The following is a 54475-nucleotide window of genomic DNA, read 5'->3' on the forward strand; positions in this document are numbered from 1 at the left end:
AAAAAGGCGAGCGCATAAGCGCTCGCCTTTTTTTATCTAAACGATGGGGCTGTTTTACCTATTCCCCGTCCTGATACGCCTCAATCGGCGGACACGAACACATCAGGTTACGGTCACCGTACACATCGTCAATCCGGTTCACGCTTGGCCAGAACTTGTTGCGGTGCACTTCCGGTGCCGGGTACGCCGCTAACATGCGGTCGTAACTGCGGTCCCAGTTGTCATCACAGATATCCGCCAGCGTGTGCGGTGCATTGTGCAGCGGGTTGTCAGTGGCATCCCACTCGCCGCTTTCCAGCTTGGCAATTTCCTTGCGAATGCTGATAAGGGCGTTCACAAAGCGGTCCAGCTCGTACTGCGACTCAGACTCAGTCGGCTCAATCATTAGTGTACCGGCCACCGGGAAGCTCATGGTGGGCGCGTGGAAGCCGTAGTCATTCAGACGCTTGGCAATGTCCACTTCGCTGATACCTGACGCTTCTTTTAGCGGGCGCAGATCAACAATACACTCGTGCGCCACGCGGCCATTTTTGCCCTTATACAGCACGTCATAGTGCCCTTCTAAGGCCTTGGCCACATAGTTGGCGTTCAAAATTGCCGCCTGTGTGGCCTTGCGCAGCCCTTCTGAGCCCATCATTTTGATGTACAGGTAGCTGATAGGCAGAATGGAGGCACTGCCCCAGGGTGCAGCGGATACTGCACCGCAGTCCTTGCCGGCATTCTCAATGTTTACCACTGAGTGGTTGGGCAAAAACGGCGCTAAGTGTGATTTCACACCAATCGGTCCCATACCCGGGCCACCACCACCGTGGGGAATACAGAAGGTTTTGTGCAGGTTTAAATGCGACACATCCGAGCCAATGTGGCCGGGTGAGGTAATGCCCACCTGCGCATTCATATTGGCACCGTCCATATACACCTGCCCGCCGTGATCATGCACGATGTCGCAGATTTCACGGATGGTTTCTTCATAAACGCCGTGCGTCGACGGATAGGTGATCATAGCGCAGGACAGGTTATCGCCCACTTCTTCAGCTTTAGCACGCAGGTCGTCCATATCGACGTTACCGTTTTTATCCGTCGCCACAACCACAACTTTCAGGCTGACCATTTGTGCCGATGCCGGGTTAGTACCGTGGGCCGAACCGGGGATAAGACACACATTACGGTGCCCTTCGCCGCGGCTTTCATGATAACGCTGAATGGCCAGCAGGCCTGCGTATTCGCCCTGTGCGCCAGAATTAGGCTGCATCGACAGTTCCTCATAACCGGTAATGCTGATCAGCCAGTCACTCAACTCCTGGATCATTTCCTGGTAGCCATCGGCCTGATTGACCGGTGCAAACGGGTGTAACTGGCCAAACTCCGGCCAGGTAACCGGGATCATCTCGGCGGTCGCATTCAGTTTCATGGTGCAGGAGCCCAGTGAAATCATAGAATGGTTAAGCGCCAAATCTTTGTTTTCCAGCGACTTGATGTAGCGCAGCATTTCCGTTTCAGAATGGTAACGGTTGAAGTTCTCATGAGTGAGAATGTCGCTGGTGCGGGTTAGTTCGTCAGGGATGGACTTCATGCCCTGGGTCGTCACTTCGGCATCCAGTGTTTCGGCATCCAGCCCGTGACCTTCCCCTAACAGCACATCCAGCAAGGTGGTGATGTCATCACGGGTGGTGGTTTCATCCATCGATACACCGACAGCGCCGTCAAGATCGGCGCGCAGGTTAACACCCTTTGCATAGCCGCGTTCAAGCACCGCGTTTTTGTCATCCACCATCACGGTCAGCGTATCAAACCAGGTATTGTGCTTCAGCGACACACCTTTTTGGGTCAGGGCACTGGCCAGAATGTCAGTAAACCGGTGAATGCGCTGAGCAATGGTTTTTAGCCCCTCAGGACCATGATACACCGCATAGAACGACGCCATATTGGCCAGCAACACCTGCGCAGTACAGATGTTGGAGTTGGCTTTCTCACGGCGGATATGCTGTTCACGGGTTTGCAGTGCCATACGCAGTGCCGGACGACCGCGGGTATCTTTACTCACCCCAATAATACGCCCTGGCAGAGAACGCTTGTAGCTGTCGCGGGTCGCAAAGAAGGCCGCGTGCGGGCCGCCATAGCCCATCGGCACACCAAAGCGCTGGGCACTGCCAAGCGCCACGTCAGCGCCCAGCTCACCCGGCGATTTCAGCATCACCAGACTCATCAGATCGGCCGCCACTGAGACAATGCCTTTCTTGTCCTGCACCGCCTTAATCGTATCGCGGATATCTTTGACTTCACCGGTGGTAGTGGGGTATTGCAGCAGCGCGCCAAATACGTCGTGCTCCGCGGCTTCTTCTGCCGGGCCGGTGACAATGCCAAAGCCAAACATTTCGGCGCGGGTCTCAACCACGTCGCGGGTCTGCGGGTGCACGTCGTCAGCAATAAAGTACAGGCTGGCTTTTTTATTCTTCGACACACGCTTAGACAGCGACATGGCTTCAGCCGCTGCGGTACCTTCGTCCAGCAGCGACGCTGACGCCAGTTCCAGACCGGTCAGATCGATAGTCATTTGCTGGAAGTTAAGAATGGCTTCCAGACGGCCCTGGGCAATTTCGGGCTGGTAAGGCGTGTAGGCGGTATACCAGCCTGGATTTTCCAGCACGTTGCGCAAGATCACATTAGGCACATGCGTGTCGTAGTAGCCCATGCCGATAAACGAACGGTTAATCTGATTTTTCGCTGCTACCGCTTTTAACTCAGCCAGCGCCTGTACCTCGGTAGCACCCTCACCTACCTCGATGGGCTTGTCCAGCGCGATACCCGCGGGCACGGTCTGGGACATCAGATCGTCCAGTGTGTCGGCACCAATGGTGTCCAGCATGGCGTTAATTTCGTCTTCGCCGGGTCCGATATGACGACGAACAAATGCATTTTTTTGCTCAAGCTGAGCAAGAGTCGGAGAAGTATTTGACATAAACCTGTTCAATATCCGCAATGGTTAAATAGACAAAAAGGGGCGCATGTTCGCCCCTTCTCACAGCAATGACTGGCGCGTTTTGAAACGCTTAGTCTTCGTCCAGGCTGTTTTCGTAGGCTTCTGCATCCAGCAGTTTTTCAAATTCTGACGCATCATCGGCTTTAATTTTGAACATCCAGCCATCACCGTACGAGTCAGAGTTCACCAGTTCCGGCGAGTCTTCCAGATCTTCGTTTACAGCCACAACTTCACCGCTGATTGGCGCGTAAATATCCGAAGCGGCCTTTACCGATTCGGCTACGGCGATATCGTCGCCAGTGCTAACCTTGTCGCCTTCATCAGGCAGTTCCACAAACACCATGTCGCCCAGCAGATCCTGGGCATGTTCAGAAATGCCAACCGTGAAGACACCGTCACCTTCCGGACGTACCCACTCGTGAGTAGCGGCGTAGCGTAAGTCGTTAGGGATATTGCTCATAATTGTTCCTGTTCTTTTATTCGTTTATAAAACACTTTTACCATTGCGAACGAAGCTGGGTTTAACCACTTTTACTGTAACCCACTTTTTACGCATTTCCACTTCCACCGTTTCACCGACACCTGCAGGGACACGTGCCATCGCAATGGCGTGGCCGAGCGTGGGTGAGAATGTGCCGGAAGTGATCACGCCGTCACCATTTTCGGTGCGCACGTTCTGACCATGGCGTAGCACGCCTTTGTCGGTCATGACCAGGCCCACCAGTTTGTCGGTGCCGGCTTCACGCTGTGCTTCCAGTGCGCTTCGGCCAACGAAGTTACGATCCTGAGGCTCCCAGGTAATCGTCCAGCCCATGTTCGCCGCCAGCGGTGAAACCGTTTCATCCATGTCCTGTCCGTACAGGTTCATGCCCGCTTCCAGACGCAGCGTATCGCGTGCGCCCAGGCCGCAAGGGGTAACACCCGCATCAAGCAGGCCCTGCCAGAACTCGCCGGCACGTTCTGTCGGTACCATAATTTCGTAGCCAGCTTCACCGGTGTAGCCCGTCGTTGCAATAAACAAGTCTTCTGCCTGCACACCAAAAAACGGTTTCATGCCGGCAACGGCTTCCTTTTGTGCATCACTGAACAGCGTCGCCGCTTTATCTTTTGCATTAGGGCCCTGCACGGCAATCATGGCAAACTCAGAGCGCTGTGTAATGGTCACATCAAAGCCGTCAGCGCACGCCTTCAGCCAGTTCATGTCCTTTTCACGCGTGGCCGAGTTCACCACCAGACGGTAATTGGTGTTATCGAAGTGGTAAACAATCAAATCATCAACCACGCCGCCCTCATCATTAAGCATTCCGCTATACAGCGCTTTGCCCTTGTCTTTGAGCTTTTCAACATCGTTGGCCAGCAAGTAGCGCAGGTACGCTTTGGCATCGTTTCCTGTCACATCAACAATGGTCATGTGCGAGACATCAAACATACCTGCATCGCGGCGCACGGCGTGATGCTCTTCTATTTGAGAGCCATAACTGATGGGCATATCCCAGCCAAAAAAATCAACCATTTTGGCACCGGCTTCGAGGTGCTTCGCATGTAGGGCGGTGGTGCTTGTCATTCGACTCACTCACTGTGTTTCTAAAAGTAGTTACGAGTATAGAAAGAAGCGATGAGGGCAACAAATTGGAAATTCTTATCATTACATTTAAAAATGTAATATATTGACGACTCAATATTAAAAAACTTAATGCAATATGAAACAGCTTTCTCTCGACAATCTGCGCACCTTTGTCAGTGTCATCGAACAGGGCGGCTATGCCCGCGCCGGTGAGTTACTGGGTCGCTCGCAACCGGCTATCAGCCTGCAGATAAAGAAGCTGGAATCCCAGCTTGAACGGAAACTGTTTACCAAGGTTGGCCAGCGACATGTGCCCAGCAGTGATGGCAACTGGCTTTACCCCAAAGCGAAAGAAATTCTGGCGATGAATGACAGTATCTTTCGCAGTCTGTCACCTGCACCACTGAGTGGCCGGCTGCGTCTGGGGATCCCTAATGAGTTTGCCTCGACTCTGCTGCCCGGGCTGATTGGCGAATTTTCCTCACGCTATCCGGATGTGTCTCTGGAGGTCACCTCCTCGCTGAGCCGTGATCTGCTCTCGCCCGGGAACCGCGATAACTTTGATATGATCCTGGCGTTGGTCAACCCGCTAAACGACACCGACGGTGAACTGGTTGTCGAGGATGATATGGTGTGGGTGGGTGATCCAAACCGACCGTATCTGGGCGACACTATTTCTTTGGTGCTGGCACCCGACGGCTGCATGTACCGCAGTCGCGTGATCGAAGCACTTAAACAGCAAACACGGGCCTGGAAAATTACCTACACCAACGCAGACTTGTCTGGCCTGGTTGCGGCGATTACCCAGGGCCTCGGCATCACCGCCCTGGCGAAGGCGAGCCTGCCGGATAATGTCAGTGTACTTCGTCACCCGCATCTGCCCGGGCTGGGAAAAGTGAATATCTGTCTGTTTAATCAGGCTGCCCGCCACCCGGTGGTGGGCAAAACTCTGGCCGACTTTATCAAAAGCCGATTGCGCTGACAGAGGCGCAAATAATCCACTTCCGCGACCGGCGCGTACCAGTGAATGACAAGTTGCCTGCGCGCTTGCCTATGCGTAACAATCAGAAAGATTAGACTTTTAGGCACATGATTCACTATTTTATTTTCAAGAACTGCTAAATTCAGGTGATTAGCAATCCACTCAAAAAATTAAATTAGAGGATCAGGCATGCTATTTAAATAAATAGGCATGCACAGGCAAGCAGGTCAGACTACTATTTACACCATTCCGACAGACCATCCGGTCGTACACAAATCGTTTTCCAAGGGGGAAAAATGAAAACAGTAGGTTATGCAGCGCATGATTCAGACGCGCACATGGTCCCTTACCATTTTGAACGCCGTGACTTGCGTGATAATGATGTCGCTATTGAAATTCTCTACAGTGGTGTCTGCCATTCCGACCTGCACACGGTAAACGGTGACTGGGGTGACCAGCCTTATCCGCTGGTACCGGGTCATGAAATTGTTGGCCGGGTAACCGACACTGGTAAAGACGTTAAAAATTATGAAGTTGGTCAGCATGTTGCTGTCGGCTGTATGGTAGACAGCTGCCAGGAGTGTGACAAGTGTCACAGCCATGACGAGCAGTATTGCCGTAATGGTATGACGCCCACCTACGGCGCGCCTGATCGCATCTCCGGTGAAATTACTCAGGGTGGCTACTCCAAGCATATTGTTGTTCGCGAAGAATTTGTACTGCGCGTCCCTGAGTCACTGGATCTGGCCAGAACTGCGCCAATTCTATGCGCCGGGATCACAACGTATTCTCCTCTGCGTAACTGGGGCGTGAAAGAAGGCAGCCGTGTCGGTGTCGTCGGGCTTGGCGGGCTTGGTCATATGGCCGTGAAACTGGCCTGTGCCATGGGTGCAGAAGTTACTGTCATAAGCCGTTCTGACAAAAAGGAAAAAGAAGCACAACAAAGCGGCGCCAAAGGGATTTTAGTATCAACCGACGAAGATGCCATGAAAAACGCCGCGTTTAGCTTTGATATCATCATCGATACGGTACCGGTGAAGCATAATGTTGATACCTATACGCCGCTGCTTGATGTCGACGGCACGCTGGTCATTGTCGGTCAGGTTGGTCCGCTGGAAGAACCAATGACAGTTCCACTGGTCATGGGTCGCCGCAGTGTCGCTGGCTCGCTGATCGGCGGCATCAAAGAAACGCAGGAAGTCCTGGATTTTTGTGCCGAACACGGTATTCATCCCGAATGCAAAATGATCAGCCCGGATCAGGTGAATGAGGCTTTCGAACATCTTGCCAATGGCGATGTAGCGCACCGCTTCGTGATGGATATGTCAAAACTGGAACTTGAGGCTGACTAAACATCTCAGGTTGTTGTGTTGATCACTTCCAGGCCGGTACGACGCACCTTTGTCGCCGCACCGGCCTTTCATACTCGCGTGTCATTGCCAAACCGTGATGGGAGGCCGGCTGTGTAATACCGGACCATCGCTGACACCTTATTTTTATCGTCAGTTCAGTACCGGAGCGCTTTTATGGCCACCGACTCTCCACGCTGGTATGAATTTATCGTCAGCACACTGGCGCTACTACTTAGCTTTGCCGCGTCTGCGGCACCTATTCCGCTGTATGACCTTTACCACCGAACTTACAATATAACCTACAACGAACTGGCTCTGACCTCGGTGTTTTACTTTGTCGGAGCGGTCTCAGCGTTGCTTTTTTTGGGGCGGTTATCCAATCATACCGGCCGTAAAAAACTCACCCTGCTGGTCTTTTTACTTTGCGCTTTCGCAACCTTCCTGTTTACGCAGGTGCACAGCGCGCTCCCGCTTATAGTTGGGCGACTGCTACTGGGGATTGCCTGTGGCCTGGCATCCAGTGGCATTACTGCGTATATCGTTGACACGGCTCCCGTCAAACCGGCATGGCTTTCAGCCACAACGGTCAGTATTACGCCACTGGTTGGGTTAACGCTGGGCGCGCTGAGTTCAGGGTTATTTGCAGAACAGGCTCCCTACCCCTTTATACTGTGCTATATCGTGATTATTTTTGCGCTGGCTGGATGTGCTGCACTGCTGTTTTTTGCAAAAGAAAGTGTGACGCCTGAGCCTGGCTTTCGCACCTCACTGCGTCCGCGCTTTGACCTGCCACCGAAAAATAAGCCGTTTATCCGGTTGCGGCAATGACGTTCTTTGCTACCTGGGCGCTTGGTGGGTTTATGCAGGCCTATGGTCCTTCCATTGCCGCTTCGCAACTCGGCACCCTCAGTGTGTTTGTTGCTGCCATTGTGTTTTCTTCATTTTTGCTACCGGGCGCGTTGGGAGGGCCGTTAACAGGCAGGCTCACGCCAGCCCAGGCGCAGCGCTGGGGCATGACAGTATTCACGTTTGCTGTTATCGGCATCATTGCCTCAATGAAACTCTCATCGGTGACCATGTTTATTGTCGCCAGCGCGATTGCCGGGGCGGCCCAGGGGGCCGTACTCACCGGTAGTGTGCGTGTCCTGATGACCGACGTCCGCCAGCAGGATCGCGCCGGTGTTTTATCGCTTATTTTTGCTACTTCGTATACTGGCGCCGCAATTCCCAGTCTTATTGCGGGGCAGCTATCTAAATTTATCAGCCTGTTTGAGCTCTCGCTGTTTTATGCAGGCCTGGCTATTGTCGTCTGGCTGGTAACCATCTGTTTTGCTAAAGATCCCGCCGTCACGGCTCACCGTTCCCGCGCGGTGTCTGAGTAGACAGGTTTACTTAATCCTTAGGAGGTATTTGTTATGAAAATGGGCCCATTGATATCTACCGCACTGCTGTCGGTTGCATTCGGCAGTACCTGTACCAGTGCAGCGACGCCACAGAGCCTTACGCTTAAGAAAGTCAGTGAGTACCAGGCTGGGCCGGCGAAATACTTTACCGGCGATGTGATGGTGGGGTCGTTCTTTGATTCCAAAAAGGGGGATTATAAAGGCGCGATTGTTAATTTCTCTCCGGGGGCCTATACCAACTGGCATACCCATCCCCGTGGTCAGACGCTGGTGATCACTGAGGGTACAGGCCGGGCACAGTCGGAAGGTAGCGCTATTCAGACACTGCAAAAGGGCGATACCGTGTGGATCCCAGCCAATGTGCGTCACTGGCATGGCGCGGCGCCGGAAGTGTCAATGTCACACATTGCAATCCAGGCGCCCGACGAGAACGGCAACGTGGTAAACTGGATGGAAAAGGTCGATCCAGCTACCTACGCACCAGACCAGTAGAACCGTGCTTTAATGAGTGATCGAAACAATGACATCGGTAGTTAATTTTCAGGCGGCTGCGCAACATGTCGCATCGCCTGACAAACAGGATTTGCAGGCGTTAACACAGCTGCTTGGCAAATATGCCCCCCACGATGGCGATTTTAGCCTGGCGGGCGACGCGGTACATGTGGTGCGATCATCAGTGCAGCACACTGAAACTCACTATATGCTTTCGCAGCCCAGCATCTGCATTGTGCCGCAGGGCGCTAAACGGGTGGCTCTGGCAAATCAGACCTTTGAATATGATCACTCAAAAATGGTGGTGTACGCCGCAGAGGTGCCTATTCATGTCACCATCACACAAGCGTCCGTCGCCGCCCCCTACTTCTGCCTGGTTATCCCCATCAATCCGCGCGCGCTAAACCGGCTGGTGCTGACCGTGTTTCCTCACGGTGTGCCGCGCGCCGAAAAAACCCGGGCGGTCTACGTGGGCGACGCCAGTGCACCAATTGTCAGCACGGCGCGGCGGCTGATGGACATCATTCATCAGCAACAGGATACCGATTTGCTGGTTCCCCATACGATCGACGAGATCCTGCTGCGGTTACTGCGAAGCCCCGTCGGCCCGGCGATTGCGCAACTGGGCGTGAGTGATTCCCATGCCGAGAAAATCGCCAATGCCATAAGCTGGATCAAAACCCACTTTACAAAGGCCCTGTCTGTTGACGACCTTGCCCGGCGCGTGGGCATGAGTACATCCTCATTTCACGCCCATTTTAAGGCGGTCACGCAGTTAAGTCCGCTGCAATTTCAGAAGGTGCTAAGGCTGCAGGAAGCCAGAGAACTGCTCCGCAGCGGCACTACCGACGTCACCAGTGTAGCCTTTCAGGTTGGCTATGCCAGTGCCTCACAGTTTAGCCGCGAATATACCCGGGAGTTTGATATTGCGCCGTCCAAAGATATTTGAGTTGTGTGAAAAGCAGCCCCTGCACCACCTGGCGGCCAGCATATATACCTAAAGATATTCAGAGAGAGCAGACACTCTCTCTGTCATAAGGGTTAGCTTAAACCTTAAGCGGTGCCAGCGCCCCAAGCGGTTCATTCAGTGACTCCGGCGGCTCGGTAAACCATGCGGGGCCGTTTTCGGTCATATAAATGCAGTCTTCCAGACGCACGCCGAATTCACCCGGCAGATAAATGCCCGGTTCATTGGAAAAACACATACCGGCAGCCAGCTTTGTGCTTTCACCACGCACAAAATTCACCTTTTCGTGGCCCTGCATGCCAATGCCATGGCCGGTGCGGTGTGACAAGCCGGGCAGCTTATAATCCGGCCCGTAGCCAAGCGTTTTATAATGTGCACGAACCGCATCATCCACGCTGCCAGCGGTCGCCCCTGGCTTAGCAGCTTCAAAGGCAATGCGCTGTCCTTCACGCACATGCTGCCATACTTTACGCTGTTTGTTACTGGGTTCGCCGTACACAAAGGTACGGCTAATGTCAGACTGATAACCATGCACACTACAGCCGCAGTCCATCAGAACTACCGACCCCGGCCCGATAGTCTGTTCCTCGCGGGTGCCATGCGGATAGGCGCTGGCTTCATTGAATAACGCCATCCCCCAGATACCACTGCCGCCCAGCGATTGCTGCGCGGTGTGCATCAGCCCTTTAACATCGGCCTGAGACATCCCTTCCTGAAGCTGTGCATACACCTCTTCGTAAGCGCGCAGCGTAATTTCATTAGCCTTGTGCATCAGAGTTAGTTCGTGCGCCGTTTTCACCATCCGGCACCCCAGCGTAACTGGCTCCGCGGGTACTACCTGCATACTGGGTACCGCGTTTTTAATGCCCTCTACCGCAAAATAGCGAACCGTATCCTCAAACCCCAACTTGCCGGATTTCACCCCGCGGTCTGCCAGAATATCAGCGACCACCTCAAACGGGCTTTCATGTTCCTGCCAGACCCGCACATCATCACCCACCTGCAGCGATTCCAGCACACTGGGCTTTTCAAAAAAAGGCGTCACAACGGCAACATCGCCTTTTTGCGGAATAATTAACGCAGTGAGTCGCTCACTGCGCCACCACTGGATCCCAGAGAAATAATCCATCGCCGCGCCGGGCTCCAGCACAATGGCCTTAATGTCATGCTGTTTCATGAGTGCCTGGGCTTTGTCGATGCGCTGCTCACGCTCGCTGGCCGAGATGGGCGACACCGGCCCGGTGATATCGCTTAAGCGGGCATCAACAGGAAAGTCCTTTTTTTTATCGTCGGCAACAGATAACGCAGGAACTGACGCCGCTGCCAGGCCAATCCCTGAAAATCTCAGAAAATCACGTTTATTCATAGACATAACCGATAGGGTGTAGGGGAATATACTTATATCTTGGGCCTATCGCGCAGGGATTGCAACTTTACTGAGGCTTCCCTAGAGCCCCATCGCCTCAGCAATAAAATGGCGTTTAACGCCTGGCAGCGAGTTCGCAGCAGAAAGTCCTGCACCACGAATGAACTTTTTAAGCGGCGCGTGACCTGCGAACAGGGTTTTAAATCCGTCCATAGCCGCAATCATGCGCATAGCTTTGGCTTTACGTTCCCGTTCAAACGGCCGCAAGGCACGCCGCTGACTAAAATCTTTGTCCTGCTGTTTAAGCGTTGTCAGGTGGGATGCCAGTGACAGCGCATCCTGCATACCCAGATTTGCGCCCTGCCCGGCCAGCGGATGGATGGTATGCGCTGCGTCACCAACAAGCACGACACCGTCACTCAGCCATTGTCTGGCGTAGCGCATCATGAGCGGAAAATGCTGACGCGCCGCATTAAGCGATACCGTCCCTAATGCCGCGCCGCTTGCCTCTGTCAGCGCTTTACAAAATTCGCTCTCGTCCATGGCCAGCAACGCATTGGCCCGTGTCGTGGTTTGTGAAAATACAATGGAGCAATGGTTTGGATGATTAAGCGGCAACATTGCCAGCGGGCCATCAGGCGTGAACACCTGTCGGGCGGTATTATTATGGGGCTGCTCGGTATGAATATTCGTCACAATGGCGGTCTGGCCGTAATCCTTAAACGTAACCGGCAGGCTGGCCTGCTTTCGGATGAACGAGTTGGCACCGTCGGCCCCCACCACCAGTCGCGCGGCAATGACGTCGTCATTGTCCAGCATCAGCATGGTTTGTTCCTGCCCCCACAAAATACGCGCAATCCGGCTCTCTGCAACAACGACATTCTGCTGAGATGCTACGCCGTCCGCCAGCGCATTTACCAGCGCCTGATTTTCAACAATGTGACCTAGCTGCTCGCTTTGCATGTCATGGCAGTCAAAGTGAATATGACCAAAGCTGTCTTTATCCCATACGTCCATTTCATTATAGGGGCATACCCGATCATTACGAATTTGCGACCAGATCCCCCGCGCGCTGAGTGCTTCTGCGTTGACTGCATTAATCGCACTGACACGCACATCCGGCGTCGCTTTTAGTGGTTGTGACAGCGGCGCATCACTGATAACTGCAACAGTCAGGCCGCTGTCAGCCAGCGCTGACACCAGCGTAAGGCCAACGATGCCGCCGCCTACCACTGCAATATCCACTTGTTTCATGTGTTGTCCTTATCAGAAAATGCGCTACCTGCACCAAAACCGGTAGTTTGCGTCACAAATTGCCGGCGCGCCAGCGGTGATGCAGCCAGAGCGAACAGTCCCGCGTTGCGCGCGGCTACCAGCGGCAGATGCGTGTTAGAAAAGGTATGTACCAGCGTGTCGGTCAGCGTCATGGAGACCTGCCGGTCAGTCCTTCGGCTTTTGGCATACCGCTGCGTGACCGCCATACTGCCCGCGTCTGGGTGCCCACTGATGATACTCACCAGATTCAGGCAGTCCCGCAGACCCAGGTTAAACCCCTGCCCGGCGATGGGATGCAGCGTTTGTGCAGCATTGCCTACAATCACACTACGCTGCCCGGCAACCTCTGTAGTGTATGATAATCCCAGAGGATAGCTGACCCGCGGCGTAGTGCGCAGGATCCGGCCCTGACGATAGCCCATTGCCTGTTGCAGGGAGCGGATAAACGCCGCATCGTCGGTTAATATCTGCTCGTGTGCATGCCGGCGAGTCCACACTACAGAAAAGCCATGCCCGGGCATGTCATGCTCACCAATCTGGCTGTCAAAAGGCAGAAAGGCCACCGGCCCCTGCGCAGTAAAGCGCTCATATGCACGGTTGTGATGCGGTTCACTGGTGTGAACATTGGCGATCAGTGCCGTTTGCTGATAGGGCTTATGCTGACGCTGATAGCCCAGCGCTTCAGCCAGCCCGGAACGACCTCCGTCAGCCAGCACCAGCAGCCGGGCGCGCAAGTGCTTACCATCAGCAAGCGTGATTTGAGTGTGTTCCTGCGACGGTGTTGCACTGACCACCGTCGCCGGAGCCAGATAAGTAAATGCCGCTTCCTGTTTAAGCGAGTCGTGAAGTGTTGCGCCCAGTTGTGCTAATGACACGACCTGGCCAAAGTGATCAAGGCGGTAGTCACCGGCATCCATGGCACAAAAGCCACTGTGGCCCTGGTCTGTCACCTGAATATGGTGAATGGGTGTGGCACCAGCACTGCTAAGCGGCACGCTGAGCTGCCCGAATGCATCCGCCGTGCGTTTAGACAACGCAATAATCCGGGTGTCGAAGCCCGGCCCATGCGCGCTGGCTGTGTTAGCATCATTGATGTCTGTCGCATCCACCAGCGTTACTGTCAACGACGTATGGGTGACGAGTCCACGGGCCAGCGTATGTCCAACGACACCGCCGCCCACTATCACAACATCCGAGTCTGCCACCGCGCTTTACTTCCTCATTAAGGCTTCAATATCATCAATGTGTTTGGGTACATCAGCACTAAGTACTTCCACACCCGACGCTGTGATCACTACATCGTCTTCGATTCGAATACCCATTCCCCGGTATTGCTGAGGTGCCGTGCTGTCTGCCGCGATATAAATCCCAGGTTCAACAGTGATCACCATTCCGGGCTTAAGTGGCCGGTCCATACCATCCACTTTATAATTGCCCACATCGTGTACATCCAAGCCCAGGTAATGACCAAGACCGTGCATGTAAAATTGCCGCCAGGTTTTGCGCTCGAGATTTTCAGCCACACTGCCTTTCACAATACCCAGTGCGACCAGCCCCTCGGTGATCACTTCGGCGCTTTTATTCATGGCTTCGCTTAAGGTTACGCCGGGTCCCAGCATTGCCAGTACGGTTTCCTGCGCTTTTAACACCCACGAATAGACGTCCCGCTGCGCCTGGCTGAACGTACCGTTGACCGGAAACGTGCGGGTGATATCTGCAGCATACCCCTGATACTCCGCGCCCGCGTCGATAAGAATTAACTCACCATCGCGTGCTACATCATTGTTTTCGGTGTAATGCAGAATGCAGGCATTCTCGCCGCTGCCCACAATGGTGCCGTATGCCGGCGACCGGGCACCGGCCATGGCAAATTCGTGATGAATTTCCGCCTCCAGCTGGTATTCCTCACAGCCGGGCGAGGCAAACTGCATAGCCCGCTTGTGGGCCCTGGCGGTAATCTGCACTGCCGCCTTTATTGTGGCGACCTCACAGGCAGATTTAAATACCCGCATTTCGTGCAGTATAGGGCGAAGATCGGTTATGGATGACGGGGCCAGCGTTTCTTTAGGTGCGCTACGCAGTACGTCCATAGCGTCCTGCAACAATGTGTCGGCCAACGGGATGTCGCCCTGAGCGAAATACACATTATCATGACCGCGCAGCAGTTCTGGCAGAACCTCGTCCAGCTCATCCAGTTCAAACGCTTCATCCAGTGAAAACTGCTCCAGTGCTGCCTGTGCGCCAAGACGCCTGCCATGCCAGATTTCTGAATCGGGATCTTTGGGCTGACATACCATCGCGCGATAGAGATTACCCAGGCGAGAATGATTAGACAAAATCAGCCAGGTGTCCGGTTCGTTAAACCCGGTGAGATACCAAAAATCGCTGTGCTGACGAAACACATAGTCCGTATCGCGACTGCGGGTAACCATTGAGGACGCCGGTATCAGGCAAATGCTGTTGGCACGGCATTGCGCCAGCAACCTGTCCTGGCGCGCAATAAACTCTTCGGGTTTAATCATAGTTAGTGTACTGACGGATTAGCAGGCTGGTCGTCAAGCAATGACTGACCCAGTTCGCTGAAACACAAAATTGCAGAGATTTTGACGTATTCAGCCACCTCATTGAAGGCACGTTCGGATTCCTCATCGTCTTCCATCGGCTCCTCCATCCGCGAAATATTAGCAAAGTCTTCCATTGCCTCTTTCACATCGGCCGAGCAGTTTGTCAGATCCTGCTGATGTAAACCAAAGCCGACCAGAAAGCCCTGAACCCAGTTAATCAGTGCTACTCCGCGATCGTTTAAAGGCGTGTTATCTTCCGGCAGCAGCAGCTGTAGCGAAAATTCAGCCTCCAGCAATTGCTGGCACGTCTGGTTAAACAGCGCAGTTAGCATCTGCTCGGCTGTATCAGAGAAGGGTTCGCCCTGATTGGCAATATCTTTAAGGGTGCTCAGCCAGCGCTGATCGGTCAGCGACATGCCGCCACAAAACATACCGCACAGGATCCCCTGCATTTCCGCGCCATCAACGGCAACATTCTGCTGAGTGAGACGCGTTGAGACGGTGTCGTAATCAAGTTGTTTTTCCACAACAAACCTTTTCGCTGAATTTGCCGGTTAGTCTACCAAATGCAACGCGCAAGCACACGTCCTGCTTGGGAAGATGCGTTAAGTCTGTTCCCACTTCCTTCTGGCTATACATTGCTCAACTGCGCGAAAACATGCCGTGTCAGGCTGGACCCACCTAATTGATTGCTCTATGATCACAAACGTTCGGATACGGACGTCCCTACCTGATATATAACGCAACAAGAAACAACGCATTGTGGTCGCTGAGATAACAGGTATACTGCCTGACTAACTGGTCAGCTTTTAACATGTAATTCACATCGACGAAGTGACAGTCGAATCATCAGTGCAACAGTGCCCGTGTCGTGAAGAGATCCTCTTCACCGCACCGTACGTTTGGTATAGTCTGTTGCGTTACGCACAATAACAATGCTTCCTGGGATGTTTGCCAGTTCATTCATGTCCCTGGCCGATGCTTTAAACTAAGGAAGTTGAACCGATAACTATTGAGCAAGCTCGACGCGTATCGAGAAGCCTGCGGTTATCGTGATTCTTCCGCCCTGAACTTTTCGGTTCAAGGGCGAATAATGAACAGCGGCATCTTGGGAGGCGCCCTCTTTCGACGGAAGAAGAAATGGCAATAATAAATTTTGGATCGATTAATATCGATCATGTCTATCAGGTCGAACACTTTGTTCGTCCCGGCGAAACCATCGCCTCAACACACTATCAACAATTACTGGGTGGCAAAGGTGCCAATCAGTCCATTGCACTGGCGCAGGCAGGGGCAGACGTTCGTCATGTCGGCAGCATTCACGAAAGTGATGCGTCATTTAAGCAGGCACTGATAAAAAAAGGCGTCGACTGTCGGGGCGTGAAATGCAATGACACGCCTTCTGGCCACGCCATTATCCAGGTCACCCCCAGTGGTGAAAATGCCATCGTGCTGTTTGGCGGTGCCAATCAGACAATCACTGCAGATACAGTTTCTGCCGCCTTAAAAGAGACCTCCTCTTCCGACTGGGTACTGACCCAAAATGAAACCAGCAGCATTGACGATGTGTTAAAGCAGGCCAGTGATAAACAGCTGAAAGTGGCGTTTAACCCAGCGCCGATGAGTGACTCAGTCAAACACCTGCCACTGGATTGCATTGACCTGCTTATTGTCAATGAAACTGAAGCCGCAGCCATTACCGGCAAAGAGGCACTGGATGAAATCATCAGTGCATTTCAGGCGAACTGGCCTGATGCAGAAGTTATCATCACCCTTGGCAAACAAGGTGTGAAAATGCTGCGCGGTGACGATGTCATCAGTGTTGAGGCGTTTTCTGTCGATGCGGTCGATACCACTGCTGCCGGTGATACCTTTATTGGCTACTTCTTATCGGCATACTGCAACCACACCGATGCCCGACAAGCCCTTATCAGAGGGTGTGCAGCCTCAGCCATTGCAGTTACCCGTGAAGGCGCTGCGCAATCTATTCCCAGTCAGCAGGAAGTTGACCGGTTTCTGGCTAAAACCGCTCACTAAGTGATTAAGAAAACGTTATGACGCATAAAATTATTTTAGATACGGATCCGGGCATTGATGATGCCATGGCCATATTTTTCGCCTTTCAGTCTCCGGATATCGATGTGTTGGGGCTGACCACGGTTTACGGCAATGTTCCGGTGAACATGTCTGCGCAAAACGCGCTCACTTTGTGTGAGATTGCCGGTAAAGACATTCCGGTCACCAAAGGGGTTGGCATGCCGTGGGTGGGTCCTGAATCGTCCTATGCACACTTCGTGCACGGTGAGCACGGCTTTGGGCATATCAAACCTGAGCCGCCAAAACGGGAACTGGACCCGCGCAGTTCTGCTCAGTTTATTGTGGATATGGCCCGCCAGTATCCCGGTGAAATCACACTGGTCGCAATTGGTCCGCTAGGCAACCTTGCCCTTGCGCTGCGTCTTGAGCCGGAACTCCCTAAGCTGGTTAAGGGGGTCAGTATCATGGGCGGTGCAGCCTTTGTTCGCGGCAATGTGACGCCGGTAGCCGAAGCCAATATCTGGAATGACGCCTATGCTGCAGAGATCGTGTTCGCTGCGGACTGGGACCTGACCATGTTTGGCCTGGATGTCACCAATAATGTGCCGTTCAAGCCTGAGTTTGTCGATTTACTGGCACAGAATAACCCCGAACTGGGCGGTTTTGTAAAAGAATCTGCGCAATTTTACATGGATTTTTATTCTCAGAATCGTGACGACCGGGTCTGCTTTTTCCATGATGCGTTTCCTATTGCGCACCTGCGTCATCCGGAGCTGTTCGAACTCACCGAAGGGCATGTGCGGGTTGGCACCGGCGAGCTGGACCGCGGTCAGACCGTTGTTGCCCCGAAAGGCACAACGCCAAGCCCATTGTGGAACAATGCTAACACCATCAAGGTTGCAACGGGCGTTAACCATAGTCAGCTGGAACAGCTGTTTATTGACACCTACGCTGGGTAATCAAACCACCCACACGGCATGATGCCGTGTGGGTGGACCGACCGTTTTTTCTGTCAGCCGTCAGACAAAGTCAGGTTCTGCTATGCATAATTCTGAACGCACACAATTACGACGCAAGTTACGAGCTGCCAGAAACGCGCTCATCCCGACAGAGCAGCAGCTGGCGGCACAGGATATCGCGTCGCAGTTAGCGGCCGTACCAGCGGTAAAAACGGCCGGCTCTCTGGCTTTTTATCTATCCAACGATGGTGAAGTCAGCCTCAGTGAATTTTCAGCTTCACTGCTGGCCGGCGCTTCTTCCCCCCGTCTGGCACTGCCTGTGTTACACCCGTTTTGTCGCGGTCACCTGTTGTTTTTGCATTACCACCAACACACCGCAATGACAGAAAACCGCTTTGGGATCCCCGAGCCTTCACTTGACTGTACCGCCGTGGTTCCCGCCCACCAGCTTGACGTAATCCTAATGCCGCTGGTCGGCTTTGATAAAGACGGGAACCGTTTAGGCATGGGGGGTGGCTTTTATGATCGTACCCTGGCTAACCGTCACAACTGGCCTGCCAGCCCCCGTCTTATTGGCATTGCCCACGACTGCCAGCAGGTCGACGCATTACCCGTTGCTGCCTGGGATGTGCCCTTAGACGCCATAGTGACACCCTCTCAGATTATCGTGCCAAAAGATTCCTGACGCGCACGCTATTGCCTGCAGGCCTTCCGTCCGGGCAGTGTTGATAGCCATACACACTCTCCTTCGTCGCACGCGTATCATGAGAACTGGCTATATAATGAAATATGATGCTGCGTGAGTCAGTCAGGCAATCTTTTTCTGATTGAGCCGCGGGTGTCCGTATTGTCCTAAAGCGGCCCGTCAGCGTCCGTGCATGCGTTTAGGCGGGGAATGCTGACAAATTGTGCTGTATGCAACACAGGCTTTTCGGGTACACTCTGGCTGTCAATTTCAGGAGTGTTTATGGATCAGAATCAGAAGAAACAGGCGGTGGCACGTGCCGCACTGGCATACGTTGAAACCGATACGGTCATTGGTGTCGGAACGGGCTCAACGGTTAACTTTTTTATTGATGCACTTGCTGACATCAAACATAAAATTACGGCAGCGGTATCAAGCTCTGAAGCCTCGACTGAGCGTTTAAAAAAGCTCGGAATTGACGTGTTATCGCTTAATGAGGTCGACAGTCTGTCGGTATACGTTGACGGAGCCGATGAGGTGACCGAGCACAAGCACATGATAAAAGGCGGTGGCGCAGCGCTGACACAGGAAAAAATTGTAGCGGCGGTGGCGAAACGTTTTATCTGTATCGTCGATGACAGCAAACGGGTCCCGGTACTTGGTAAGTTTCCGCTTCCTATCGAAGTTATTCCAATGGCACGCTCGTATGTCGCCAGGGAACTGGTCAAACTCGGTGGTGATCCGGTATATCGTCAGGGTGTGATCACCGATAACGGCAACGTTATTCTGGATGTACATAACCTGGATATTCTTGCACCGCGCGACCTGGAGCAAACACTAAACAATATTCCCGGTGTCGTCAGCAACGGTATCTTCGCATTACGTGGCGCCGATGTTGTACTCACCGCTTCAGAAAGTGGCGTCGCAACCTTTGACTAATTTGCGGGAAGGCGAAAATAGCACTTTTCAGCCTTCTTTATCTTTGTTACTTTGAACGTATAGACGTCCAGAAGGCCCAAATTAGAGCCAACATTCACAACCGAGATCCAAGTTCATGTCAAAAGTGTCTTTGCCAAAAGAAAAAATCCGCATTCTGTTGCTGGAAGGTGTTCACCAAAGTGCTGTAGAAACCTTACGGAGCAATGGCTATACCAATATTGAGTACCTCAAAACGTCGCTACCGGAAGACGAACTGATTGAGAAGGTCAGCGATGCGCATTTCATTGGCATTCGCTCCCGCACCCAACTGACTGAGCGTGTTTTCGCCAGCGCCAGCAAACTGGTGGCCGTAGGTTGTTTCTGTATTGGTACCAATCAGGTCGATCTGAATGCTGCTGGCCGCCGTGGTATTCCGGTATTCAATGCCCCCTTCTCCAACACCCGCTCGGTAGCCGAACTGGTACTGGGCCAGATTATCCTGTTGTTGCGGGGGATCCCCAGTAAAAATGCCAAGGCCCACCGCGGTGAATGGGAAAAGAGCGCAGTTGGCTCGTTTGAAGCGAGGGGTAAAACCCTGGGTATCATTGGGTATGGTCACATTGGTACGCAACTGAGTATTCTGGCCGAGCATCTGGGTATGCGTGTCCAGTTTTTCGATATTGAAGATAAACTGGTGCTGGGTAATGCCTCTCAGGTTAAAAGCTTATCCCACCTGTTAAGCACCTCTGATGTAGTAACCTTGCATGTGCCGGAGACCCCGCAAACGCAGAATATGATTGATGCAAAAGCACTCGAGCAAATGCAGCCCGGCAGTATACTGATTAATGCCTCGCGCGGCACGGTAATCGACATACCGGCGCTGGCTGCATCCATTGACAGTGGTCACCTGCGTGGGGCAGCCATTGATGTCTTCCCGGTTGAACCGAAGTCTAACAGTGAGGAGTTTCAGTCGGAATTACGCGGCCTGGATAACGTGATTTTGACCCCTCATGTAGGTGGGAGTACGCAGGAAGCGCAGGAAAACATAGGGATCGAGGTGGCAGGAAAGCTCGCCAAGTACAGCGATAATGGCTCGACGCTGTCTGCGGTTAACTTCCCAGAAGTATCGCTGCCTGAACATACCGACCGCTCACGTCTGCTGCACATTCATGAAAACCGGCCGGGTATGCTTACTCAGATTAACCATGCCTTTGCTGATCAGGGCATCAACATTGAAGCCCAGTATCTGCAAACCAAAGGCGATGTGGGTTATGTTGTGGTCGACGTAGAAGCCGACCGCGCCTATGATGCCCTTGACCAGCTACAGAAAATCGACGGCACCATCAAGACCCGTATCCTGCATTAGTGGTGTGGTGCATCACAGCACCCCATTCAGCACCAAAAAAGGCACGCCTACCGGCGTGCCTTATTATTATCTATGCTCGTCAGACACAACAGTCCGACAGCCTGTACCTGGTTTAGAAGAAGTTATATACCAGCGTTACAGCCGTCTCTGTGTCCAGCTTTTCGATACCGGGCGCTACGTTTGAGTTGTGATCCAGTTTTACGGATACCTTCATGGACAGGTTACCACTGATTGTCGCTGTCAGTGCACTCTCCGCCCGGGATTTGGTATTTTCAGAGCCCACTTCAGTACTCAGCGTCTGAGTGAACTTTGCAGTCTCAGAAATGCGCCAGCTATATGCCGCAGATGCACGCACAATTAACCCGTTAAGCTCTTCGCCGTCCTGTGTTTCCCGAAACGCATAACCCGGACCGAGTGAATATTCAAAGGTCTGTGTTTTTGTCTCAAGTACTTTTTGGTTCCAACCCGCAGCGATAGTTGCCTGATAATCATAGTTACTAAGGCGGTCGTCTTCATACGAGGCGAAACCGAACAAACGGTGATCGGGATTATCCAGCTTGTAATTACCCTGCGCAGAGGAGAAGAATTTCTGCGCGGAGGTACGCTCAACTTCTTCACCGTCTATTTCCACGGTCTCTTTTTTGTACAAGCCTTCGACAATATAATCATTGCTCCAGTTCTCAAGCTCCTGATGCGCTGTCAGTCCTGCCGAGGCGGAGGTCGTTTCCGTGTTCCCGGTAGTAAATATAAAGCCCAGCTCACCTTCCATCGTAAAAGGTTTCTGTTCTTCTTCCTGTGCCATCACCGGCGATGACAACAATGCTGTGGCCGACACAACCAGTGCGGGCGTCACAAAAAACGATGTTTTCATAAATTTTCCTAATTTACTGAGCCAAAAATAACCTGCGAGATCACACAGGGCGCATAGAATACGACGCTATACTACCTGCCAATAGCGCGCAATCAAGCGTCAGGGCTGAATTTCGGCAATTTTTTTGTACCCCGGTAAAGCAGATCAGAAAAACTGATATACCAGGGTAACTGAGGTTTCCGTATTCAATGAGGCATTCGCATCTGCAGCATCTGTCTCATGGTTCAGGATCAGTGACAGTTTTAAGGCCAGGGAACCAAAAATACTGGCAGACAATGACGTTTCTGATCTGGACTTCACATTTTCAGTACCAGCCTCAGTACTGACGAACTGACGAAACTTAGCCCCCGTGCTCCAGTTATATCTGTACTCGGCAGAGGCCCTTACAATGAAACCACTATTCACTGACGACATGGTGTTAGTTTCGGCCTCAATAAACGAGTAACCGGGTCCGACACTGTAGCGAAATTTGCTGTTTTCATCAGACCAGAGCCGCTGCGACCAGCCGCCGGCAAGCGATGCCCGGTAGGCATATCCGTTAAAGCGATCGTCTTCATAATCGCCGTAAAGAAATAATCGTCGGTCAGCCTGCTTCAGCTTATAGTCAAATTGTGCATTAGCAAAAAAGCGCTGTGCGGTGACTTCACGACTGCTGTCGGCGACATCACTCTCTTTGTACAGCATTTCTGCATTATAGTGGTTGCTCCAGTTCAGCGTTTCGTGCTCAGACGTTACTGCCGCTTTCAGCGACGCCGCTGAAGTGTTGCCGGTAGCAACCAGCACACCCAACTCACCATCGAGCGTAAAGTGAGGCACCGGGTTTTCCTCATCCTGATCAAGCTCAGCGTGATACAGCGTTTGAATCAAATCCTGTGCCGCAGATACCTGGCCACTTACCAGCAACAAAGCAAGTACCAGCCCGCGAAAAACATGGGTAGTTTGCATAGGTATATCAATTATTTTTAGCGCAACGTTACCGGGCCGATGGTCTCATCGGATACTGAGAGTCAGTTATAAACTGCGCGCCTAATGTATTAGCGCAGACAGCCGCGCGGCCTCCTTGCTGGCAAACTCTACAGCACTTCCCAGGGTTTCCCCTTCTATTTTTAGATTTCTCGCCACTTGTGCCGGAAAGATATCAACATCCAGCGTGGTGACTTTTTGTTCTTTTAGGGTAATGCGCCGGGCACACTCAAGCACAGAGATATCGGTATCAGACGCCGCCTTACCGGTTTCATACAGATGTTTTACCGGGTAATACAAAGGCAACGGCAACCGCCAGCGCTCCAATATAGTACCGGTACAGGCTGCAAACGTAAAATCAAAGTGTTTCAGTTGTTTTTCTTCTGGCATCAGCGCGTCGTCATCGGACACATACTCTGCATAGGCATGGGGATCATGGCAGGCCACCACCGGTTCGCTTAAATCCAGCAATATACCGATAACAAAAAAACGCTCATTACCACGAATTCCCGCCTGTTTTGCCAGATAACGGGCGACCAGACCACGATAGACCGAAATCTGCCAGTGTTTGTCACTGTCAATTAAGGCTGAGTTGAATTGCCGGAAGGCGCTGGTGGCGGTCTCAGCAACTACCAGGTTATACAAAGCCTCCCCTCCAATGACATTGACGGCCTTGGCAATAGAGTCAATTTGCGAGGGAAACCTGAACAGTGCACTGTTAGCCAGTTTGAGTACTTTCGCCGTTAGCGAGGGGTCGACACTGATAAACGTGGCAATATCATTCGCGTCGCTGCGGGGATCATCCAGCACATCACGGATCCGCAAGCAGACATCAGGCAGCGTAAAAGACTTAGCTGCAACATTAACGAATTTGTCCATCGACATAGTAGATCATCCACTCGCTTCTATTGGGCGCTCATTATAACAAGCAGTATTTTTTTCTCAGCCTGAAATACGCTCGTCAGGCATGCATTTTTATACCTGTGATGATCGTTTGTCCTCGCACTAAAGAAACACGTTCTTACCAAAGAACGACAGCCGTTGTCCGTGAAACCTGCGTTGCGACTGCGCACGTCAGGACGCGCCGAGAGCGATAAGCTTACTCGCATCATCCCTCGTTATCGGTACCGTGAAACAGATCCTGCTGCTGAGGCTTATATGCTACCGTGGGTTCATCGGCCTGACGTTGTCTGCGCTGTGCCTGCATTTTACGGCGGTGACAGGCACCAACAATCTGTCGCCGGGTCGCATCGTCTACTTTCAGCCAGTAAAGCCGCTCTTCACGGCTTCGGTAGCACCCTTTACAAAACCCTCGCGGCCCTGCTTCGCATACACCAATACACGGGCTGGGCACCTCAAAAAATTCGAGTTGCGTGCTTGTTTGGGGATCATCAGCACTCATATCTGGGTTAAATACAACGCAGTCGTTCGATAGTAGACAAACTATAGCATTCTTATCACGCGGGTTAATCCACCAGCGTGTAATCAATGGTAGAAACCACGCGCACACGTTTAATATGCGGATGATGCGCATCGCGGCTACTTATACTGAACTGCCCCTGATTTGCCCGTTTAATTTTTCCTAAGGTGCTGTTTGAATCGCTGGCGAATTTTTCAGCAACCTCTCTGGCATTGACTGTGGCCTCCTCAATCATTTCTGGCTTTACCTCATTGAGGCGAGTGAACACAAACTCTGGGCGCGACTGATAGCGCTGGTCAGTCAGCACCACGCCATCGCGCACCAGACTGGCAATATCGTTCATCACGCCGGTCACTTTCTCTACGTTCTCTGAATATACCGTGACTGTTTGAGTAGCACTGTAGCGAAACTCAGCCCGCGGTCCGCCGCCATATTGCTGTGCAGCCTTGTCGGTAATTTCCGGGCGGCCAATGGTAATGGTGTCAGCAGCAATACCGGCCTGGGTAAGAAAATCTTTCACTTTCCCGGCATTGTCGGCTACACGGTCGTACAGTTTTGGTAAATCATTGCCCGCCTCGATAAACGCAATAGGCCAGATCACCCGGTCAGCGGTGTATTCACGCTCAGACAACCCTTTCACGGTCACAACCCGATCCCAGGTCTTGAAGGTAATCAGAGCCTGTCCTAGTTGTGCCCCCAACCCCAGCAGGCCTGCACTGATCCCTAATGCCAGAATGACTGCCACTGCTTTATTCATAATGTAACTCCGTCCTGATTGATTAACGATTGACGCGTTAGGGATAGATTAGCGCAGTTTAGGTATGACAGGGTGGCAATTCACGAATGGATTATGACGAATTAAGACAAAAAAAGGCCGCTCGGAGAGAGCGGCCAAAAATGCCCCTTTTTCAGCACAGGGGCTACGCTTGGGTAGTTGGTTGTCGCGGCTTGTTGCGCGCCATTAATACATAAAAGACCGGTGTCAGAATAAGCCCGAACAAGGTTACACCAATCATTCCTGAAAATACGGCAACGCCCATGGCCTGGCGCATCTCAGCACCGGCCCCAGTAGAAATCACCATCGGTAATACGCCCATAATAAAGGCGATGGAGGTCATCAGGATTGGACGCAGACGTAATCGGCTGGCCTGTTTAATGGCGGTAATTTTATCCATACCTGACTCCTGCAGTTCTTTGGCAAATTCCACTATCAGGATGGCATTTTTGGTTGCAAGCCCGACCAGCACAATCAACCCTATCTGGGTAAAGATGTTGTTGTCGCCGCCATATACCCATACACCAATCAGCGCGCTTAACAGTGTCATAGGCACAATCAGGATAATTGCCAGCGGTAACCGCAGACTCTCGTATTGCGCCGCCAGTACCAAAAACACCAGTAACACAACTAACGGGAAGATAAAGGCAGACGCGTTACCGGCCAGAATTTGCTGGTAGGTCAGTTCTGTCCACTCATAGGTCATACCGGTCGGCAATGTTTCCTTGAGGATTTGCTCAATCGCCGCTTTAGCCTGATCAGAGCTATAGCCGGCAGCCGGGGCACCGTTAACTTCTGCGGTGATATAACCGTTATAATGCATAACCCGATCAGGCCCGGCGCTGTGCTGGACATCCACAAACGATCCTAACGGAATCATCTGGCCCTGCGCATTGCGAACCTTGAACTGGCTGATATCCTGTCGCTGTTGACGGAACGGCGCATCGGCCTGTACGTTGACCTGATAGGTGCGGCCAAACAGGTTAAAGTCATTCACATATACCGAGCCCAGATAGGCCTGCATAGTGCTAAACAGCGTATCAATGCCAACTCCCTGACTAATTGCTTTTTCGCGATCAACATCTACATCCAGTTGCGGTACGTTGACAGTAAAGCTGGTGAAACTGTCAGTCAGAGCCGGATGTGCCCAGGCTTTCTGTATCACCTCTTGTGTTGCCTTTTCCAGTTCGGCAAAGCCAAGGTTACCGCGGTCCTGAATTTGCAGCCGGAATCCGCCAATGGTTCCCAGACCTAGCACCGGCGGCGGGGGAAATATCGCCACATAAGCCCCTTTTATCGAGGCAAACTGCTGATTCAGCTGACCGGCAATCGCGCCGGCAGATAAGTCAGGTGACTGACGCTCAGCAAAGGGTTTGAGTGACGTAAACAACACACCGGAACTGGGACTGTTAGTAAAGCCGTTAATATTCAGGCCTGGAAATGCAACCGCATCAGACACCCCCGGATGCTCCATGGCAATACGGGACATTTCACGTACCACCTCTTCAGTCCTGTCCAGTGACGCCGCATTAGGCAGTTGCGCAAACGCTACCAGATACATTTTGTCCTGAGAGGGCACATAACCGGTAGGCGTTGAATTAAACTGAAACGCTGTTAACCCTAACAGCCCTGCATAAAGCACCATCACAATACCGCTCTTTCTGACGAGCCCCCCTACGGCGCCCGTATAACGGTCTGATGCCCGATCAAACAGTCTGTTGAACGGCGTGAACAGCCAGCGCCCAAAGAGCCGGTCCATGGCCCTTGTCAGCCAGTCATTCGCCTTGCCGTGTGGCTTAAGTAACAACGCAGACAGGGCCGGACTCAAGGTTAACGAGTTGATGGCAGAAATGACGGTGGAAATGGTAATGGTCAGTGCAAACTGCTTATAGAACTGCCCTGTCAGTCCGGACATGAAGGCCGTGGGGATAAACACCGCCGCCAGCACCAACGTAGTGGCAATGATCGGACCGGTCACCTCTTTCATCGCCTGCACGGTAGCCTCGACCGGTGACTTACCCTCAGCAATATTACGCTCCACATTTTCCACGACCACAATGGCATCATCGACCACGATCCCGATGGCCAGTACCAGGCCAAAGAGTGACAAGGCGTTAAGCGAAAAGCCCATCAGTTGCATAAAGGCAAAGGTACCCACCAATGATACAGGTACTGCTACCAGCGGGATAATCGACGCCCGCCAGGTTTGCAAAAACAGCACCACCACCAGCACAACCAGCAGTACCGCTTCTAACAGGGTGTTTACTACTGCTTTGATTGAACCACGCACAAAGACCGTGGGATCGTACACAATGTCGTAATCCAGACCTTCCGGAAATGCCGCTTTTAATGACTGCATGCGGGCCCGGACATCTTCTGAAATCTGTATGGCATTAGAGCCTGGCGCCTGAAAAATTGGCAAGGCGGCGGCAGGATTGTTATTAAGCAACGAGCGCAGCGCATACTGATCAGCGCCCAGCTCAACCCTTGCGACATCTTTAAGCCGGGTTATCTCACCGTTTGCACCGGTTTTAACCACAATATTTTCAAATTCCTGCTGATCAGCCAGTCTGCCGCGCACATTAATGAGTAGCTGAAAATCACTGCCACCAGTAGGCTGTGCGCCCAGACTTCCCGCAGCAGCCTGCTGATTCTGACTGCGTATGGCACTGACCACATCCTGTGGATTCATTTTAAGCTCGGCCAGCTTATTAGGGTCCAGCCACACCCGCATGCTGAACTCGCCTGCACCAAACTGACGAACCTGCCCGACCCCTTCAATACGCGCCAGCTCGTCTTTCACATACTGATCGGCATAGTTCGCCAGGTACAGCATGTCGTAACGCTCATCCGGGGAGGTCAGGTGCACCACCATAGTCAGGTTAGGTGAGGATTTTTCGGTCACTATGCCTAATCGCTGTACTTCCTGAGGCAAGCGCGGCGTCGCCCGGTTCACCCGGTTTTGTACCAGCGTGGTCGCCTCGTCCGGATCGGTGCCGATAGCAAAGGTAATGGTCAGCGTCATTCTGCCATCCGCAGTTGCCTGCGAGGACATATACAGCATGTTTTCTACGCCGTTAATTTCCTGCTCGAGCGGCGTGGCCACGGTTTCTGCAATGACTTTCGGGTTTGCGCCTGGGTAATTGGCCGTAACAACCACGGTGGGCGGCACAACCTCAGGGTACTCGGTGATAGGGAGTTGCCATACGGCAATGGCCCCGCCGATAAATATCAGCAGACTTAGCACGCCCGCAAAGATAGGACGATGGATAAAAAAGCGCGACAGATTCATTAGCGAAGCCCTGCCGTCACCGGCTCATCCTGCTTAAGCGCCAGTTGCATTGCAGCATCTACACGCGCTTGCCAGCTATCCAGTGCGGTCAGCGCATCTTCATCCGCCATTTTCACAGGGTTTGGTGCAACCGGTGCGCCCGGGCGTACACGCTGAAGACCGGCTACAACAATTTCATCGCCTTGTTCAAGGCCACCTTCAATAATGCGTAATTCACCGACCTTATCACCTAGCGTAACGGCCCGGTATTGCGCTTTGTTTTCTTTATCAATGACCAGCACATATTTATTGTTCAGATCGGTATTAATCGCTTTGTCAGCTATCAGGATCCCTTTTTCATCGGACTCACCCGCCAGCTTCAGGTGCGCAAACAACCCTGGCAGCAGTGTGCCTTTTTCATTCGAAAACACCGCGCGAACACGCAGGGTACCGGTCTGCGCGCTGACCTGATTATCAATAAAGTCAATATAGCCCCAGTGTTCATAGGACGCCTGGTTTGCCAGCTTCATCGCCACAGGCTGGGCGTCAACCGCCCGGTTGCCCGACTGCGATGCAACATAATTCAGGTAGGTCTGCTCATCAATATCAAAATAGGCATGCAGCTTGTCGGTTGACACAATGGTGGTGAGTTCTGTCTGTCCGGCGCTGACAAAATTGCCTGCGGTCACGCTGGCCCGTGAAATACGCCCGGAAATGGGTGCCTGCACACGTGCAAAGCCCCGGTTCAGTCTTGCCACATCAAGCTGCGCCTGCGTTTGGGCAAGGGCTGCATCTGCCTGCTGCATCTCAGTTTGTCTGGCATCAATGACTTCCTGAGAAACAGACTGTGAAGCACTAAGTTTTTCGGCACGCTGATAGTTAGTCTTCGCCAGTGAGTAGCGACTGCGTGCCTCGCTTAACTGCGCGGTCAAACGGTCAACTTCGGCCTTGTATCGGCGGTTATCGATGAGAAACAGGGTTTGTCCCTGTTCGACCCATTCACCCTCTTCAAACGCCACAAAATCGATGTAGCCGGACACACGCGGACGCAATGACACCGTCTGCGGTGCGACTAACCGGCCGGTAAAGTTATCCCACTGGGTAATACGCCTGGCGATCACCGGTGCCACATCAACCGGTACCCCCTGCTGCTGGGCTTTCTGACCCGCATCAGTCGGATTATCACTGCAGGCAAACAGACTCATGCTAAGAAGTAGTGCAACACTGAATGTTTTAATTGCGGTCATGGTTTGACTCTGAGTTAGTTATCAATGGGACAATTATCCGTGCTTAAATACAATAAAAATAATTATATTTTTGTATGCAAAGCATCATGTTTTGTTATATGTTTAATTATCACACTGAAATGGGGCTAACGTATGCGTTCACACGACCTTAATTTACTGATGATTTTTGATGCCATAATGACAGAAGGTGCAATAACCCGGGCAGCGGACCGACTGGCGATGACGCAGCCTGCGGTGTCGAATGCTCTGTCCAGAATGCGTACAGCCTGGAAAGACGAACTGTTCGTAAAGGACGGGCGAGGGATCCAGCCTACCTCCTATGCTAAAAATTTATGGAGTCAGATACAGTCGCCATTAAGTCAGCTGGAAAACGCCGTCAGCCCGACCGAGTTTGATCCTTCAACGGCCAAGCGGACTTTTCGGGTATCTGCGACGGACAGCATTATTTCTATGGCCTGGGGGCCACTTCGTCAGGTGATTGAAAAACAGGCTCCGGGTATCAATGTGTACGCCATCCCTAATCTGAATATGGATTCCGATCAGATTTTAAAAGATGCCGAAGCTGAACTGGCTTTCTCAAAACACCTTAAGCCAGATCCTGTGATCCGCTCTGAGCATGTTCTGGATCCGCGCTATGTGGTACTCATGCGTCCTGAGCACCCTCTGGCGAAAGAAGAACTCACTCTGGAAGACTTCGTTAATGCTGAGCATTTGCTAGTCTCCATTAGCGGAGATGTGACCGGCCCCACTGACCAGGTACTGACGAATATGGGCCTGTCACGACGTGTCGCGATGTCGGTCAACTCCTTCAGCAATGTTCCTGAACTGCTTAAAGAGAGTAATTTAATCTGCGTTGCCCCATCGGTGGTGCTTGAAAAGGAAATTTTCTCAGGTGAGCTGGCGGTGTTTGAAACACCCATTGATATCGTCTCCACCCCGCTATCACTGATTTGGCATAAACGTCAGGATCACGACCCGGGCCTGACCTGGCTGCGACAACTGATTGCCGGCTTTATCCTTGAGCGCGCTAACCATCATGAAGTCATGTTGTCCAAGTGTTGCCGCAAAGGCTATTGCGAGGAAACGGTACGCAAATATATGCAACAGCGGGGCGAGTGCCAAACCAACGTCGCAGCGCTGGATACGGCCGGGTAATGTCCGGCTAACGTGCGGGCATAAAAAAAGCGAGACACTGTCCCGCTTTTTTCATTTCCTGTCGCGATGAATTACTTCTTTTTCTTCGCTTTTGGATTAGGCATATCTGTGATGCTGCCTTCATACACCTCTGAGGCAAGACCAATAGACTCATTAAGCGTTGGATGCGCATGAATAGTCAGTGCCACATCTTCTGCATCGGCGCCCATTTCGATGGCCAGGCCAATTTCGCCCAGCATCTCACCGGCATTGGTACCCACCATGGCACCACCGATAACGCGGCCACTGTCTTTATCAAAGATCATCTTAGTCAGACCGTTGGTCGCGTCTGAAGCAATGGCACGGCCTGATGCCGACCATGGGAACGAGGCCGTCTCGTAGCTGACACCCTGCTCCTTGGCTTCTTTCTCAGTCAGACCTACCCACGCCACTTCTGGCTCTGTATACGCAACAGATGGGATGCAACGCGGATCGAAGTAATGTTTCTGGCCTGAGATGACCTCGGCCGCCACATGCCCTTCATGTACCGCTTTGTGCGCCAGCATTGGCTGTCCAATGATATCGCCAATCGCATAAATGTTGTTGACGTTGGTACGCAGTTGCTTATCAACGTTGATGAAGCCTTTGTCGTCGACTTCCACGCCGGCTTTATCGGCGTCAAACATTTTACCGTTTGGCTTACGGCCCACGGCCACCAGCACTTTGTCGTAACGTACAGGCTCATCCGGTGCATTCTTACCTTCAAAGGTCACATACAGGCCGTCATCCTTCGCTTCTACGTCAGTAACTTTGGTTTCCAGCATCACATTGAACTTGTCTTTATAGTCTTTCATAAAGACTTTCATGATGTCTTTGTCAGCAGCCGGAATGAGCTGGTCAAGGAACTCAACCACATCAATTTTAGAACCCAGCGCTTCGTATACCGTGCCCATTTCAAGACCGATGATGCCGCCGCCCAGTACCAGCATTTTCTCCGGAATATCTTTCATTTCCAGTGCGCCGGTTGAGTCAATGACGCGATCATCGTCGTGTGGAATAAAGGGCAGTGTTACCGGTTCAGAGCCTGCAGCGATAATGGCATTCTCGAATTTCACCGTCGTTTTACCGTCATCCCCTTCTACTTCCAGGGTGTCGCTACCGGTGAACTTACCGTAACCTTTGACGTGCTTCACTTTACGCATCTTCGACATGCCGGATAAGCCTTTAGTCAGCTGACCCACTACGTCATCTTTATACGAACGCAGTTTATCCAAATCAATTTCAGGCTCACCAAACGACACACCGTGATTGGACAGATGTTTGGCTTCCTTCATGACTTTCGCCACATGAAGCAATGCTTTTGATGGGATACAACCTACGTTCAGACACACACCGCCAAGGGTGTCTCTGGCATCCACAATTACCGTTTCAATGCCTAAATCGGCAGCGCGGAACGCTGCGGAGTAGCCACCTGGGCCGGCGCCCAATACCACTAGCTGAGTTTTAATTTCGCTCATCGTGACCTCAAATTCTGTCCAAATTTCAATGCGTATATGTACGCGTGTAAGTTTTCAATGCCTGTTACACGCCTGAATTTTAACTAGGGTGTCAAAGCCGTGTAAAGCTAACGGAGCTGAAAAGCCGTAAAAATACCAATTCGGGAGCATCTCGCTCCCGAACCGTACTTTCTTACAACAGCATTTGTCGTAAATCTTCCAGCACACCTTTCATGTGGACGGCGAAACGGGCTGCAACCGCACCGTCAATCACACGGTGATCGTATGACAGTGACAGCGGCACCATCAGACGTGGTTCAAATTCACTGCCATTCCATTTCGGCTTCAGGTCGCTCTTAGACACACCCAGGATGGCCACATCCGGCGCATTCACAATCGGCGTGAATGCCGTGCCGCCAATGCCGCCCAGACTGGATATGGTGAAACAGCTTCCCTGCATATCCGCCGATTTCAGTTTACCGTCGCGGGCCTTCGCACTGATTTCCATCAGTTCTTCAGAGAGTTCGTGAATGCCTTTCTTATCGACATCACGGACCACCGGCACGACCAGGCCATTCGGCGTATCGACTGCAATACCAATATGGTAGTACTTTTTGTAAATTAAAGACTCACCGGACTGAGACAGCGAAGTATTGAAAATGGGGTACGCTTTCAGTGCGTCTGCCGCCGCCTTCATCATAAACACCAGTGGGGTGATCTTAATACCCAGCTTACGCTTCTCGGCAATCTTGTTCTGATCCTTACGGAAGGCTTCCAGATCAGTAATATCGGCTTCTTCAAACTGCGTGACATGCGGAATGGTTACCCAGTTGCGGTGCAGATTCGGGCCAGATATTTTCTGAATACGGGTCAGCGGCTTTTCTTCCACCTCACCAAACTTCGAGAAGTCTACTTTCGGCGGTGGAATCACCTGCAGTCCGCCACTGCCTTCGGCATTGACCGCACCGGCTGCCGCTTTAGGCCGTGACAGCTCATATTTGACAAAGCTCTGCACGTCCTCTTTCAGAATACGGTTTTTACGGCCACTGCCACTCACCTGAGTCAGATCAACGCCAAACTCACGGGCCAGACGGCGAACCGACGGAGAAGCGTGAACTTTGCCGGATTTTTGCTTTTCACCGGCTGAAGGATGATGTGGCACCGGTGGCGGCTTAGGACGACTGTTGTCACCATTATCCGAACTTTGTTTTTTCGGCTCAGGCTTTTGCTCAGACTTCTGCTCACTGCCCTTCGATGCCGACGCATCTGATGACGATGAGCCGCCTTCGCTTTTCACTTTAAGCATCAGCACGGAGGAGCCCTTCGATACCTTATCGCCCTGCTTGACCAGCATTTTGCTTACGGTGCCGGCTTTAGGCGCAGGTACATCCATGGTGGCCTTATCGGTTTCAAGGGTAATCAGGCCGTCTTCGGCTTCAATGCTGTCCCCTTCTGACACCAGCACCTCAATGATTTCAACGTCTTCCGCATCGCCAATATCCGGCACGGTGACTTCCATTTCTTCTTCACCACCGGCACTGTCATCCGATGCGGCTTGTTGCTTTTCGTCACTTTGTGAATCAGACGAAGACGAAGCCTGCTCATCACTGCTGCTGTCACTGCCACTGTCACTACCAGCCACTTCCATGGTTAGGATAAGTGAGCCTTCGCTGACCTTATCGCCTTCCTTAATTTTCAGGCTAACCACCTTACCAGCCTGAGGCGCAGGCACATCCATAGTGGCTTTGTCAGTTTCCAGCGTGATCAGGCCATCTTCTGCCTCAACACTGTCGCCTTCGGCAACCAGTACTTCAATGACATCAACTTCTTCGGCATCGCCAATATCAGGCACCGTGACTTCGATGGTTTCGCTGCCGCCAGACGATTTCCCGCTGTCACTTTCAGCGGCTTTATCGGATTCATCGCTGCCAGCATCCTGCGAATTATCATCCTCAGGTGTGGCTGATTTTTCCTCACTGCTGCCGTCATCATCGCTGTCATCATCGTCACTGCCTTCATCACCGGCCGCTTCAAGTTTGGCCAGCAAGTCACCTTCGCTGATTTTGTCACCCACATTGACCGACAGCTCGGTCACTTTACCGGCAAAGGGCGCAGGAATATCCATGCTGGCCTTATCACTTTCTACTGTGACCAGTGAGTCTTCCGCTTCTACGCTGTCGCCCACGGAAACACACAGTTCGATGACCTCGACATTGTCCTCTCCAAGGTCGGGTACGTGTACGTCTTTTATCTCTGACATAAACTCAGTCTCCGTTCACTTACGCGTATAGTGGGTTTAGCTTGTCCGGATCGATATCCAGATCTTTCATTGCTTTATTCAGTGTCTTGGCATCGACATCACCGGCTTTGTGCAATTCATACAGCGCGGCAAAGGCGACACTCTTGGCATCCACTTCAAAGTGGCGGCGCAGGTTAGCGCGGCTGTCAGAACGACCGAAACCGTCTGTACCCAGCACCCGGTAGCTGCCTGGCACAAAGTTGCGCACCTGATCAGCATAGTTCTTGATGTAGTCGGTGGCGGCGATAGTCGGGCCATCGTTACCGTCTTCCAGTACCTGAGTAATGAAAGGCACACGCGCCTTATCACCGGCATGCAACATGTTGTAACGGTCGCAATCAATCCCTTCACGGGTCAGTTCATTAAATGATGTAACCGAGTAAACTTCAGCCTGTACATCATAGTTGTCACTGAGTAAGTTCGCCGCCTCGCGTACCTGCTCCAGGATGGTGCCTGAGCCCAGCAGCTTCACTTTTTTCTTGCCTTTGCCAACCGTATCCAGCTTATAAATACCTTTTACAATGCCTTCTTCAACATCTTTTGGCATTTCTGGCTGAATGTAGTTTTCGTTCATCACCGTGAGGTAATAGAACACGTCTTCCTGTTCCTCGAACATGCGACGCAGACCATCCTGCATGATTACGGCTACTTCATAGCCATAGGCCGGATCGTAACTGATGCAGTTCGGAATAAGCGCGGCCTGCGTATGACTATGCCCATCCTGGTGTTGCAAACCTTCGCCGTTAAGCGTGGTACGCCCGGCGGTACCGCCAATCAGGAATCCGCGGCAACGCGAGTCACCCGCAGCCCACGCCAGGTCGCCAACCCGCTGAAAGCCAAACATCGAGTAATAAATGTAGACTGGGATCATCGGCAGGTCGTTTAAGCTGTACGACGTCCCCGCCGCCAGCCAGGAGGCCATGGCGCCAAGTTCGTTAATGCCTTCCTGCAGTACCTGACCTTTTTTATCTTCACGGTAGTAAGCGACCTGATCAGAATCCTGTGGCTCGTACTTTTGCCCTTGCGAGGAATAAATACCAACCTGACGGAACAGACCTTCCATACCAAAGGTACGGGCTTCATCAGGAATGATGGGAACCACGCGCTTGCCAATTTGTTTGTCTTTCAGCAACGCGGTTAATACCCGCACAAACGCCATAGTGGTCGAAATTTCACGCTCACCAGAGCCTTTGGTCACCGCTTCAAACGATTTTAGTGCGGGAGCAGGCAGTTCTTCTGAGCTCTTGGCCCGGCGTACCGGCATATATCCGTGCAGCTTGTCACGACGGGCTTTGAGATATTTCATCTCTTCGCTGTCATCGTCAAATTTGTAGTATGGCAGGTCTGAGAGTTTTTCATCCGACACCGGGATGTTAAACCGGTCACGGTAGCCTTTGACCGCGTCCATATCCATTTTCTTAACCTGGTGAGCAATATTTTTACCTTCACCGGCTGCGCCCATACCGTAACCTTTTACGGTTTTGGCCAGAATGACCTGAGGACGGCCCTTCGTTTTCACTGCGCGGTCATACGCAGCGTAGACCTTGACCGGATCGTGGCCGCCGCGGTTAAGTCGCCAGATGTCCTCGTCAGACATGTTGGCAACCATTTCTTTAAGTTCCGGGTATTTACCAAAGAAGTTTTCACGGGTGTAAGCCCCCCCTTTGGCTTTATAGTTCTGGTACTCGCCGTCAACAGATTCATTCATCACCTGCAGCAACTTACCTTCATTGTCACGGGCCAGTAGCGGATCCCAGTAACGACCCCAAATAACTTTAATCACTTCCCAGCCTGCGCCGCGGAAATTGCCTTCCAGTTCCTGAATGATCTTGCCATTACCACGAACCGGGCCATCCAGACGCTGCAGGTTACAGTTAACTACGAAGGTCAGGTTATCCAGCCCTTCGCGGGAAGCAAGGCCAATCGCGCCTAAGCTTTCCGGCTCATCAACTTCACCGTCACCCAGGAAACACCATACGCGCTGTTCAGAACAGTCTTTAATGCCACGGTTGGTCAGATACTTAAGGAAACGGGCCAGATAAATGGCCTGAATAGGACCAAGCCCCATAGATACCGTCGGGAACTGCCAAAAGTCCGGCATCAGTTTAGGGTGCGGGTATGAGGACAGGCCTTCGCCATCAACTTCCTGACGGAACATGTCCAGCTGATCTTCACTTAAGCGCCCTTCAATGTAAGCCCGCGAATAAATACCCGGTGCTACGTGCCCCTGGATAAACAGATAGTCGCCGCCGTCATTGTCATTCGGTGCACGGAAAAAGTGGTTAAAACCAACATCGTAAAGCATGGCCGAAGAAGCAAAACTGGAAATATGACCGCCCAGTTCCAGATCTTTCTTGGAGGCCCGCAGTACCATCATCAGCGCATTCCAGCGCAGTGCGTTACGGATTTTTCCTTCCATGGTCTGATCGCCTGGCATAGTAGGCTCCTGACCAGGCGGAATAGTATTGATGTACGCCGTAGTGGCGTCATACGGTAAATGGGCACCATTTCTGCGTGCTTTTTCAATCAGTGATTCCAGTAAGAAGTGGGCGCGTTCAACGCCTTCTTCTTCTAATACTGACTCTAACGACTCCAGCCATTCTTGTGTTTCTTGCGGATCCACATCTTGGTGCATCATTTCAGTCATGGTGCCATCCTATCGTTGCTGATATAGATACCCCGACCTCTGAATAATTGTGTGCGAGGACGAGTGCCTAAACTAAGTTGTACTTTTAGTGAGCATGTTCGGCTCACCTGTTCCTGCCTTAAGCCGTTTTATTACAACGACTTAATGGTCAAAAAATGTCAGCGCTAAATTTCAAGACGACGAAGTGCCCGCTGCACTCGGCTATCTCTCTGATTTATCGACAATAATGTTTTCTCAATATACGCCAGGTGTGCATTACAGGCCTGCCGTGCTGCTTCCGGATCCCGCGAGGCAATCGCATCGACGATGCCATTACGCTGGCGGGCAATATCGTCGCCGGCCTCCGTATGCCTGGCCAGCATATCCAGATTTCGCTCAATATTTTCCACCAGCATGCCCTGCATCGTGCTCATCACGTGCAACAACACCATATTGTGTGACGCGCGTGCCATGGTGATATAAAACTGCCCCAGTGCCTCTGCCTGTGCGCGTTTACTCTCTTTTGCGCCCGGTCTGGGTAAGCTCTCCAGCGCGTCTTTAAGCGCCGTATAATCTTCAGGTTGCCCACGTAACGCCGCATAGTAAGCGGCCATGCCTTCCAGCGCATGACGAAACTCCAGTAAGTCGAACTGCGTTTCCGGTCGCCGGCTAACCAGTGCCATGAGCGGATCGGTCATTGCTGCATTAAGTTTGGGGCTGACAAACGTGCCACCACCCTGCTTGCGTTCAACCAGTCCGCGGGCCTGCAAATTACCAATCGCTTCGCGCAGGGAGGGGCGTGATACATCAAATTGCTCAGCCAGTTCCCGCTCAGGCGGAAGTTTTTGCCCCGCCAGCAGTGACCCGTCCAGAATCATAGACTCCAGTTGCTCAGTAATCACATCGGCAAGTTTTTTTCGCCCCTGGCGCATCGCGTTCCTGTTCCTACAAAAAAGGCGGCTACTATGTAAACAATTTACACTGCCACCCAACAATTGGTAATACCATTTTACCTATACAGTGTAGGTCAGTTTTTTTTGAAGGACAACACCGGGCGCCCAGCCAGACCTTAATTATCACGCTCATGGTATTTTTACTTACTGATTTAAAAAGAAATTAACAAAAAACCAAGACTGGTCTGACAACAGGACAAACTGGTTAGTTTGTCACCAAAACAGCGCCCTTCCGGGCAGTCGTTATGCACTCTGGTCACCTTAGAGAAGTGCCCCGGAAAGCGTCAACAATGCGGTGACTACTAATAAAAACAGCGTGTTACGCTTTGCCAGCTTCACCAGCACTTTTGGCTCAACCGAGGCATCCTGCTCGTGCGCCTGCTGCTCCTGTGGGGTCAGCATTTCTGCTTTCGACGCAATGTTGGTCAGCAGACGGTAAGGGGAAGTCGCAATCTGACCGGATAATTTTAGCCACTCAGGCAACGCCCGGGAAAAATGTCCCATCATCAGCAGACCGGCGGAGGTTATCCGTACCGGAATAAAATCAAGCGCGAACAGCAGCCGGTAGACAGTATTTGTTTGAGGGTGCCCTGCCGCAGCCGTAGCAGTATAGGTATCGCGTACCAGCACATAGAACACCGCACCGGGCGCCCCAAAGCCGATAAACCACAGCATCACCGCTGCATAATGCTGGTAATTCAGCCATGTCATATGCTGACCAAAGCTTTTACCTGCCGCATCCGCCGCTGCCATCGTCTGTTCTTCATTGTCCGGCGCAAAGCCCAGTTGCTGGGTGTAGAGTGAACAGGCCGCCAGATCGCCCCGATCAGCGGCTTTTAGAAAACATTTATACGTATCGCGCAGTGCCGGACAGCCAATACAAATAAAAAGAATCAGGGTTTGCTCAATAAACACCAGAAACGGGCCCAGCAGCCAGGCTTCAATTGCAGCCAGAAGCAGTGCAGGCAGCAGTAAAACAAGCCAGGTTTGCAATGCTGGTGCATCTGCCTTAAGTAAACCGCTATCGCTACACCACTGTCGATATTGCTGGGTATACCAGGCGGCGTGCCATTTTTGCGACTTGCTGAATAATCGTTCGAGACTAATCACGATCAGTAAGCTAATGAGGATCATGGTGAATTCCTTAGGTTATCGCTGCGCCAGTGCCTGGCGGTAACGGCTCCAGTCGAAAGCAGGCCCCGGATCGGTCTTACGGCCTGGCGCGATGTCACTGTGTCCAACGATGCGTCCCAGCGTAATTGCCGGATACTGCGCCTGTATATCCTGCGACAGTGCAATGAGTGACTGATATTGTTTGTCAGTGTAGCTGTCGCAGTCTGTCCCTTCCAGTTCAATGCCAATGGCATAATCATTACACCTGCTTCTGCCCTGAAAGCTTGATAGTCCTGCATGCCAGGCGCGCGCAGTGAACGGCACATACTGTTCAATGCTACCGTTCCGATAAATGACACAATGGGCCGATACACGCACGCCTTGCAGCTGCTCGTAGAACGGATGTGCGCTGCAATCCAGCTGTCCGGTGAACAGGTCACGGATCGCCGTCCCCCCAAACTCGCCGGGCGGCAATGAAATATTATGGATGACCAGCAGTGATATATCCGCCGGATCCGGACGTTCGTCAAAATGGGTAGAGTGGATCCGCCTGGCCTTCGAATAGGTATCCATACGCAGCCGTAGTGCCTCGCTGTTAAACTGTGAAAGTAGCGCCAGAGTCCGGTATCACTCAGGTAGTCAGTCTCACCGTGCTCGCGGGGGCGCACCTTTTCTGGCTTGAACGTGCAAGACACTATAAAGTGTAAATGGTCAAAAGCCTACCTGGAGTATGTGTAATGAGTGACAGCGGTACACTCGGAAAATGGATGGTAATACTGGCCTGGGTCTGTGGGTTCGGATTGCTGGTGCTGGTATTCGGTGACCTGCTGGAGCGTCAGATTAATCCCAACACCTCCCCTCAGAGCACAACGCAGGGCAGCAGAACCCAGGTGACCCTAAAGCAAAACCGGGCCGGGCATTATGTTACCAGCGGCTATATCAACGGACAGGCAGTGGTGTTTTTGGTTGATACCGGGGCAACGGACGTTGCGGTGCCCGCCCACCTCGCCGATAAACTGGGCCTCGTCGCTGGCCGAACCGGTCTTGCCAGCACCGCGAACGGCACAGTCCGGGTGGCAGAAACCCGCATCGACAACGTGCGTATTGGCGATATTGAAGTCAATGACGTACGCGCCAACCTGAATCCGGGGATGCGCGATGACCATATTCTGCTGGGAATGAGTGTATTGCGGCAGTTAGAGTTTACTCAGCGCGGAGATTCGTTAATATTGCGAACCCTTTAACGGCGATTTCTCAGTAACCATGACTTCATTTGACTTAAACTCAATTCGTGACCAGGTCACGCTGGCGCTTCGCGAAGATTTAGGCGGCGATATCGATGCCGGGTGCGATATTACCGCCAACCTGATTGATGCAACGACCCAGGCCACGGCTACCATTATTACCCGGGAGGCCTGTACCCTGTGTGGTGTTGCCTGGGTAAATCAGGCCTTTGCATTGATAGACCCCTCCATCTCACTCAACTGGCAGGCAGACGACGGTGACGAGGTAGAGGCCGGTGCCACTCTGGTGTCGCTCACCGGCCCTGCTCGCGGTATTCTCACCGCCGAGCGAACGGCGCTGAATTTTCTGCAAACGTTATCAGCGACCGCAACAGTCACCCGGCATTACACACAGTTACTTGGTGCGTCAACTACCCGCATTCTTGATACCCGTAAAACCCTGCCCGGCCTGCGCCTGGCGCAAAAATATGCGGTACGGTGTGGTGGCGGGCAGAATCACCGCATTGGCTTATTTGATGCGTTTTTAATAAAAGAGAACCATATCTTTGCCTGTGGTGGCATTAATAAAGCGGTATTGGCAGCAAAAGCCATGGCGCCGGGAAAACCAGTTGAAGTAGAAGTAGAGAGTCTGGATGAACTGCACATAGCACTGGATGCCGGTGCCGATGTCATCATGCTGGATAATTTTACCAACGAACAGATCCAAGAGGCAGTAGCCATTAACAATGCTCGCAGTAAACTGGAAGTCTCAGGTAATATTACCGATGAACGTCTTGCGTCGCTGGCTACGATAGGGGTTGACTATATCTCGTCAGGCGCACTGACCAAGCATGTAACTGCAATTGATTTGTCCCTGCGCGTTTCACTTGACGCAGACTAAGTAATTGTTCATAAAGGGTATATGAATGTGTTGTTTGCGCTTTGCCGGCCACCTGCAAAATGGTCACAGAGCAACCAGAAGCAAGACGTCGGTATGATTTCTGATACTTGTCACTGGCAAAGACCCTTCTATACTAAGAATCGAGTACCGGGGCCGTTGACAGGACGACTCAGGTATAAACGTCAATTTACATTATGAATTTTGAACTAAACGTGAATAACGTCCCGGAGAATGACCATGAAACACGTACAAGCTTCTAACCAAAAAGGTTTTACACTTATCGAACTGATGATCGTCGTCGCGATTATCGGTATTCTGGCAGCCATTGCACTACCTGCTTACCAAAGCTATACACAGAAAGCGCGCTTCACCGAAGTGACTAACGCCACTGCCGCAGTTAAATCAGCGGTTGAAGTGTGTGCACAAACTACAAATGACCTAGCCCTCTGTGATGCTGAAACAAACGGTATTCCTGCAAACGTAGATGCCGGTAACGGCGTTGTAGGTCTTTCAACTGAAAACGGCGTAATCACTGCTACCGCACCAACAGACATGGACCTGCCAGGTGGCGGGGCAGATGGAAGTGGTGCAGCAACGTATGAGCTGGACCCAGGTACAGAGCTGCAAGACGGCCGTGTGGTCTGGACTGCAACCTGCGATCCTGCGACTCTGTGCTAATCATTTGCGTCCAACACGCTTAAAAAGAAAGCCCAGTTCTGCTGGGCTTTTTTGTCTCTAACCTCAGCATCTATCCGGATAAGGCTATGGCTAAAGCAGCAACCACATTTACCTGGCAGGGCAAAGACCGCACCGGCAACAGCCGAAAAGGGGAAATCTCCGCTCCATCACTGGCTGAAGCGAAGAACCTCCTGCGGCGTCAGGGGATTTCTGCCAACAAGGTAAGAAAACTGAGCAAACCATTGTTTGGCGGGCGCAGCAAAAAAGTCACGGCCGCAGATATCTCAGTAGTGTCACGACAAATCGCCACTATGCTGAATGCGGGCGTTACCCTGATCCAGTCACTGGAAATGATTGCACAGGGCCATGGTAAAGAATCGGTGCGCAAGCTGCTGGGTGAAATAACAGAAGAAGTCAAATCGGGTAACCCATTATCGGGGGCACTGCGCAAGAACCCTGAGCATTTTGATGATTTGTACTGCGACCTGGTCTATACCGGTGAGCAATCCGGTGCTCTGGAGACCATTTACGATCGTATTGCAACCTATAAGGAAAAAGCGGAAGCCCTGAAGTCTAAGATCCGCAAGGCGATGTTTTATCCTGTCGCGGTGCTGGTCGTCGCCTTTATTGTTACCACCATTCTGCTGATTTTTGTGGTGCCGCAGTTTGAAGAGATTTTTAGCAGCTTTGGGGCACAACTTCCTGCCTTTACCCTGTTTGTACTGGCCATATCCGCCTTCGTGCAAAATTACGGCGTGTACATCGCCATCGCCGCGGGTATTGGCGGATTCCTGTTTATGCGTGCGTACAAAAAGTCACCGAAGCTGCGCGATAGTATTGATAAAAAGGTCTTAAAAGCCCCGGTTGTTGGCGAAATTCTGAAAAAAGCCAGTATCGCACGCTTTACCCGTACGCTTTCCACCACCTTTGCCGCCGGTGTTCCCTTAATTGGTGCGCTTGAATCCGCGGCCGGAGCCTCCGGCAATGCCGTGTACCGCGACGCCATTTTATTTGTGCGTAAAGAAGTGGCCGGCGGTATGCCCATGCATTCTGCCATGCGCGCCACCAATGTGTTTCCTGATATGGTCACTCAGATGATTTCGATTGGTGAGGAGTCAGGCGCGGTGGATGAAATGCTCAGCAAAATTGCAACCATCTACGAAGCCGAAGTGGACGATATGGTCGACGGTCTGACCAGCCTGCTGGAGCCCATGATCATGGCGGTTCTGGGGGTGGTCATTGGTGGTCTGATTATCGCCATGTATCTGCCCATTTTCGAAATGGGTAATGTGGTATAACTCGCCTGGTTCAGCCGGGCGTTTAACATTGCGACCGGCTGACTGACACCCCGGTGCCTGGGCAAATGGCATTGTTTATTCCCCGCCATTCTGGCAGTCTTCAGCAACGAAAATAACACGACGAAGAAACTATGGAATCGGTCATACAACTTAGTCAGCTCTATCCGGGCTTCTTTTATGCCCTGGTATTTCTGGTCAGCCTGATGGTAGGCAGTTTTCTTAATGTCGTGATTTACCGGCTGCCCATTATGATGGAGCGCAGCTGGCAACGGGAATATAGCGAATATTTCGATGTCGATGCAGCGCCAGCCACTGCGTCAGCCCAGACAACGCCGTTTAACCTGGTAAAGCCCGACAGTACCTGCCCACAGTGCGGCCACAAAATTCGCGCCTGGGAAAATATCCCCGTCATCAGCTACCTGTTTCTGCGCGGTCGTTGCGCAGGCTGTAAAACGCGCATCTCTGCGCGCTATCCTCTGGTTGAATTACTCACTGCGGTGGTTGCTACTATCGCCGCTGTCCGCTTTGGGCCGTCTGCTGCCGCCTTAATCAGTGTTGTTGTGTGTTATCTGTTAGTCGCACTTATTTTTATTGATCTTGATAAGATGTTGCTGCCGGACCCTATGACCCTCTCGCTGCTATGGCTGGGCCTGCTTGCCAGTACGGCAACAATTTTCGTTGACCCTACTGATGCCATTTTAGGTGCGGCATTTGGTTACCTTAGTCTGTGGTCAGTCTACTGGTTATTTAAACTGGCCACCGGCAAGGAAGGCATGGGGTATGGCGATTTCAAACTGCTTGCTGCGCTGGGTGCATTCACCGGGTGGCAGGGCTTACCTGTCATTATTCTGCTCTCCTCCTGTGTAGGCGCGGTGGCCGGGGTACTCATCATGGTGTTGCAAAACAAAGGCCGCTCACTGGCCATTCCCTTTGGTCCTTACCTGGCCGTTGCCGGTCTGATAACCCTGCTGTACAAAGACACCATTATCTCGGCGTACCTGAACTGGGTGCTGAACTAATGTCGGCCTTTGTGGTAGGCCTGACCGGCGGCATAGGTAGCGGTAAAACGGCAGTAACTAACGCCTTTGCCAAGTTTGGCATTGATATCATTGATGCCGACGTCATTGCCCGCGAGGTCGTGGCGCCGGGCAGCGATGGACTGGCTGCGATTGCCGCGCATTTCGGAAGCCAGGTGCTGCATGACGATGGCACGCTTAACCGCCAGGCAATGCGCGAGCATGTTTTTCAGCACCCGGATGACAAGCAATGGCTGAACAACCTGCTGCACCCCATGATACGTGAGGGCATGAACGATGCAGTGCAACGCGCTAATTCGGCCTATTGTATTCTGGCCATCCCGTTGCTTGTGGAAAATCAGCTTCAGCATATGGCGGACCGGGTGGTAGTGGTGGACTGCCCGGAATCTCTGCAGTTGTCGCGGGCCATGGCACGCGATGGCAGTGATAAGACCACCATCGAGAACATCATGGCCTCACAGGCAAGCCGGCAGGACAGACTGGCGATTGCCGATGATGTGATTGATAACAGCGGTACACTTGAGGCAACCACAACGCAAATCAAGCAACTTCATCTGAACTATTGCCGTTTATCGGGCGTCTCATAGTCAATATTCGCTTGTCACTCCCGCCTCGTTCTGGGAGTATGCAACGCTTCACACTTACGCGACTGCTTGAATTTTTTCTGTTTTTACGTTTTATTGCGCGTAGGTAACACAAAAAGGATCGGCATGACTGACGCTGTACTCGAATTCCCTCTGAAGGAAAAGGTTAGAAACTACCTGCGCGTGGAGCAGCTACTACGCTTAATGCGCAGCAGTGCCCGATCGCAGGATCCTCAGCTTCAGTTCGTTTTCTTTGAGCAGTTGTTTGTACTCCTCGACCTAGTGGAACGACTGGACCTGCGTACCGATATTTTAAAAGATCTGGATGTCCATGAAAAATCACTGGTGTACTGGTCACAACACCCAAAAATAGACAGCGATGCCCTCGATCAGGCGCTTAAACACCTGTTAGCCGTGCGCGCCGATCTTAAGTCATCTACCCGTTTTGGGATTGATCTTAAGGACGATAAGTTTCTGTCCGGGATCCGCCAGCGCTTTGCCATTCCGGGCGGCGCCTGTGCTTTTGATCTGCCAAACCTGCATTACTGGCTGAACCTGCCTGCAGATAAACGCCAGCACGATTTCGCTGGCTGGCTGAACAGCCTGAAACTGCTGGAAGATGCGGTATCGCTGAATATGTCCTTTATTCGTGAACGTGGCAGTTTTTCCAGAAAAACCGCAGAAAACGGGTTTTATCAGGGCGCAGCCGAAGACAAAAATGAATTAATTCGCATAAAATACCAGGGCGATAACAATATCTACCCAACCTTTAGCGGCAACAAGTACCGCTATGCCATTCGTTTTATGCGTTTTGTCAGTGACGGCGATCAGTCCTCAGCAACCGATGCTGATACACCTTTTTCTATGGCCGTCTGTTAGGGAGGATGTCATGAATGTTAAATGCCCGATTTGCGAAAAGCCGGTAACCTGGAGCGAAAAAAGTCCCTATCGCCCTTTTTGCTCAAAGCAGTGTCAGCTTATTGACCTTGGCGAATGGGCCAGTGAAGAACGCAGCATTGCCCAGAAAGCATCGCATCAGGCCGTACCGGATGAAGAAGACATCGAAGCCATGCTGGCAGAGCAGCAGGACAATTTTTTCAAACATTAAGGACTGGTATGACACCCCATATTGCGCTGATTGGCGGTACGCACGGTAACGAGAGCAGTGGTATTCAGATAATTCGCAATTATCGCAGACTTGGCCTGCCGGATGCGGCACAGGGCCTGAATGTATCACTTCACCTGGCTAACCCCGCAGCCATTAATGCCAATGTCCGCTATGTTGAGGATGATCTTAACCGTCAGTTCACGCCCGCGCGGCTGCGCAGTAACGATGCCAGTCAGGAAGCTGTACTGGCCAGGCACCTGAACGAGACCCTGGGTCCGAAGGGTCACAGCGACGTCGACCTGGTTATCGATATCCATAATACTACCAGCAACATGGGGGCAACCTTAATACTGCTGGATGACGACGCGTTTAATGTTCAGCTTGCCCGGTATGTTAAGCAACAGATGCCTCAGGCCAATATTCTGCTGGAGGATGAGAAGCCCTACAATGAACATGCTTACCTGTGCACCCTAGGTAAACGCGGCGTCATGGTGGAAGTGGGCGCACAGCCTCAGGGGGTATTGCGTGAGGATATTCTGCTGCAGGCACAAACCATGACCGAGATCATTCTGGCCTTCTGTGCCATGTCCGATAAGCCCGACCTTCCGCCCTGTTCTGCCTTCCGGTTAGGTGAAAATGTCATGTACCCGCTTGATGATTTCGGGCTGCGCAGCGCAATGATTCATCACGAATTACAGGACCGGGACTTTTTACCGCTGATGCCTGGCCAGCCTGTTTTCCGCAGCTTTGATGGTAAAGATATTACCTGGTGGGAAGATACTCCCACCTACCCGCACTTTATTAACGAAGCGGCGTATCACAAGCTTGATGTGGCCTTTGCCAGTGCCTCACAGATCACACTGTAACCGGCGGCGCCAGAGAGCACCCAGACTACTGCCTGCGACGCAGCATTTGCTGGAAAAGTCCTGATGCCTTCATGCTGGCAATTTCTTTGTTGAAGTCACCTCGCAGATGGAACTCGGTCTCGTACCCCGGCGTTTTGCACACGTGTCGGATGATATCCACATCTATCCCGCCCCCCCCCCTGCTCCTCTTGATAAAACGCCCAGGGCGGACCTATATTTACCGGAACCTGAAGGGTTTTGTTATTCGCCGCAACGTGACATGCGACCAATGTTAATAACAAAATCAGGACTCGCACTAATGCACTCCACACGATCTTTACGCGACCAGTATTTACCACTGCCCAGAGTGTAGTGCAAGTCATCATGCCAGTGATAGTGCCCGCCCCCGTGCCAGAGAGTTGCCTGAGAATTACCGGCTGTGCAGGGAAACAGCTTCGTAAGGTACTTACGGCATCACAGGAACAAACTTCCTGAGTACGTCGCCGACACTACCGGTCTTGCCGCACCTTAAATTCCGGGCTCAGGCGTTTACGCATAAGGTGCAGATAAAGGGCTGGAAACAGGCGGTACAGCAAGCTGGATAAAAAAGTAAAGCGGTCTGGAAACACCCTCGCTTTTCGCGCATTCAGGGCACTGATAACCCGACTTGCCATCCAGTGGCTGCTACGCATTCTTCCCACCATTGAACGCGTACCAGTGGCATTGCCGCCACGTCCGTCCAGCGCATTTTTGTCAATGGGCGTGTCTAAGAAGCTGGGGTAAACCATCAGAATGTGGATGTCACTACCTGCCAGCTCTGCCCGCAAGGTTTCGAAGTACTGATGCAGTGCCGACTTAGCCGCGCAGTAGCCCGCGCGGCCCAATACCGGCATCCACCCAGCCATAGAGCCAATATTGACAATGCTGGCCTGCTCGCTGAGTTGTGGCAGCAGGCCCTGAGTGAGCTGAACGGGCCCAAGAAAGTCCACGTCCATGACCTTGCGAATAACGTCAGTCTGCGTGTTTGTGGCCAGTGAACGATGCGTGATCCCGGCGTTATTGATGAGCACATCAATCGGTAGCATCATGTCCTTAACCTCGCTGATCAACCGGGTTATATCCACAGGATTACTCAGGTCGCACTGCAGATAAGTGACGTCCCCGACGTCGCCGGTTTGTTTTCGCAGCAACCTGATATCAAGGTCGAGCAGCAACAGATGATAGTTTTCTGCAAGCTGACGGGCTATTTCCAGGCCCAGCCCTGAGGCTGCCCCGGTAATCAGGGCAGTTGGCTTATCTTTGTTTCCTTGCCCGGTCATTCGTCAGCCCTGCCACGAGTATTTGCATAAAACGCAAACACTTCCCGGGATGTCTTGCGGGGGATGTAACCGAACTCCTGTTTAAGCGCCGCATTGCTTAACACCGGGCGGTAACGCAGAAAATCCAGTTGCCGGGCACTGTATTGTGTCAGGTTGAGTGCGTGCCCTACCGACAATGCCCCGCTAAGCAACCAGGCTGGCAGCGTCAGCAAGGGCTTGCCGAGCACCTCGGCAATTTCAGTGATAGGCATCGCCCCGTCTCCGGCCAGATTAAACCTTCCTGTTTTACTTTCCGTCACGCCTTTCACAATAATACTGACCACATCCTCATCCCAGATAAAGATAAACGGCGACGCTGAGCCTTTAATTGCCAGAAGTCGTTTTTTTTCAAACAAATCGGTTATCGGATTTTTGGTTGTCGTGCCAAGCACCGTGCCCGGTCGCAGGACCAGCTGCCTGAGCTGGGGATATTGCGTCGCGTAGTCTGCCAGCATTTCCTCCACCAGGCGTTTATGATGGCTGTAGGCAAAATCTTCGTTACCCCGTAGCGGTGCAGACTCTGACAGCCAGGCCGGGTTATCCGCGTGGTAACCATATGCTGCGCCACTGCTGGTCACCGTTATATGCGAAACGTTATTACGCAGACACGCATCCAGCACATTTTTTGTTCCGTTAACATCAATGTCATAGTCACGTGCACGGTCGCCGCTTGCCTGCAGCACACTGGCCAGATGGACGACATGGGTTATCTGGTGCTCAGCAATTACATCGCTTAGCGCAGGATCGCGGATATCTAACGGGTAATAATGACAGGACTGCCGCTCAGGCGCTTTCAGATCAATGCCAACCACCTTGTCCGCGGCATCCAGCTGCCTGATGAGCCGTCGACCGATATAGCCTTCACAGCCGGTGACCAGAATATTAAGACTCATAGATACGCTGCCTGATTGATGGGTTTCGGAGTCCGCGGCGGCGATCCAGACATTGCCACACACCACTTAACGCCAGTCCGGATATGAGATGCCAGATCCCCCACGCCGCGGCAATGATCGCCATACCAGAGAGATTGGAGAAAACCGTAAAAATAATCCCCAGACCCAGACCGGAGTTCTGCAGCCCCACTTCCAGAGTGATGGCTCGCCGGTCAGGCCGACTGACCCGACAAAGCCGTGCCATGCCCCAGCCTATAGCAAGGGCCAGTGCGTTATGTCCAACTACGGCGAGAAGGAATACACTGGCACCACCAATAAAGCGCTGCCAGTTCAATACAAGCGCTACCGCCACAAAGCCTAACAGGGTACACAGCGAGATCACTCTGAAAAAGGGCTCGCTGCGGCGCGCAAATCGCGGATAGTGGTGCGCACACATCAGCCCCAGAGTCAGCGGCAATGCCAGCACCAGTGCGACAATCAGCAGCATATCTGCCGGTGATACAGCAATGGAACTTAACAGGGCATTGGTACGCGGATTCAGCGCCCCGTACAGCATAAAATTAAACGGGGTAAGTATGCTGGCCATCAGGCTGGCTATACCGGTCATACTCACCGACAGCGCGGTATTGCCGCGCGACAGGTAGGTCATCAGGTTTGAAAAACTGCCCCCCGGACAGCAACTGACTAACAACAGTCCCAGCGCCACTTCGCCTGGCATGGGTATCAGATAAATCAACAGGCTGGTGATGCCAGGGAGTAAAATAAACTGGGCAGACAGACCGGCGACAGGCCCTCTTGGCGCTTGCGCCACGCGTTTAAAGTCAGCCGGTGTTAAGCTCAGCGCGATCCCAAACATCATCATCGCCAGGATCCCATTAAGCACGGCCAGTGTGCCCGCCGACATCAGCGCTCTGCCCCCAGTGCAGCCATTTCCTGTGACAGCGTGTGCAGGTAATCGGCTTTGTGCACATAGTACGCCATCCGCTCAACCTCCAGATAACGCATACCGCCATCAATCCGCTGGCCGGCTTTTGCTTTGACCCTGTCGAAGAAGCGTGCCGCTGCATCGGGATTGTCCTGCTGCAGCCGAATCACTTTTGCCACCAGCTTGGCCTGCTCATCCCGGCCCTGCCAGCCAAGACCCGCCGCTTCCACCATTCCCATTACGAACAGACTAGGGTGAAGCGGATTAAACATGTTGAGATACAGTTGCGGAGCATCGCCGTGCCAGTTCAGGTGCTGCTTACTGATAAACGGATAGTGCAGTTTGTAACCGGTGGCCTGCAAAATAAGATCGTACGCGCCATGTTCTCCATCGCTAAACTGCGCGCCATCTGCGGTCAGCTTCGAGACCGAAGGACGTACCCGGATATCTCCGTGACCAATGTGATGTAAAAATAATGAGTTAATCACCGGATGGGATTCGTACATTTTGTAGTCGGGATCAGGCAGTCCATACTGACTGGGTTTGCCAGATATCAGCCTGACCAGAAGCCCATCCAGTCTCTGTTTCAGCGCATTGGGAAGACGAATTTTGCCGCCCAGCGTATCCGTCGGGCGTCCCGCTACGAATTTAGGCAGGAAATAATACCCTCTTCGTACCACCATATCGACCTGACTGGCGCGATGCACCGCATCCACAGCAATATCACAGCCGCTGTTGCCACACCCCACAATCAGCACACGTTTACCGGCAAACACATCAGCACTGGTGTAATCGCAGCTATGCATATGTTCGCCAGTAAAAGCGCCGTCAAACTGCACTTTATTGGGCTCGTGCAGCGTGCCATTGGCCAGCAATACCCCCTGGGCAATCAGTTCGTGTTCTTTGTTATCACTCCGATAGCGGATCCGCCAGTTATTCCCCTGAGGTTCAATCTGCTCAACCCAGCAGTTAAACTGGTAATGCCGGTATAAGTCGAAGTGACGGGCATACGCCTGAAAATACCGCTTCAACTGATCATGCTTTGGGTACGTGGCGACGTCATCGTCCATTGGAAAATCATTAAACTCGGTCATACGCTTAGACGAAATCAGATGCGCAGAGTCATACATGGTACTCGTCGGGCTGTCTATGTCCCACAGGCCACCCACATCATGGTGTGCTTCCAGCCCAATGACATTGATGCCCTGCTCGGCCAGTCTGCGGACCGTGCATAATCCCATTGGTCCGGCCCCAATCACTACATACAAAGACATAGTCGTCTCTCATCACTCGACATGCAAAAAGATTAACAAAACATTTACAGCACATCTCTGCTTTGTCGGGACATTGACTGGTTAATACGGGACATAAACAGCGTTTCCGGTTACGCTGGGAGCAATTCTACTTACAGCGTATGGGCCACCCGCCCATCAATCAGAGGACAAACCGGTGACTGCGAGCGTAACGCACAGCTATACCAACGCGATATTACACTATCTCTCTGTGCACAATATCCCGCTTGATTCTGACTTACGTTATGACATCGACAGCTATAACGATGCAGATCGTTTACCCATGGCGCTTCAGGATGCGCTCTGGCAATTCCTCGACCATCTCGGCCAACCAGCCATCGGTCTGGATATAGGTATGGAAATGCTACCGCAAAATTTCGATACCATGGGCTTTTTACTGCTAACCAGCCCATCGTTAAGTGTGGCGGTGGAGAGCCTGCTGAATTATTCCCCTCTTATTGGCGAAGGCGGCACCTTCACCCGCACACACACAGCGCGCGGCTGGCAACTGTGTTATGAGCCTCAGTTTACTGTCGCTGTTCCACTAAGAATTGAGGCCATTTTTGCGTCGATCGCCAGTGGCACCCGCTGGGTAGCAGGCAAAAATATAACGCCTGTCAGCGTGCACTTTCGGCATAGGCAGCAAGCTGAGCGCACGCGATACCGGCAGGTATTCGGCAGCGCAGCGTTACAATTTGAGAGCCACAGTAATGCGATTGTTTACGCAGACAGTGACTGGCACTTCAAGCAACGCGATGTAAACCCTGCAGTTCAGGCGCAAATGCTGGCGCTGGCCAGACAACAACTGGCGCAACTTAAACCTACGACATTTTCAGAACAGGTAAGCGCACTGTTGACTACCCAGCCCTGGCTCAGCAGAGCACAGGTAGCGGCCAGCCTGGCAATGAGTGAGCGCACACTGACAAGACGCTTGTCCAGTCAGGGCATGAGCTTCCAGACACTGGTCAATACGATTCGTAAACAGTATGCCCTGGAACATATCTGTCAGGCGAATGTGACCCAGGCCAGCCTGGCGGAGCACCTTGGCTACAGTGATGAACAGGCATTCGCTAAAGCGTTTCGTCGCTGGACCGGACTGGGTTTCAAAGCCTACCAGCGTAAACACTGTGGGTCATACACTCAGCCATGATAACGGGCACTTTGCACCGCACACACGAGCACTATTTACGCAGGACAAGGCGCTGCTGGCAAAAAGTGAATAAAACAGGCGGACTGGCCGTATCAGAATCAGCGACTAACAGTTTTACATGCTTTTGAAGGCACACATCAGGGAATAACACGGATGCAGCAACGTATTTTACCTTTTTTAACGTTCAACTTTCGGAATATCTGGGAGAAGGTAAGCACCAGCTACTGGTTTATTCCGGTATGCATGATGATTGGCGCGTTTCTCATCTGGATAATCTGCTACACCCTTATACAACGCGCCACACTGCCCGACTGGATGCTGACTGTATTCCCTCTGGTTTCTATGGCTGGCGCACAACAGGTATTATCCACCATCGCCACCTCTATCATTACTGCAACCAGTATTGCATTCTCTATGACTGTGGTGGCGTTAACCCTTGCCTCGTCGCAGTTCGGTCCCAGGTTACTGCGCACATTCATGCTTGATAAAGCCACGCAGTGTGTACTGGGTCTGCTGGTATCGAGCTTCATTTTTAGCCTGATTACCCTGCATCATCTGGACAGCGTAGCTGACAATAAGAGTGCGCTTGCCATGCTCTGTGGCATGACGGTGTGTTTAGCCATTGCTGACACTTTTGCGATTATTTACTTCATCCACCATATTGGACGCTTTATTCAGGCTGACGAAGTCATATACCGGTGTTATCAGGAACTCATCAGTAACCTTGACGGGCTGCTGCCGACCTATGATGTCTCTGACAAGGCACGGCCGATAGCCGCAAAGTTGCTGCCACCGGCCGCGCATTCAGTAGCCATAACTACCCGCGAAGCTGGCTATGTACAGACCGTAAATTACACCCTGTTACTTCACTGTGAAAGGAACGGGATTGAAGGTATCGACGTCCACGCGCGCTCTGGAGACTATGTTTTCCCTGGTGCGGTAGTGCTAACGGTACACTGCCGTCAGACGATGTCTGCGGATGAGTTACACGGCTTGCTCGACGCAGTAACGCTGGGGTCAAAGCGTACACCTGTGCAGGACCCGGAGTTTGCCATAGGCCAACTGGTGGAACTCGCACTCAGAGCATTATCGCCGGGAATAAACGATCCCGTCACGGCCATCTCCTGTCTGGACAGGCTCACAACCTGCTGCATTTATATGTCGCAAAAGGAATTTCCAGCAGCCTCAGTGGTAAATAAAAGTACCGGGATGTGGCTCAGACGCAGAACGTTTTCACTAACGGGCATTCTTGACAAAGCATTCAACCAAATTCGTCACGATGGCAAAGATCACCTCGACATCGCGCTTCATATTCTGTTTTGTCTGAGCGTTCTGCAAAAGCACCTGCCGCATTCCATGCAGGCAACGCTGTCTGCACAGGCCCGGGCAACCTACGAGCTTGCACTTGCTTCACCGCTGAGCGATCCGGACCGGAATACGCTCAAAACGGCATTTATGGAATTACAATAGCCGCCACTCAGACAATTTAGAAATTACCTTGACCCGCCTGACCCAGGCCGGTCAGGATAGAGCTGGCGACGGATTTTTAACGGGAGATTTACTCAGGTGCGGTATTTTTGTTTTGTGACAATGGTTTTTTGTAGCTGTCTGTTTCCCGCGTTCGCCGGCGGTATTGCGATAAATGTAGAAAAAGACGCAAGCGATGCCTGGACCGTCACTTATGTCGCAGAATCACCGGTCACCAGACTGGTATTCGTGAGAACACCGAATAAATCCAGGTTAAAGCGATGGACGCCGGTTTCAGAGGCATTTCGCATTGTTAAACATCAGGGCAAAGAAACGGTTGTCAGAGCCGACAAGCAACCTTTTAGCCGGGTCTCGTTTAACCTGACGCCCACGTATATTCCGCTGCCCAAGGAATATGCGCCCTTCTCTCCGTTCTCAGATGGCGGCATGCTGTTTCACTCCGGGCGCTTTTTCGTGTGCGCGAATGCGTGTGACAACGGTAGCTATACCTGGGATATGTCGGTGGTCGCGCCGGTGGCAGACAATATAGTGGTGGGCGGCAAAGTCCTCAGAGGGAAAGCCGAATGGGTTGACTACAAAAACGGCCGTAAAATTTATGTGGGGCCGGCTAAGCCAGT

The 54475-nt window shown here is 52.2% G+C and carries 48 protein-coding genes, 1 other RNA gene and 1 pseudogene; 25 read left to right on the forward strand and 25 right to left on the reverse strand.

Features of this window, described 5'->3' with window-relative positions:
* Nucleotides 1-58: 58 nt before the first annotated feature.
* The 3 genes from gcvP to gcvT form a co-directional block, all read right to left on the reverse strand.
* Nucleotides 59-2959: an aminomethyl-transferring glycine dehydrogenase gene (gene gcvP, locus IE054_RS15160; RefSeq protein ID WP_189407903.1), complete on the reverse strand. Its 2901-nt coding sequence runs from the start codon at nt 2957-2959 to the stop codon at nt 59-61.
* Nucleotides 2960-3050: 91 nt separating this feature from the next.
* A complete protein-coding gene (gene gcvH, locus IE054_RS15165; RefSeq protein WP_189407905.1) occupies nt 3051-3440 on the reverse strand; it encodes a glycine cleavage system protein GcvH in 390 nt (129 codons plus the stop codon).
* A 24-nt stretch (nt 3441-3464) separates the two neighbouring features.
* Nucleotides 3465-4544 carry a glycine cleavage system aminomethyltransferase GcvT gene (gcvT, locus tag IE054_RS15170; protein ID WP_189407906.1) on the reverse strand — a complete coding sequence of 360 codons (1080 nt, stop codon included), beginning with the start codon at nt 4542-4544 and terminating at the stop codon, nt 3465-3467.
* A gap of 136 nt (nt 4545-4680) precedes the next feature.
* Here gcvT and IE054_RS15175 point away from each other — a divergent pair, with 136 nt between their 5' ends.
* The 6 genes from IE054_RS15175 to IE054_RS15200 all read left to right on the forward strand — a co-directional run bounded on the left by IE054_RS15175 (nt 4681) and on the right by IE054_RS15200 (nt 9722).
* Nucleotides 4681-5526 carry a LysR family transcriptional regulator gene (locus IE054_RS15175; protein ID WP_189407907.1) on the forward strand — a complete coding sequence of 282 codons (846 nt, stop codon included), beginning with the start codon at nt 4681-4683 and terminating at the stop codon, nt 5524-5526.
* Nucleotides 5527-5822: 296 nt separating this feature from the next.
* Nucleotides 5823-6878, forward strand: a complete 1056-nt coding sequence (locus IE054_RS15180; protein ID WP_189407908.1) for an NAD(P)-dependent alcohol dehydrogenase — start codon at nt 5823-5825, stop codon at nt 6876-6878.
* 174 nt (nt 6879-7052) lie between these two features.
* Nucleotides 7053-7706 carry an MFS transporter gene (locus IE054_RS15185; protein ID WP_189407910.1) on the forward strand — a complete coding sequence of 218 codons (654 nt, stop codon included), beginning with the start codon at nt 7053-7055 and terminating at the stop codon, nt 7704-7706.
* A complete protein-coding gene (locus tag IE054_RS15190) occupies nt 7703-8260 on the forward strand; it encodes an MFS transporter (protein WP_189407912.1) in 558 nt (185 codons plus the stop codon). Before IE054_RS15185 ends, IE054_RS15190 begins: the two co-directional genes overlap by 4 nt.
* A 33-nt stretch (nt 8261-8293) precedes the next feature.
* On the forward strand, nt 8294-8773 hold the full coding sequence (locus IE054_RS15195; protein ID WP_229805199.1) for a (R)-mandelonitrile lyase: 480 nt from the start codon (nt 8294-8296) through the stop codon (nt 8771-8773).
* Between the two features lie 28 nt (nt 8774-8801).
* Nucleotides 8802-9722 (forward strand): AraC family transcriptional regulator, encoded by a 921-nt coding sequence (locus IE054_RS15200; RefSeq protein WP_189407913.1) that lies wholly within the window; start codon nt 8802-8804, stop codon nt 9720-9722.
* Nucleotides 9723-9819: 97 nt separating this feature from the next.
* On the opposite strand, the gene IE054_RS15205 is transcribed toward IE054_RS15200, so the two are convergent.
* The 5 genes from IE054_RS15205 to IE054_RS15225 form a co-directional block, all read right to left on the reverse strand.
* Nucleotides 9820-11106 (reverse strand): M24 family metallopeptidase, encoded by a 1287-nt coding sequence (locus IE054_RS15205; RefSeq protein ID WP_189407914.1) that lies wholly within the window; start codon nt 11104-11106, stop codon nt 9820-9822.
* Between the two features lie 81 nt (nt 11107-11187).
* Complete coding sequence (locus IE054_RS15210) at nt 11188-12360, reverse strand: FAD-dependent monooxygenase (RefSeq protein ID WP_189407916.1); 1173 nt, start codon at nt 12358-12360, stop codon at nt 11188-11190.
* Entirely contained in the window at nt 12357-13586 is a 1230-nt protein-coding gene (ubiH, locus tag IE054_RS15215; protein ID WP_189407917.1) for a 2-octaprenyl-6-methoxyphenyl hydroxylase, read from the reverse strand. Before ubiH ends, IE054_RS15210 begins: the two co-directional genes overlap by 4 nt.
* Nucleotides 13587-13592: 6 nt before the next feature.
* Nucleotides 13593-14903, reverse strand: coding sequence for a Xaa-Pro aminopeptidase (gene pepP, locus IE054_RS15220; protein ID WP_189407919.1), 1311 nt, complete (start codon nt 14901-14903; stop codon nt 13593-13595).
* 2 nt (nt 14904-14905) lie between these two features.
* The gene (locus IE054_RS15225; RefSeq protein ID WP_189407920.1) at nt 14906-15472 is read right to left on the reverse strand and encodes a UPF0149 family protein; all 567 of its coding nucleotides are present in this window, start codon (nt 15470-15472) and stop codon (nt 14906-14908) included.
* A 409-nt stretch (nt 15473-15881) separates the two neighbouring features.
* Between IE054_RS15225 and ssrS the strand changes: the two genes are divergently transcribed.
* The 6 genes from ssrS (at nt 15882) to serA (ending at nt 20910) form a co-directional block, all read left to right on the forward strand.
* A non-coding RNA gene (gene ssrS, locus IE054_RS15230) (6S RNA) lies at nt 15882-16064 on the forward strand.
* Nucleotides 16065-16085: 21 nt separating this feature from the next.
* The gene (locus IE054_RS15235; RefSeq protein ID WP_189407921.1) at nt 16086-16982 is read left to right on the forward strand and encodes a ribokinase; all 897 of its coding nucleotides are present in this window, start codon (nt 16086-16088) and stop codon (nt 16980-16982) included.
* A gap of 17 nt (nt 16983-16999) precedes the next feature.
* Nucleotides 17000-17941, forward strand: coding sequence for a nucleoside hydrolase (locus IE054_RS15240; protein ID WP_189407922.1), 942 nt, complete (start codon nt 17000-17002; stop codon nt 17939-17941).
* A gap of 82 nt (nt 17942-18023) precedes the next feature.
* The gene (locus IE054_RS15245; protein WP_189407924.1) at nt 18024-18626 is read left to right on the forward strand and encodes a 5-formyltetrahydrofolate cyclo-ligase; all 603 of its coding nucleotides are present in this window, start codon (nt 18024-18026) and stop codon (nt 18624-18626) included.
* A gap of 282 nt (nt 18627-18908) precedes the next feature.
* Nucleotides 18909-19565 (forward strand): ribose-5-phosphate isomerase RpiA, encoded by a 657-nt coding sequence (rpiA, locus tag IE054_RS15250; protein WP_189407925.1) that lies wholly within the window; start codon nt 18909-18911, stop codon nt 19563-19565.
* Nucleotides 19566-19680: 115 nt separating this feature from the next.
* Nucleotides 19681-20910 (forward strand): phosphoglycerate dehydrogenase, encoded by a 1230-nt coding sequence (gene serA / locus IE054_RS15255; RefSeq protein ID WP_189407926.1) that lies wholly within the window; start codon nt 19681-19683, stop codon nt 20908-20910.
* A 112-nt stretch (nt 20911-21022) separates the two neighbouring features.
* Here serA and IE054_RS15260 read toward each other — a convergent pair whose 3' ends face one another.
* The 7 genes from IE054_RS15260 to IE054_RS15290 all read right to left on the reverse strand — a co-directional run bounded on the left by IE054_RS15260 (nt 21023) and on the right by IE054_RS15290 (nt 29448).
* Nucleotides 21023-21781, reverse strand: coding sequence for a DUF481 domain-containing protein (locus tag IE054_RS15260; RefSeq protein ID WP_189407928.1), 759 nt, complete (start codon nt 21779-21781; stop codon nt 21023-21025).
* A 144-nt stretch (nt 21782-21925) separates the two neighbouring features.
* Nucleotides 21926-22726: a DUF481 domain-containing protein gene (locus IE054_RS15265; RefSeq protein WP_189407930.1), complete on the reverse strand. Its 801-nt coding sequence runs from the start codon at nt 22724-22726 to the stop codon at nt 21926-21928.
* Between the two features lie 81 nt (nt 22727-22807).
* A complete protein-coding gene (locus tag IE054_RS15270; RefSeq protein WP_189407931.1) occupies nt 22808-23629 on the reverse strand; it encodes an HDOD domain-containing protein in 822 nt (273 codons plus the stop codon).
* Between the two features lie 223 nt (nt 23630-23852).
* Entirely contained in the window at nt 23853-24146 is a 294-nt protein-coding gene (locus IE054_RS15275) for a DUF1289 domain-containing protein (RefSeq protein WP_189407933.1), read from the reverse strand.
* A 64-nt stretch (nt 24147-24210) separates the two neighbouring features.
* Complete coding sequence (locus IE054_RS15280; protein WP_189407934.1) at nt 24211-24921, reverse strand: SIMPL domain-containing protein; 711 nt, start codon at nt 24919-24921, stop codon at nt 24211-24213.
* Nucleotides 24922-25084: 163 nt separating this feature from the next.
* Nucleotides 25085-28231, reverse strand: a complete 3147-nt coding sequence (locus IE054_RS15285) for an efflux RND transporter permease subunit (protein WP_189407936.1) — start codon at nt 28229-28231, stop codon at nt 25085-25087.
* Nucleotides 28231-29448: an efflux RND transporter periplasmic adaptor subunit gene (locus tag IE054_RS15290; RefSeq protein WP_373293922.1), complete on the reverse strand. Its 1218-nt coding sequence runs from the start codon at nt 29446-29448 to the stop codon at nt 28231-28233. Before IE054_RS15290 ends, IE054_RS15285 begins: the two co-directional genes overlap by 1 nt.
* A 141-nt stretch (nt 29449-29589) precedes the next feature.
* Between IE054_RS15290 and IE054_RS15295 the strand changes: the two genes are divergently transcribed.
* On the forward strand, nt 29590-30612 hold the full coding sequence (locus tag IE054_RS15295; protein ID WP_189407939.1) for a LysR family transcriptional regulator: 1023 nt from the start codon (nt 29590-29592) through the stop codon (nt 30610-30612).
* A 71-nt stretch (nt 30613-30683) separates the two neighbouring features.
* Here the strand turns inward: IE054_RS15295 and lpdA are convergent, their stop codons facing one another.
* From lpdA to ampD, 6 genes are all read right to left on the reverse strand, one after another.
* Nucleotides 30684-32108: a dihydrolipoyl dehydrogenase gene (gene lpdA, locus IE054_RS15300; protein ID WP_189407941.1), complete on the reverse strand. Its 1425-nt coding sequence runs from the start codon at nt 32106-32108 to the stop codon at nt 30684-30686.
* A 172-nt stretch (nt 32109-32280) separates the two neighbouring features.
* Nucleotides 32281-34347, reverse strand: a complete 2067-nt coding sequence (aceF, locus tag IE054_RS15305) for a dihydrolipoyllysine-residue acetyltransferase (protein ID WP_189407942.1) — start codon at nt 34345-34347, stop codon at nt 32281-32283.
* Between the two features lie 19 nt (nt 34348-34366).
* The gene (gene aceE, locus IE054_RS15310) at nt 34367-37033 is read right to left on the reverse strand and encodes a pyruvate dehydrogenase (acetyl-transferring), homodimeric type (protein ID WP_189407944.1); all 2667 of its coding nucleotides are present in this window, start codon (nt 37031-37033) and stop codon (nt 34367-34369) included.
* A gap of 164 nt (nt 37034-37197) precedes the next feature.
* On the reverse strand, nt 37198-37944 hold the full coding sequence (locus IE054_RS15315; protein ID WP_189407946.1) for a GntR family transcriptional regulator: 747 nt from the start codon (nt 37942-37944) through the stop codon (nt 37198-37200).
* A gap of 282 nt (nt 37945-38226) precedes the next feature.
* Nucleotides 38227-39099 (reverse strand): beta-lactamase regulator AmpE, encoded by an 873-nt coding sequence (gene ampE, locus IE054_RS15320; RefSeq protein ID WP_189407948.1) that lies wholly within the window; start codon nt 39097-39099, stop codon nt 38227-38229.
* 15 nt (nt 39100-39114) lie between these two features.
* A complete protein-coding gene (ampD, locus tag IE054_RS15325; protein WP_189407949.1) occupies nt 39115-39651 on the reverse strand; it encodes a 1,6-anhydro-N-acetylmuramyl-L-alanine amidase AmpD in 537 nt (178 codons plus the stop codon).
* 164 nt (nt 39652-39815) lie between these two features.
* On the opposite strand from ampD, the gene IE054_RS15330 reads away from it, so the two are divergent.
* The 9 genes from IE054_RS15330 to IE054_RS15370 all read left to right on the forward strand — a co-directional run bounded on the left by IE054_RS15330 (nt 39816) and on the right by IE054_RS15370 (nt 46773).
* On the forward strand, nt 39816-40322 hold the full coding sequence (locus IE054_RS15330; protein ID WP_189407951.1) for a retropepsin-like aspartic protease family protein: 507 nt from the start codon (nt 39816-39818) through the stop codon (nt 40320-40322).
* Nucleotides 40323-40341: 19 nt separating this feature from the next.
* A complete protein-coding gene (nadC, locus tag IE054_RS15335) occupies nt 40342-41202 on the forward strand; it encodes a carboxylating nicotinate-nucleotide diphosphorylase (RefSeq protein WP_189407953.1) in 861 nt (286 codons plus the stop codon).
* A gap of 237 nt (nt 41203-41439) precedes the next feature.
* Nucleotides 41440-41880 (forward strand): pilin, encoded by a 441-nt coding sequence (locus IE054_RS15340; RefSeq protein ID WP_189407954.1) that lies wholly within the window; start codon nt 41440-41442, stop codon nt 41878-41880.
* 86 nt (nt 41881-41966) lie between these two features.
* Nucleotides 41967-43178: a type II secretion system F family protein gene (locus IE054_RS15345; RefSeq protein ID WP_189407956.1), complete on the forward strand. Its 1212-nt coding sequence runs from the start codon at nt 41967-41969 to the stop codon at nt 43176-43178.
* A gap of 131 nt (nt 43179-43309) precedes the next feature.
* Complete coding sequence (locus tag IE054_RS15350; protein WP_189407958.1) at nt 43310-44197, forward strand: prepilin peptidase; 888 nt, start codon at nt 43310-43312, stop codon at nt 44195-44197.
* On the forward strand, nt 44197-44802 hold the full coding sequence (gene coaE, locus IE054_RS15355) for a dephospho-CoA kinase (protein WP_189407959.1): 606 nt from the start codon (nt 44197-44199) through the stop codon (nt 44800-44802). The genes IE054_RS15350 and coaE overlap by 1 nt, the downstream gene beginning before the upstream one ends.
* A 123-nt stretch (nt 44803-44925) precedes the next feature.
* Nucleotides 44926-45678, forward strand: coding sequence for a cell division protein ZapD (gene zapD, locus IE054_RS15360; protein ID WP_189407961.1), 753 nt, complete (start codon nt 44926-44928; stop codon nt 45676-45678).
* A 10-nt stretch (nt 45679-45688) separates the two neighbouring features.
* Entirely contained in the window at nt 45689-45907 is a 219-nt protein-coding gene (gene yacG, locus IE054_RS15365; RefSeq protein WP_189407963.1) for a DNA gyrase inhibitor YacG, read from the forward strand.
* An 8-nt stretch (nt 45908-45915) separates the two neighbouring features.
* A complete protein-coding gene (locus IE054_RS15370; RefSeq protein ID WP_189407964.1) occupies nt 45916-46773 on the forward strand; it encodes an aspartoacylase in 858 nt (285 codons plus the stop codon).
* A gap of 488 nt (nt 46774-47261) precedes the next feature.
* On the opposite strand, the gene IE054_RS15375 is transcribed toward IE054_RS15370, so the two are convergent.
* The 4 genes from IE054_RS15375 to IE054_RS15390 are packed head-to-tail and all read right to left on the reverse strand — an operon-like array spanning nt 47262 to nt 51202.
* A complete protein-coding gene (locus IE054_RS15375; RefSeq protein WP_189407966.1) occupies nt 47262-48071 on the reverse strand; it encodes an SDR family NAD(P)-dependent oxidoreductase in 810 nt (269 codons plus the stop codon).
* On the reverse strand, nt 48068-49003 hold the full coding sequence (locus tag IE054_RS15380; RefSeq protein ID WP_189407967.1) for an SDR family oxidoreductase: 936 nt from the start codon (nt 49001-49003) through the stop codon (nt 48068-48070). Before IE054_RS15380 ends, IE054_RS15375 begins: the two co-directional genes overlap by 4 nt.
* A complete protein-coding gene (locus IE054_RS15385) occupies nt 48993-49907 on the reverse strand; it encodes a bile acid:sodium symporter family protein (RefSeq protein ID WP_189407969.1) in 915 nt (304 codons plus the stop codon). The genes IE054_RS15380 and IE054_RS15385 overlap by 11 nt, the downstream gene beginning before the upstream one ends.
* Nucleotides 49907-51202, reverse strand: a complete 1296-nt coding sequence (locus IE054_RS15390; protein ID WP_189407971.1) for a flavin-containing monooxygenase — start codon at nt 51200-51202, stop codon at nt 49907-49909. The genes IE054_RS15385 and IE054_RS15390 overlap by 1 nt, the downstream gene beginning before the upstream one ends.
* A gap of 175 nt (nt 51203-51377) precedes the next feature.
* Between IE054_RS15390 and IE054_RS15395 the strand changes: the two genes are divergently transcribed.
* The 3 genes and pseudogenes from IE054_RS15395 to IE054_RS15405 all read left to right on the forward strand — a co-directional run.
* Nucleotides 51378-52370: an AraC family transcriptional regulator gene (locus tag IE054_RS15395; RefSeq protein ID WP_189407972.1), complete on the forward strand. Its 993-nt coding sequence runs from the start codon at nt 51378-51380 to the stop codon at nt 52368-52370.
* A 153-nt stretch (nt 52371-52523) separates the two neighbouring features.
* Nucleotides 52524-53840, forward strand: coding sequence for a DUF2254 domain-containing protein (locus IE054_RS15400; RefSeq protein WP_189407974.1), 1317 nt, complete (start codon nt 52524-52526; stop codon nt 53838-53840).
* Nucleotides 53841-53954: 114 nt separating this feature from the next.
* Nucleotides 53955-54475, forward strand: a pseudogene (locus tag IE054_RS15405) (hypothetical protein); the annotation flags it as partial.

This window comes from Alteromonas halophila, assembly GCF_014651815.1.
In the GTDB taxonomy this organism is placed as follows: Bacteria; Pseudomonadota; Gammaproteobacteria; order Enterobacterales; family Alteromonadaceae; genus Alteromonas; species Alteromonas halophila.

Excerpts from the sequence above, each read along its gene's own strand:
- IE054_RS15175 (WP_189407907.1), top strand. The coding sequence starts at position 4,681 with ATGAAACAGCTTTCTCTCGACAATCTGCGCACCTTTGTCAGTGTCATC.
- IE054_RS15285 (WP_189407936.1), bottom strand. The coding sequence starts at position 28,231 with ATGAATCTGTCGCGCTTTTTTATCCATCGTCCTATCTTTGCGGGCGTG.
- IE054_RS15370 (WP_189407964.1), top strand. The coding sequence starts at position 45,916 with ATGACACCCCATATTGCGCTGATTGGCGGTACGCACGGTAACGAGAGC.
- gcvH (WP_189407905.1), bottom strand. The coding sequence starts at position 3,440 with ATGAGCAATATCCCTAACGACTTACGCTACGCCGCTACTCACGAGTGG.
- IE054_RS15330 (WP_189407951.1), top strand. The coding sequence starts at position 39,816 with ATGAGTGACAGCGGTACACTCGGAAAATGGATGGTAATACTGGCCTGG.
- ampD (WP_189407949.1), bottom strand. The coding sequence starts at position 39,651 with ATGGATACCTATTCGAAGGCCAGGCGGATCCACTCTACCCATTTTGAC.
- IE054_RS15345 (WP_189407956.1), top strand. The coding sequence starts at position 41,967 with ATGGCTAAAGCAGCAACCACATTTACCTGGCAGGGCAAAGACCGCACC.
- IE054_RS15265 (WP_189407930.1), bottom strand. The coding sequence starts at position 22,726 with ATGCAAACTACCCATGTTTTTCGCGGGCTGGTACTTGCTTTGTTGCTG.
- IE054_RS15375 (WP_189407966.1), bottom strand. The coding sequence starts at position 48,071 with ATGACCGGGCAAGGAAACAAAGATAAGCCAACTGCCCTGATTACCGGG.
- IE054_RS15400 (WP_189407974.1), top strand. The coding sequence starts at position 52,524 with ATGCAGCAACGTATTTTACCTTTTTTAACGTTCAACTTTCGGAATATC.
- IE054_RS15240 (WP_189407922.1), top strand. The coding sequence starts at position 17,000 with ATGACGCATAAAATTATTTTAGATACGGATCCGGGCATTGATGATGCC.
- pepP (WP_189407919.1), bottom strand. The coding sequence starts at position 14,903 with ATGATTAAACCCGAAGAGTTTATTGCGCGCCAGGACAGGTTGCTGGCG.
- lpdA (WP_189407941.1), bottom strand. The coding sequence starts at position 32,108 with ATGAGCGAAATTAAAACTCAGCTAGTGGTATTGGGCGCCGGCCCAGGT.
- coaE (WP_189407959.1), top strand. The coding sequence starts at position 44,197 with ATGTCGGCCTTTGTGGTAGGCCTGACCGGCGGCATAGGTAGCGGTAAA.
- IE054_RS15315 (WP_189407946.1), bottom strand. The coding sequence starts at position 37,944 with ATGCGCCAGGGGCGAAAAAAACTTGCCGATGTGATTACTGAGCAACTG.
- IE054_RS15235 (WP_189407921.1), top strand. The coding sequence starts at position 16,086 with ATGGCAATAATAAATTTTGGATCGATTAATATCGATCATGTCTATCAG.
- IE054_RS15385 (WP_189407969.1), bottom strand. The coding sequence starts at position 49,907 with ATGTCGGCGGGCACACTGGCCGTGCTTAATGGGATCCTGGCGATGATG.
- yacG (WP_189407963.1), top strand. The coding sequence starts at position 45,689 with ATGAATGTTAAATGCCCGATTTGCGAAAAGCCGGTAACCTGGAGCGAA.
- IE054_RS15185 (WP_189407910.1), top strand. The coding sequence starts at position 7,053 with ATGGCCACCGACTCTCCACGCTGGTATGAATTTATCGTCAGCACACTG.
- IE054_RS15200 (WP_189407913.1), top strand. The coding sequence starts at position 8,802 with ATGACATCGGTAGTTAATTTTCAGGCGGCTGCGCAACATGTCGCATCG.
- IE054_RS15260 (WP_189407928.1), bottom strand. The coding sequence starts at position 21,781 with ATGAAAACATCGTTTTTTGTGACGCCCGCACTGGTTGTGTCGGCCACA.
- IE054_RS15280 (WP_189407934.1), bottom strand. The coding sequence starts at position 24,921 with ATGAATAAAGCAGTGGCAGTCATTCTGGCATTAGGGATCAGTGCAGGC.
- gcvP (WP_189407903.1), bottom strand. The coding sequence starts at position 2,959 with ATGTCAAATACTTCTCCGACTCTTGCTCAGCTTGAGCAAAAAAATGCA.
- rpiA (WP_189407925.1), top strand. The coding sequence starts at position 18,909 with ATGGATCAGAATCAGAAGAAACAGGCGGTGGCACGTGCCGCACTGGCA.
- IE054_RS15275 (WP_189407933.1), bottom strand. The coding sequence starts at position 24,146 with ATGAGTGCTGATGATCCCCAAACAAGCACGCAACTCGAATTTTTTGAG.
- IE054_RS15210 (WP_189407916.1), bottom strand. The coding sequence starts at position 12,360 with ATGAAACAAGTGGATATTGCAGTGGTAGGCGGCGGCATCGTTGGCCTT.
- IE054_RS15350 (WP_189407958.1), top strand. The coding sequence starts at position 43,310 with ATGGAATCGGTCATACAACTTAGTCAGCTCTATCCGGGCTTCTTTTAT.
- gcvT (WP_189407906.1), bottom strand. The coding sequence starts at position 4,544 with ATGACAAGCACCACCGCCCTACATGCGAAGCACCTCGAAGCCGGTGCC.
- IE054_RS15205 (WP_189407914.1), bottom strand. The coding sequence starts at position 11,106 with ATGAATAAACGTGATTTTCTGAGATTTTCAGGGATTGGCCTGGCAGCG.
- IE054_RS15390 (WP_189407971.1), bottom strand. The coding sequence starts at position 51,202 with ATGTCTTTGTATGTAGTGATTGGGGCCGGACCAATGGGATTATGCACG.
- IE054_RS15190 (WP_189407912.1), top strand. The coding sequence starts at position 7,703 with ATGACGTTCTTTGCTACCTGGGCGCTTGGTGGGTTTATGCAGGCCTAT.
- serA (WP_189407926.1), top strand. The coding sequence starts at position 19,681 with ATGTCAAAAGTGTCTTTGCCAAAAGAAAAAATCCGCATTCTGTTGCTG.
- IE054_RS15380 (WP_189407967.1), bottom strand. The coding sequence starts at position 49,003 with ATGAGTCTTAATATTCTGGTCACCGGCTGTGAAGGCTATATCGGTCGA.
- IE054_RS15245 (WP_189407924.1), top strand. The coding sequence starts at position 18,024 with ATGCATAATTCTGAACGCACACAATTACGACGCAAGTTACGAGCTGCC.
- ampE (WP_189407948.1), bottom strand. The coding sequence starts at position 39,099 with ATGATCCTCATTAGCTTACTGATCGTGATTAGTCTCGAACGATTATTC.
- IE054_RS15340 (WP_189407954.1), top strand. The coding sequence starts at position 41,440 with ATGAAACACGTACAAGCTTCTAACCAAAAAGGTTTTACACTTATCGAA.
- IE054_RS15270 (WP_189407931.1), bottom strand. The coding sequence starts at position 23,629 with ATGTCGATGGACAAATTCGTTAATGTTGCAGCTAAGTCTTTTACGCTG.
- nadC (WP_189407953.1), top strand. The coding sequence starts at position 40,342 with ATGACTTCATTTGACTTAAACTCAATTCGTGACCAGGTCACGCTGGCG.
- IE054_RS15295 (WP_189407939.1), top strand. The coding sequence starts at position 29,590 with ATGCGTTCACACGACCTTAATTTACTGATGATTTTTGATGCCATAATG.
- aceF (WP_189407942.1), bottom strand. The coding sequence starts at position 34,347 with ATGTCAGAGATAAAAGACGTACACGTACCCGACCTTGGAGAGGACAAT.
- zapD (WP_189407961.1), top strand. The coding sequence starts at position 44,926 with ATGACTGACGCTGTACTCGAATTCCCTCTGAAGGAAAAGGTTAGAAAC.
- IE054_RS15180 (WP_189407908.1), top strand. The coding sequence starts at position 5,823 with ATGAAAACAGTAGGTTATGCAGCGCATGATTCAGACGCGCACATGGTC.
- IE054_RS15195 (WP_229805199.1), top strand. The coding sequence starts at position 8,294 with ATGAAAATGGGCCCATTGATATCTACCGCACTGCTGTCGGTTGCATTC.
- aceE (WP_189407944.1), bottom strand. The coding sequence starts at position 37,033 with ATGACTGAAATGATGCACCAAGATGTGGATCCGCAAGAAACACAAGAA.